The organism is Lentzea pudingi, assembly GCF_014646255.1.
Lineage (GTDB): Bacteria > Actinomycetota > Actinomycetes > Mycobacteriales > Pseudonocardiaceae > Lentzea > Lentzea pudingi.
Window position 1 is genome coordinate 57,545 of record NZ_BMNC01000017.1, and the last position, 55,850, is coordinate 113,394.

General features: G+C 69.9%; 54 protein-coding genes (2 of these 54 running past the window's edge). 37 read left to right on the forward strand and 17 right to left on the reverse strand.

Translation table 11 applies throughout. The annotated features are described in order from the left end of the window. Nucleotides 1–989, reverse strand: partial view of a carboxylate-amine ligase gene (locus tag IEY88_RS36835; RefSeq protein WP_189159548.1) — the 5' portion only. It extends 79 nt beyond the left edge of the window; 989 of the gene's 1,068 nt are visible here — the first part of the coding sequence; its start codon is at nt 987–989; its stop codon lies beyond the left edge, outside the window. A gap of 49 nt (nt 990–1,038) precedes the next feature. Here IEY88_RS36835 and IEY88_RS36840 point away from each other — a divergent pair, with 49 nt between their 5' ends. Beyond that, nucleotides 1,039–1,962: a DNA topoisomerase IB gene (locus tag IEY88_RS36840; RefSeq protein ID WP_189159549.1), complete on the forward strand. Its 924-nt coding sequence runs from the start codon at nt 1,039–1,041 to the stop codon at nt 1,960–1,962. On the opposite strand, the gene IEY88_RS36845 is transcribed toward IEY88_RS36840, so the two are convergent. Genes IEY88_RS36845 through IEY88_RS36855 form a run of 3 tightly spaced genes read right to left on the reverse strand, consistent with a single transcriptional unit; the run spans nt 1,949 to nt 3,610 of the window. Then, on the reverse strand, nt 1,949–2,371 hold the full coding sequence (locus IEY88_RS36845; RefSeq protein ID WP_189159550.1) for a DUF4383 domain-containing protein: 423 nt from the start codon (nt 2,369–2,371) through the stop codon (nt 1,949–1,951). The genes IEY88_RS36840 and IEY88_RS36845 overlap by 14 nt on opposite strands. A 42-nt stretch (nt 2,372–2,413) precedes the next feature. Beyond that, nucleotides 2,414–3,133, reverse strand: coding sequence for a SigB/SigF/SigG family RNA polymerase sigma factor (locus IEY88_RS36850; protein WP_229694106.1), 720 nt, complete (start codon nt 3,131–3,133; stop codon nt 2,414–2,416). Between the two features lie 12 nt (nt 3,134–3,145). Further along, a complete protein-coding gene (locus IEY88_RS36855) occupies nt 3,146–3,610 on the reverse strand; it encodes an SRPBCC family protein (RefSeq protein WP_189159551.1) in 465 nt (154 codons plus the stop codon). 211 nt (nt 3,611–3,821) lie between these two features. On the opposite strand from IEY88_RS36855, the gene IEY88_RS36860 reads away from it, so the two are divergent. From IEY88_RS36860 to IEY88_RS36905, 10 genes are all read left to right on the forward strand, one after another. Then, nucleotides 3,822–4,598, forward strand: coding sequence for an ABC transporter ATP-binding protein (locus tag IEY88_RS36860; protein WP_444543343.1), 777 nt, complete (start codon nt 3,822–3,824; stop codon nt 4,596–4,598). After that, nucleotides 4,595–5,413 (forward strand): ABC transporter ATP-binding protein, encoded by an 819-nt coding sequence (locus tag IEY88_RS36865; protein ID WP_189159553.1) that lies wholly within the window; start codon nt 4,595–4,597, stop codon nt 5,411–5,413. Before IEY88_RS36860 ends, IEY88_RS36865 begins: the two co-directional genes overlap by 4 nt. Further along, nucleotides 5,410–7,230: an AMP-dependent synthetase/ligase gene (locus IEY88_RS36870; protein ID WP_189159554.1), complete on the forward strand. Its 1,821-nt coding sequence runs from the start codon at nt 5,410–5,412 to the stop codon at nt 7,228–7,230. The genes IEY88_RS36865 and IEY88_RS36870 overlap by 4 nt, the downstream gene beginning before the upstream one ends. Next, a complete protein-coding gene (locus tag IEY88_RS36875; RefSeq protein WP_189159555.1) occupies nt 7,223–8,110 on the forward strand; it encodes a branched-chain amino acid ABC transporter permease in 888 nt (295 codons plus the stop codon). The genes IEY88_RS36870 and IEY88_RS36875 overlap by 8 nt, the downstream gene beginning before the upstream one ends. Beyond that, the gene (locus IEY88_RS36880; RefSeq protein WP_189159556.1) at nt 8,107–9,207 is read left to right on the forward strand and encodes a branched-chain amino acid ABC transporter permease; all 1,101 of its coding nucleotides are present in this window, start codon (nt 8,107–8,109) and stop codon (nt 9,205–9,207) included. The genes IEY88_RS36875 and IEY88_RS36880 overlap by 4 nt, the downstream gene beginning before the upstream one ends. Before the next feature lie 13 nt (nt 9,208–9,220). Next, nucleotides 9,221–10,507, forward strand: coding sequence for an ABC transporter substrate-binding protein (locus IEY88_RS36885; RefSeq protein ID WP_189159557.1), 1,287 nt, complete (start codon nt 9,221–9,223; stop codon nt 10,505–10,507). 126 nt (nt 10,508–10,633) lie between these two features. Beyond that, nucleotides 10,634–10,897 carry a hypothetical protein gene (locus IEY88_RS36890; RefSeq protein WP_189159558.1) on the forward strand — a complete coding sequence of 88 codons (264 nt, stop codon included), beginning with the start codon at nt 10,634–10,636 and terminating at the stop codon, nt 10,895–10,897. Nucleotides 10,898–10,990: 93 nt separating this feature from the next. After that, the gene (locus tag IEY88_RS36895) at nt 10,991–11,617 is read left to right on the forward strand and encodes a Pvc16 family protein (protein WP_189159621.1); all 627 of its coding nucleotides are present in this window, start codon (nt 10,991–10,993) and stop codon (nt 11,615–11,617) included. Further along, nucleotides 11,614–13,596: an ATP-binding protein gene (locus IEY88_RS36900; RefSeq protein WP_189159559.1), complete on the forward strand. Its 1,983-nt coding sequence runs from the start codon at nt 11,614–11,616 to the stop codon at nt 13,594–13,596. The genes IEY88_RS36895 and IEY88_RS36900 overlap by 4 nt, the downstream gene beginning before the upstream one ends. Next, nucleotides 13,577–14,239, forward strand: coding sequence for an eCIS core domain-containing protein (locus tag IEY88_RS36905; protein WP_189159560.1), 663 nt, complete (start codon nt 13,577–13,579; stop codon nt 14,237–14,239). The genes IEY88_RS36900 and IEY88_RS36905 overlap by 20 nt, the downstream gene beginning before the upstream one ends. Here the strand turns inward: IEY88_RS36905 and IEY88_RS36910 are convergent. Genes IEY88_RS36910 through IEY88_RS36920 form a run of 3 tightly spaced genes read right to left on the reverse strand, consistent with a single transcriptional unit; the run spans nt 14,232 to nt 17,757 of the window. After that, nucleotides 14,232–15,179: a TolB-like translocation protein gene (locus IEY88_RS36910; protein WP_189159561.1), complete on the reverse strand. Its 948-nt coding sequence runs from the start codon at nt 15,177–15,179 to the stop codon at nt 14,232–14,234. The genes IEY88_RS36905 and IEY88_RS36910 overlap by 8 nt on opposite strands. Then, nucleotides 15,176–16,378 (reverse strand): MFS transporter, encoded by a 1,203-nt coding sequence (locus IEY88_RS36915; protein WP_189159622.1) that lies wholly within the window; start codon nt 16,376–16,378, stop codon nt 15,176–15,178. The genes IEY88_RS36910 and IEY88_RS36915 overlap by 4 nt, the downstream gene beginning before the upstream one ends. A 20-nt stretch (nt 16,379–16,398) precedes the next feature. Continuing rightward, entirely contained in the window at nt 16,399–17,757 is a 1,359-nt protein-coding gene (locus IEY88_RS36920) for a CBM96 family carbohydrate-binding protein (RefSeq protein ID WP_189159562.1), read from the reverse strand. Between the two features lie 239 nt (nt 17,758–17,996). Here IEY88_RS36920 and IEY88_RS36925 point away from each other — a divergent pair, with 239 nt between their 5' ends. The 15 genes from IEY88_RS36925 (at nt 17,997) to IEY88_RS36995 (ending at nt 34,047) form a co-directional block, all read left to right on the forward strand. Then, a complete protein-coding gene (locus IEY88_RS36925) occupies nt 17,997–19,508 on the forward strand; it encodes a phage tail sheath family protein (RefSeq protein ID WP_189159563.1) in 1,512 nt (503 codons plus the stop codon). A gap of 15 nt (nt 19,509–19,523) precedes the next feature. After that, nucleotides 19,524–19,967 carry a phage tail protein gene (locus IEY88_RS36930; RefSeq protein ID WP_189159564.1) on the forward strand — a complete coding sequence of 148 codons (444 nt, stop codon included), beginning with the start codon at nt 19,524–19,526 and terminating at the stop codon, nt 19,965–19,967. A gap of 20 nt (nt 19,968–19,987) precedes the next feature. Beyond that, nucleotides 19,988–20,356, forward strand: a complete 369-nt coding sequence (locus tag IEY88_RS36935) for a hypothetical protein (RefSeq protein ID WP_189159623.1) — start codon at nt 19,988–19,990, stop codon at nt 20,354–20,356. Beyond that, entirely contained in the window at nt 20,353–20,508 is a 156-nt protein-coding gene (locus IEY88_RS36940; RefSeq protein WP_308426042.1) for a DUF6760 family protein, read from the forward strand. Before IEY88_RS36935 ends, IEY88_RS36940 begins: the two co-directional genes overlap by 4 nt. Before the next feature lie 49 nt (nt 20,509–20,557). Next, the gene (locus IEY88_RS36945; protein WP_189159565.1) at nt 20,558–22,696 is read left to right on the forward strand and encodes a hypothetical protein; all 2,139 of its coding nucleotides are present in this window, start codon (nt 20,558–20,560) and stop codon (nt 22,694–22,696) included. Nucleotides 22,697–22,705: 9 nt separating this feature from the next. After that, on the forward strand, nt 22,706–23,134 hold the full coding sequence (locus tag IEY88_RS36950; RefSeq protein WP_189159566.1) for a phage tail protein: 429 nt from the start codon (nt 22,706–22,708) through the stop codon (nt 23,132–23,134). Further along, nucleotides 23,131–23,865 carry a CIS tube protein gene (locus IEY88_RS36955; protein ID WP_189159567.1) on the forward strand — a complete coding sequence of 245 codons (735 nt, stop codon included), beginning with the start codon at nt 23,131–23,133 and terminating at the stop codon, nt 23,863–23,865. The genes IEY88_RS36950 and IEY88_RS36955 overlap by 4 nt, the downstream gene beginning before the upstream one ends. Continuing rightward, nucleotides 23,858–25,624 carry a VgrG-related protein gene (locus IEY88_RS36960; RefSeq protein WP_189159568.1) on the forward strand — a complete coding sequence of 589 codons (1,767 nt, stop codon included), beginning with the start codon at nt 23,858–23,860 and terminating at the stop codon, nt 25,622–25,624. Before IEY88_RS36955 ends, IEY88_RS36960 begins: the two co-directional genes overlap by 8 nt. Nucleotides 25,625–25,634: 10 nt before the next feature. Further along, nucleotides 25,635–25,919, forward strand: coding sequence for a PAAR domain-containing protein (locus IEY88_RS36965; protein ID WP_189159569.1), 285 nt, complete (start codon nt 25,635–25,637; stop codon nt 25,917–25,919). After that, on the forward strand, nt 25,919–26,320 hold the full coding sequence (locus IEY88_RS36970; RefSeq protein WP_189159570.1) for a GPW/gp25 family protein: 402 nt from the start codon (nt 25,919–25,921) through the stop codon (nt 26,318–26,320). Before IEY88_RS36965 ends, IEY88_RS36970 begins: the two co-directional genes overlap by 1 nt. Then, on the forward strand, nt 26,320–28,245 hold the full coding sequence (locus tag IEY88_RS36975) for a putative baseplate assembly protein (protein ID WP_189159624.1): 1,926 nt from the start codon (nt 26,320–26,322) through the stop codon (nt 28,243–28,245). The genes IEY88_RS36970 and IEY88_RS36975 overlap by 1 nt, the downstream gene beginning before the upstream one ends. Next, a complete protein-coding gene (locus IEY88_RS36980) occupies nt 28,242–28,778 on the forward strand; it encodes a phage tail protein (protein ID WP_189159571.1) in 537 nt (178 codons plus the stop codon). Before IEY88_RS36975 ends, IEY88_RS36980 begins: the two co-directional genes overlap by 4 nt. Then, a complete protein-coding gene (locus IEY88_RS36985; RefSeq protein ID WP_189159572.1) occupies nt 28,775–29,707 on the forward strand; it encodes a zinc ribbon domain-containing protein in 933 nt (310 codons plus the stop codon). The genes IEY88_RS36980 and IEY88_RS36985 overlap by 4 nt, the downstream gene beginning before the upstream one ends. Then, entirely contained in the window at nt 29,704–32,664 is a 2,961-nt protein-coding gene (locus IEY88_RS36990; RefSeq protein ID WP_189159573.1) for a VWA domain-containing protein, read from the forward strand. The genes IEY88_RS36985 and IEY88_RS36990 overlap by 4 nt, the downstream gene beginning before the upstream one ends. Nucleotides 32,665–32,751: 87 nt before the next feature. Beyond that, entirely contained in the window at nt 32,752–34,047 is a 1,296-nt protein-coding gene (locus IEY88_RS36995) for a COG1470 family protein (RefSeq protein ID WP_189159574.1), read from the forward strand. Nucleotides 34,048–34,052: 5 nt separating this feature from the next. Here the strand turns inward: IEY88_RS36995 and IEY88_RS37000 are convergent, their stop codons facing one another. The 3 genes from IEY88_RS37000 to IEY88_RS37010 all read right to left on the reverse strand — a co-directional run bounded on the left by IEY88_RS37000 (nt 34,053) and on the right by IEY88_RS37010 (nt 36,004). Beyond that, on the reverse strand, nt 34,053–34,679 hold the full coding sequence (locus IEY88_RS37000) for a response regulator transcription factor (protein ID WP_189159575.1): 627 nt from the start codon (nt 34,677–34,679) through the stop codon (nt 34,053–34,055). A gap of 66 nt (nt 34,680–34,745) precedes the next feature. Beyond that, the gene (locus IEY88_RS37005; protein ID WP_189159576.1) at nt 34,746–35,369 is read right to left on the reverse strand and encodes a response regulator; all 624 of its coding nucleotides are present in this window, start codon (nt 35,367–35,369) and stop codon (nt 34,746–34,748) included. Beyond that, nucleotides 35,366–36,004: a sensor histidine kinase gene (locus tag IEY88_RS37010; protein WP_189159577.1), complete on the reverse strand. Its 639-nt coding sequence runs from the start codon at nt 36,002–36,004 to the stop codon at nt 35,366–35,368. Before IEY88_RS37010 ends, IEY88_RS37005 begins: the two co-directional genes overlap by 4 nt. A gap of 206 nt (nt 36,005–36,210) precedes the next feature. Between IEY88_RS37010 and IEY88_RS37015 the strand changes: the two genes are divergently transcribed. Continuing rightward, on the forward strand, nt 36,211–36,792 hold the full coding sequence (locus IEY88_RS37015; RefSeq protein WP_189159578.1) for a hypothetical protein: 582 nt from the start codon (nt 36,211–36,213) through the stop codon (nt 36,790–36,792). Here the strand turns inward: IEY88_RS37015 and IEY88_RS37020 are convergent. Next, a complete protein-coding gene (locus IEY88_RS37020; RefSeq protein ID WP_189159579.1) occupies nt 36,755–37,741 on the reverse strand; it encodes a PHP domain-containing protein in 987 nt (328 codons plus the stop codon). The two genes, IEY88_RS37015 and IEY88_RS37020, sit on opposite strands and share 38 nt — an antisense overlap. Nucleotides 37,742–37,852: 111 nt before the next feature. Here IEY88_RS37020 and IEY88_RS37025 point away from each other — a divergent pair, with 111 nt between their 5' ends. Further along, nucleotides 37,853–39,424 (forward strand): alpha/beta fold hydrolase, encoded by a 1,572-nt coding sequence (locus IEY88_RS37025; RefSeq protein WP_189159580.1) that lies wholly within the window; start codon nt 37,853–37,855, stop codon nt 39,422–39,424. Here IEY88_RS37025 and IEY88_RS37030 read toward each other — a convergent pair. Then, nucleotides 39,421–40,368 (reverse strand): MASE1 domain-containing protein, encoded by a 948-nt coding sequence (locus IEY88_RS37030; protein WP_229694109.1) that lies wholly within the window; start codon nt 40,366–40,368, stop codon nt 39,421–39,423. The genes IEY88_RS37025 and IEY88_RS37030 overlap by 4 nt on opposite strands. Nucleotides 40,369–40,624: 256 nt before the next feature. Here IEY88_RS37030 and IEY88_RS37035 point away from each other — a divergent pair, with 256 nt between their 5' ends. Both IEY88_RS37035 and IEY88_RS37040 read left to right on the forward strand, forming a co-directional pair. Further along, nucleotides 40,625–42,763, forward strand: a complete 2,139-nt coding sequence (locus IEY88_RS37035) for a molybdopterin oxidoreductase family protein (protein WP_189159582.1) — start codon at nt 40,625–40,627, stop codon at nt 42,761–42,763. A 28-nt stretch (nt 42,764–42,791) separates the two neighbouring features. Continuing rightward, nucleotides 42,792–44,573 carry an AMP-dependent synthetase/ligase gene (locus IEY88_RS37040; protein WP_189159583.1) on the forward strand — a complete coding sequence of 594 codons (1,782 nt, stop codon included), beginning with the start codon at nt 42,792–42,794 and terminating at the stop codon, nt 44,571–44,573. Between the two features lie 186 nt (nt 44,574–44,759). Here the strand turns inward: IEY88_RS37040 and IEY88_RS37045 are convergent, their stop codons facing one another. Continuing rightward, complete coding sequence (locus tag IEY88_RS37045; RefSeq protein WP_189159584.1) at nt 44,760–45,743, reverse strand: LacI family DNA-binding transcriptional regulator; 984 nt, start codon at nt 45,741–45,743, stop codon at nt 44,760–44,762. Nucleotides 45,744–45,918: 175 nt separating this feature from the next. Here IEY88_RS37045 and IEY88_RS45305 point away from each other — a divergent pair, with 175 nt between their 5' ends. Beyond that, nucleotides 45,919–46,263 carry an alpha/beta hydrolase family protein gene (locus tag IEY88_RS45305; RefSeq protein ID WP_308426043.1) on the forward strand — a complete coding sequence of 115 codons (345 nt, stop codon included), beginning with the start codon at nt 45,919–45,921 and terminating at the stop codon, nt 46,261–46,263. An 81-nt stretch (nt 46,264–46,344) separates the two neighbouring features. Beyond that, complete coding sequence (locus IEY88_RS45310; RefSeq protein WP_308426044.1) at nt 46,345–46,794, forward strand: alpha/beta hydrolase; 450 nt, start codon at nt 46,345–46,347, stop codon at nt 46,792–46,794. On the opposite strand, the gene araD is transcribed toward IEY88_RS45310, so the two are convergent. From araD to IEY88_RS37065, 3 genes are read right to left on the reverse strand one after another with little or no spacing between them, the layout of a single operon-like run. Next, nucleotides 46,791–48,497, reverse strand: coding sequence for an L-arabinonate dehydratase (araD, locus tag IEY88_RS37055; protein ID WP_229694110.1), 1,707 nt, complete (start codon nt 48,495–48,497; stop codon nt 46,791–46,793). The genes IEY88_RS45310 and araD overlap by 4 nt on opposite strands. Then, nucleotides 48,494–49,399, reverse strand: a complete 906-nt coding sequence (locus tag IEY88_RS37060; protein ID WP_189159586.1) for a dihydrodipicolinate synthase family protein — start codon at nt 49,397–49,399, stop codon at nt 48,494–48,496. Before IEY88_RS37060 ends, araD begins: the two co-directional genes overlap by 4 nt. After that, nucleotides 49,386–50,033 (reverse strand): GntR family transcriptional regulator, encoded by a 648-nt coding sequence (locus IEY88_RS37065; RefSeq protein WP_229694111.1) that lies wholly within the window; start codon nt 50,031–50,033, stop codon nt 49,386–49,388. Before IEY88_RS37065 ends, IEY88_RS37060 begins: the two co-directional genes overlap by 14 nt. Before the next feature lie 244 nt (nt 50,034–50,277). Between IEY88_RS37065 and IEY88_RS37070 the strand changes: the two genes are divergently transcribed. The 4 genes from IEY88_RS37070 to IEY88_RS37085 all read left to right on the forward strand — a co-directional run bounded on the left by IEY88_RS37070 (nt 50,278) and on the right by IEY88_RS37085 (nt 53,203). Then, nucleotides 50,278–50,787, forward strand: a complete 510-nt coding sequence (locus IEY88_RS37070) for an anti-sigma factor (protein ID WP_189159587.1) — start codon at nt 50,278–50,280, stop codon at nt 50,785–50,787. 105 nt (nt 50,788–50,892) lie between these two features. Further along, nucleotides 50,893–51,828 (forward strand): DUF1996 domain-containing protein, encoded by a 936-nt coding sequence (locus IEY88_RS37075; RefSeq protein ID WP_229694112.1) that lies wholly within the window; start codon nt 50,893–50,895, stop codon nt 51,826–51,828. Between the two features lie 122 nt (nt 51,829–51,950). Further along, nucleotides 51,951–52,502, forward strand: coding sequence for a sigma-70 family RNA polymerase sigma factor (locus tag IEY88_RS37080; RefSeq protein WP_089953784.1), 552 nt, complete (start codon nt 51,951–51,953; stop codon nt 52,500–52,502). Then, nucleotides 52,499–53,203: an anti-sigma factor family protein gene (locus tag IEY88_RS37085; protein ID WP_189159588.1), complete on the forward strand. Its 705-nt coding sequence runs from the start codon at nt 52,499–52,501 to the stop codon at nt 53,201–53,203. The genes IEY88_RS37080 and IEY88_RS37085 overlap by 4 nt, the downstream gene beginning before the upstream one ends. Before the next feature lie 48 nt (nt 53,204–53,251). On the opposite strand, the gene IEY88_RS37090 is transcribed toward IEY88_RS37085, so the two are convergent. After that, nucleotides 53,252–54,196: a zinc-binding dehydrogenase gene (locus tag IEY88_RS37090; protein ID WP_189159589.1), complete on the reverse strand. Its 945-nt coding sequence runs from the start codon at nt 54,194–54,196 to the stop codon at nt 53,252–53,254. A 246-nt stretch (nt 54,197–54,442) separates the two neighbouring features. Here IEY88_RS37090 and IEY88_RS37095 point away from each other — a divergent pair, with 246 nt between their 5' ends. Further along, nucleotides 54,443–55,850 carry the 5' portion of a LamG-like jellyroll fold domain-containing protein gene (locus IEY88_RS37095; RefSeq protein ID WP_189159590.1) on the forward strand. The gene runs 3,596 nt beyond the window's last position, so only the first 1,408 of its 5,004 coding nucleotides appear in the window; the start codon lies at nt 54,443–54,445; its stop codon lies beyond the right edge, outside the window.

The following is a 55,850-nucleotide window of genomic DNA, read 5'->3' on the forward strand; positions in this document are numbered from 1 at the left end:
CCGCAGCCGTTGTGGCGCAACCAGTCCAACTGCTGCTCCACAGTAGACAGCGTGCCGCGATCGCGCAGTGCGACCTCGACGTGCTCCACGAGCGACACCGCCCGGTCGAACGCGGGGGAGAGCTTCCCGGTGTGCGGATCGGCGGCCAGTCCGTCGACCCCGTCGCGCGACGCCCGCCAACATGCCGCGCGCAGCACGGAATCGTCCACCCGCTGTTCGGAGGGTTCCGTCACGACGAGGGCCCGGATCAGCTCGGCGAGAACCGCGACTTCCGTTGCCAGCTGGGGAATGTCCGCGACGCGCACCTCGACCGTCGGATGAGCGGCCGACGGGCGGACGTCCCAGTACACCATCGCCGTGTCCAGCAGGGCCTGCGTCGAGATGATCGCCTCGACGGTCGCGTCGTAGTGCTCGGGGCCGTCCCACACGGGCGGCGGCCCGCTCACCGGCCAGCGCGACCACACCATCGACCGCCAGCTCGCGTAGCCGGTGTCCTCCCCCTCGTAGATCGGGGAGTTCGCGCTCAGCGCGAGCAGGGTCGGCAGCCACGCCCGCAGCTTGTTGGACGCCCGCAGGGCTTCGGCCTTGTCCGGCACGCCGACGTGGACGTGCAGCCCGCAGGCGCCCTGCCCGATCACGAGCCGCCGGTGGGAGTACTCGATCTGGTGATATCGGGGGTCGTCCGATCCGGGCGGCGGACCGGCCTCGCCGATCGGCGGCATGCCCGTCGCCACGAGCCGGCACCCGGCCTCGTCGGCGGCGTCCACGAGCACCCGCCGACCCTGCCGCACCTGCTGGTCCAGCTCCTGGAACGACGAGGTGACGCCGGTGGCGACCTCGATCTGGAACGGCGTCAGCTCGCCCTGGACGTCGAGGTCTCCCGGCGCGCGGGAGATCTCCCGGACGCGCGGCGCCAGCGCGACGGGCCGCCGGGAGGAGGGATCGACGAGGAGGAACTCCTGTTCCACACCGACCGTGTAGTGATTCATCGGCGAGCGGGTACCCGCGTCTCGTGCTGATCAACCTCGGAGTGGCCACATGAGACTGCGCCGCAGCGACCCGGCAGGCCCGGGCTGGACCCGCCGCCGTCACGGCAAGGGGTTCCGCTACGTCGACGCCCACGGGCAAGCCCTCACCGCCGACGACATCGCAAGGGCGAAAGCCCTGGTCATCCCACCCGCGTGGCAGGAGGTCTGGATCAGTCCGCACCCCACCGGCCACATCCAGGCCATCGGCTACGACGACGCCGGCCGCCGCCAGTACCTCTACCACGAGCAGTGGCGCACCGACCGCGACGCGGAGAAGTTCGACCGCGTCCTGAAGCTCGCGCCCCGCCTCGGGAAGTTCCGCGAGCAGATCGAGCGGGACATGAGGTCACGCGGCCGTACGCGGCTGCTCGCCATCGCGCTGCGCATGCTGGACCTCGGCGTCTTCCGCGTCGGCCACGAGCAGTACGTGGAGGAGAACGGCACGCACGGCGTCGCGACCCTGCTGTGCGAACACCTCGAGGTGCGCGGGACGCGGGTCCGGTTCCACTTCCCGGCCAAGTCCGGCGTCGAGGTCGACGAGGAGATCACCGACCCGAAGCTCGCCCGCGCCGTCCGGACCCTGCTGAAGGACAGGACGCCGGACTGCCGGGTGTTCGACCTGACCGCCGACGACGTCAACGAGCGCTTCCGCGAACTGGTCGGCGGCGAGTTCAGCGTGAAGGACCTCCGCACCTGGCACGCCACCGTGTACGCCGCGCAGGCGTTCGCCCAGGCCCTCGCCGAACGCGGCAGGCCGTCGCAACGGGCGGTCAGCGCGGTGATGAAGGAGGTCGCGGCGAACCTCGGCAACACCCCGTCCGTGGCGAGGAAGTCCTACGTGGATCCACGCCTGGTGGAGGCGTTCGAGAGTGGTGAGGTCATCGGCCGGGGTGATCCGGAACGGGCGGTGCGCAAGCTGCTCAAGCAGGCTTGACGGCCGCGCGGTCGCACTGGCGGCACCAGGCGGCGCCCTGGGCCGCCGCCAGTGAGGCGAACCCCGCGAACAGGTGCAGCGCGTTCGAACCGGGGTTCACGTTCAGGAAGTTGACGACCTCGCCGTCGTAGCGCGCGAGGCCCAGGCCGAACAGCACCAGGAACAGCACGGCCACGAGCAGGCCGGTCCCGCTCAGCGCCTTCAGCCGCGGGACCGCCAGCAGCAGCGCGGCGCCGAACACGAGGTGGATGACGTTCTGCAGCGGGTTCACGCGCAACCCGAGGACCCAGGTGGGGGACTCGGCCGCGAACCCCGCGAAGCCGGTCACGAAGAACCCGGCCACGCCCCAGATCACGAGCAGGGCGCCGGTGCCGAACGCCAGCTTCTGGGGCCACCGCAACCGGTTCATGAGCCCAGTATCGCCAGAATCGGACATTCCCGCTCGTTCACTTCACTCCTCTGCCAGCAAATCGTGCCGCAACTGCTCCAGTGACTTGGTGAGCAGGCGCGACACGTGCATCTGGGAGATCCCCACGCGGCGGGCGATCTCGGTCTGGGTCAGCCGGCCGAAGAAGCGCAGGACCACGATGGTCCGCTCCCGGCGGGGAAGGCCCCGCAGCATCGGCTGCAGGGCCTCGTGGATCTCGACGCCTTCCAGTGCCGGGTCGTCGACGGTCGAGCTCTCCAGCGCGTCCAGCGGAGCGAACGCGATGTTCTTCTCGATGCGCAGGCCCTCGTAGACGTCGGTGAGCGGGATCCCGAGGTGCCGGGCGATCTCCGAGGGGGTGGGAGATCGCCCGGTCCGATGCGACAGTTCGGCGGTCGCGCCGTCGATCGAGTCGCACAGTTCCTTCAACCTGCGGGGGACGCGCACCGCCCAGCACTGGTCGCGGAAGTGACGCCGCACCTCGCCGGTGATCGTCGGCACGGCGTAGGACAGGAAGTCCGTCTGCCGGTCGACGTCGAACCGGTCGATGGCGTTGATCAGCCCCACCGCGGCCACCTGCGTGAGGTCTTCCATGGGCTCGCCGCGTTCACTGAAGCGGCGGGCGATGTGCCGGGCGAGCGGGAGGTACTCGCGCACCAGCCGGTCCCGCATCACGAAGTATCGTGGCGAGTCACGGCTGATGCGGGCGAGTTCCTCGAACGCCGCGTGCTGGTCTGGCGTCAACGCGCACCGCGATCAGACCTGGGGCGGTGGCGTCACGTCGCCACGCCACGCGCCGGTCTCGGTGCCGCGGTTCTCGATGAACTCCTTGAACCGCTTGAGGTCACCTTCGATCCGGTGGCCGACCACACCGAGCGCGGTACCGGCCTTCTCCGTGAGGGTCTCCGGCTCGTAGTCCATCTGCAGGTGGACCCGCGTCGTGTCGTTGTCGATCCGGTGGAAGGTCACCACGCCGGCCTGCTGGGGCCCGTCGACCGTGGTCCACGCGACTCGTTCGTCGGCGTGCTGCTCGGTGATCTCCGCGTCGAACTCGCGGACGACCCCGCCGATCTTCGTGGTCCAGTGCGTCATCGTGGGCGTGAGCTGGTCGATCTTCTCGACGCCGTCCATGAACGCCGGGAAGGATTCGAACTGGGTCCACTGGTTGTACGCCGTGCTCACCGGCACCTGGACGTCCACCGACTTCTCAATGGTGGTCACGAAACCTCCTCCTTCGATTGGTGTCGGTAGGTGAGTACCCGCGACACGCGGCGTTACACATCCGACATGTGTCCACTGTGGACAGTCACGCTGAGTGTCGAACCGGGCGCTGTCCGCACATCACGAAATCGCCCACAGTGGTCAAACCGCTCTGTGATCCAAGTCTCACGGGCGGCATACTGCGCGGTATGTCAGGGGCCCATAGGAGGCGCTGGTGCTCGAAGCGAACAACCTCGAGGTCGTCTACGACGACGTGATGCTGGTGCTCCGGGGCGTGAGCCTGCAGGTGCCCCAGGGCAAGGTCGTCGCGCTGCTCGGTGCGAACGGAGCGGGGAAGACGACCCTGATGAGGGCCTTCAGCGGTCTGCTCGACGTGCACGACGGGAAGGTCACGAAGGGCTCGATCACGCTCGACGGTGAACCGATCCACCGCCTCTCACCGGCGCGGATCGCGGAGCGGGGCGTCAAACAGGCCCTGGAGGGCCGCCGGATCCTGGGTGAGCTGACCGTCGAGGAGAACCTCAAGGTCGGTGGCCACGCGAGGCCCAAACGGCTCAGGCAGAACCTGGACCGCTGCTACGAGCTGTTCCCCCGGCTGCTGGAGAGGCGAAGACAGAGCGCGGGCTACCTGTCCGGCGGCGAGCAGCAGATGCTCTCGATCGGCCGGGCGCTGATGTCGGAACCGTCCTACCTCCTGCTGGACGAACCCAGCCTCGGCCTCGCGCCGTTGCTCGTGCAGCAGATCCGCGACCTCGTCGTGAAGATCAACGAACAGGGCACCACGGTCCTGCTGGTCGAGCAGAACGCCAGCATGGCGCTCTCCATCGCCGACCACGGCTACGTGCTGGAGACCGGCAAGGTCGTGATGGACAAGCCGGCGCAGGCGCTGCTCGCAGATGACGACATCCGCGAGTTCTACCTCGGCCTCGGCACCTCCTCGTTCCGTGCGGTCAAGCACTACAAGCGCAGGAAGAGGTGGCTGTCATGAGCGCCGACGTGCGTACCTCAGCGGAGGCGCCATCCGCCTCCGTTCTCGAAGTCACCGACATCCGGCTCGCGTTCGACGGCGTGGTGGCCGTCGACGGGGTGTCGTTCAGCGTCGGGGAGGGTGAGCTCTTCGCCGTCATCGGCCCGAACGGCGCCGGCAAGACGTCCATCTTCAACGTCCTGAGCGGGGTCTACCGGCCGCAGCAGGGCTCCGTGCGGTTCCACGGCGACGACCTGCTCGGCCTGCGGCCGCACCGCGTCGCCGCGCGGGGCATGGCCCGCACGTTCCAGAACATCGAGCTGTTCTCGCACCTCACCGTGGTCGACAACCTGATGCTCGGGCGTCACAACCACATGCGGTACGGCGCGCTGTCGGCGTTCTTCTGGCTCGGCAAGGCACGCGGCGAGGAGCTGAAGAACAGGGCCGCGGTCGAGGAGGTCATCGACTTCCTGGAACTGGAGCAGTGGCGCCGGTACCCGGTCGGCCTGCTGCCCTACGGCGTGCAGAAGCGCGTCGAACTGGGCAGGGCGCTCGCGATGGAGCCCAAGCTGCTGCTGCTCGACGAGCCGGTCGCCGGCATGAACGTCGAGGAGACGGAGGACATGGCGCGGTTCATCCTCGACGTCCGTGAGGAGCTGAACATCCCGATGATCATGGTGGAGCACGACATGGGCCTCGTGATGGACCTGGCCGACCGCGTGATGGTCATGGACTTCGGCCGCCCGATCCGCACCGGCACGCCCGCGGAGGTGCAGCAGGACCCCGACGTGATCCGCGCGTACCTCGGCGAGCAGCACAAGAGCGTGACGCCATGACCAGAACAGTCGTCACGCGCGTGAAGGACCGCGCCGAGCACACGCCAAGCCAGATCGCGTTGCGCGCCAAGGACTTCGGCATCTGGCAGGAGGTCACCTGGGCCGGCTACTGGGCGAACGTCGAACTGGTCGGGCACGCGTTGCTCGCACTAGGCCTGAAGCCGGGCGAACGGGTGGCGATCCACTCCGAGAACCGGCGCGAATGGCTCTACGCCGACCTCGGCATCGTCGCCGCCCAGGGCATCACGGTCGGCCTCTACCCGACGAACCCCGCGTCCGAGGTCGCCTACCTCCTGTCCCACTCCGGCACGCGGATCCTCGTCGCCGAGGACCAGGAACAGGTCGACAAGGCGTTGCTGGTGCTGGAGGACACCCCCGACCTGGAGTGGATCGTCTACCTCGAGCCCCGCGGCATCAAGGGCCGCTACGACAACCCGAAACTGCTGGCCTGGGACGACTTCCTGGCGCTGGGCGCCCGGCACCGCGAGTCGTTCCCGGACGAGCTCGCGCGACGCATGGCGGCCACCCGGCCCGAGGACGTCATGACGTTGATCTACACGTCCGGCACGACCGGTCCGCCCAAGGGCGCGATGCTGACCGTGGCGAACGTCGAGTTCGCCGTCGACGTGCTGGTGGAGGGCGGCGGTTTCACCTCGCCACCGCCGTCCTCCTCCGACGTCACGTTGTCCTACCTGCCGTTGTGCCACGTCGCCGAACGGATCTTCACGACGTGGTTCAGCGCGGCCAGCGGGGTGCAGGTGCACTTCGCCGAGTCGATCGAGACGGTGCAGGCGAACCTGCGCGAGGTGCAGCCGACGATCCTGTTCGGCGTGCCCCGCATCTGGGAGAAGGTGCTGGCGGGCGTCAAGATCGGGGTGTCGTCCGCGTCCTGGACCAAGCGCACCACCACCGGGTTCTGGCTCGAGCGTGCCGAGACCATCGGTGAAACGCTCGTGCGGACCGGTGGCAAGCACACCGGGCAGAGCCGCGTGCTGTACGCGCTGGGCTGGCTGTTCTGCTTCCGCGCGCTGAAAGCCCGCATCGGCATGCGGCACGTGCGGTACGCGGCGTCCGGTGCCGCGCCGATCGCGCCGGACGTGCTGAAGTTCTTCATGGGCATCGGGGTGCCGATGCACGAGGTCTACGGCATGACCGAGAACACCGCCGTGGCAACGGGAAACCGGCCGGGACGGGTCAAGGTCGGCACGGTCGGCGAGCCGCAGCCGGGCACGGAGCTGCGGATCGACGAGGAGACCGGCGAGGTCCTCACCAAGCACGGCGGCACGTTCGCGGGCTACTGGCAGGACCCCGAGTCCACCCGGCGGGTGCTGGTCGACGGCTGGCTGCACACCGGTGACGTCGGCGAGTGGGTCGACGGCACGCACGTGAAGATCACCGACCGGATGAAGGACATCATCATCACCGCGGGCGGCAAGAACATCGCGCCGTCCGAGCTGGAGAACGCGCTGAAGACCTCTCCGTACATCAAGGAAGCGGTGGTGATCGGCGACCAGCGCAAGTACCTCGTGGCGTTGATCGGCATCGAGTACGAGACGGTCGGCCACTGGGCGCAGCAGCGCAAGATCACCTACACCACCTACCGGGATCTGTCGGAGAAGCCCGAGGTCCTGGAACTGGTGCAGGGGATCGTGACCGAGGCGAACCAGAAGTTCGCGACGGTCGAGCAGATCAAGAAGTTCCGGATGTTCCCCAAGGAGCTCGACCACGAGGACGGCGAGCTGACCGCCACCCAGAAGGTGAAGAGATCCGCACTGGGCAAGATGTTCGACGACCTCGTGGAGAGCATGTATGGATGAGTTTCTCCAGTCGTTGATCCGGGGTCTCGGCACCGGGTCGATCTATTCGCTGCTCGCGCTCGGCTTCGTGATCATCTACAAGTCGACGCAGGTGATCAGCTTCGCGCAGCCGGCGTTCATGCTGGCGGGCGCGGTGCTGGTCTCGTACCTCTCACCCGTCGTGTCGTTCGCCGGGGCGGTGCTCGTCGCCGCCGTGGTGATCGCGGTGCTGGCGCTGGGAGTCGAACGCACGGTGCTGCGGCCGATGGTCGGCAAACCGGTGTTCGTGGTCGCGATCATCACCATCGGCGTGGACGTCGTGGTCAGGGTGGTGACGAACGCGTTCATCGGCCTCGACGTCCGGCAGGTCGGCGACCCGTGGGGCCTCGACACGGTGAGCTTCCTGGGCGCCGAGGTGCAGGAGCGCTACCTCGTGATGATCGCGACGACCGCGGTCGTGACGGCCGGGCTGTTCGCTTTCTTCCGCTACTCGCGGATCGGGCTCGCGATGCGGGCGGTCGCCTACGACCAGGAGGTCGCGCTGGCACAAGGGGTCTCGGTCGGATCGGTGTTCGCGCTGTCGTGGGCACTGGCGGGCGGGCTCGCCGCACTGGCCGGCGTGTTCGTCGCGACGGGTGCCGGTGTCGACCAGCAGCTCTGGATCGTGGCGCTGAAAGCGTTGCCCGCGATCATCATCGGCGGCCTGGAGTCGCTCGGCGGTGCCGTGGTCGGCGGACTCACGGTCGGGGTCGTCGAGTCGCTCTTCGGCACCTACCAGAACGACTTCGCCCCGTGGCTCGGCCCGAACTTCGGGCTGGTCGCGCCGTACGCGTTGATGCTGCTGGTCTTGCTCGTCAGACCGTACGGACTGTTCGGCAAGCGGGAGGTGGAACGTCTGTGAAGGGTCGTCCTGAGCTGTACACCTCATATGGGCAGGACATGGCGTTCCTGAACACGCGGCCGAAACGCGCGTGGACGGGCGGGCTCGTCGTGATCGCCCTGGTCATGCCTTTCATGATCACCGACGACCTGCTGCAACTGCTCGCCACCGGGTTCGTGGCGGCGATCGGCGCGATCGGGCTGAACATCGTCACGGGGTACGCGGGCCAGGTCTCGCTGGGCCACGCGTTCTTCCTCGCGATCGGCGCGTACACCGCGGCGGCGCTGTCCGGTCCCGAGACCGGGCGGGTGATCGGCTTCGGCATCACGTCGCTGCCGATCTGGTTGCTGGCCGCGGGTCTGGTGGCCGCGTTGTTCGGCGTCCTGGTGGCGCCGGTGGCGGTGCGGTTGCGAGGCCTCTACCTCGCGATCGTGACGCTGGGACTGGTCTTCCTGGGAGAGCACGTCTTCCGGGAGTGGACGTCGCTGACCGGAGGGCCCGGTGTCGGCCGGCCCGCCGCCGTGCCCGAGCTGTTCGGGGTGCGGCTGGATCAGGACAACGCGGTGTTCACGGCGGCACAGCAGCTGTACCTGCTGATGTTCGTGCTGCTGGTGATCTTCGGAGTGCTGGCGCGGAACCTGGTGCGCTCGCGCGTCGGCCGGGCGTTCGCGGCGGTGCGGGACCGCGACCTGGCCGCGTCGGTGATCGGCGTGGACCTGACGAAGTACAAGGTCCTGGCGTTCGCGGTGTCCTCGTTCTACGCGGGTGTCGCGGGCGCGTTGCTGTTCGTGGTGAACGGGTTCTTCGATCCCGGCTCGTTCAGCCTGCTGTTGTCAGTGCAGTACATCGCGATGGTGCTCATCGGCGGCGCGGGCACCATCTCCGGAGCGATCATGGGCGCGCTCTTCATCACCTTGCTGCCACGCATCACCAGGGAACTGCCCGCGGTGCTGCCGTTCATCAGTGGTGACGCGACCGGCGTGATCACGGTCTTCCAGCTGGAAGCCGTGCTCTACGGCGTGCTCATCATCGTGTTCCTCATCGTCGAGCCACGCGGGTTGTTCGGCATCTGGGTCCGCGTCCGCAACTACTGGCGCACCTGGCCGTTCTCGTACTGAGGAGAGAATCCCCATGTCTGGTAAGAGAATCGCAGTGATCTTCGCAGGGGCGTTGCTCCTCGCCTCGTGTCGTGGCGGTGGCGACGCCGCGCCTCAGGAGGGCGCGGGCGGCATCAAGGTCGATGCCGGCGTGACGAAGGAGGCGTGTCCGAACGCCGTCGACAAGTCCAAGGGCTGCATCTACCTGGGCACCATCTCGGACCTCACCGAGGGCCCGTTCAAGACGCTGGCCGTGCCGATCACGGACGCGCAGAAGGCGTTCTGGAAGCGCGTCAACGACAAGGGCGGCATCGGCGGCTACGAGGTCGACGTCACCAAGTACGTCAAGGACAACAAGTACAACCCGCAGATCCACAACCAGGTCTACCAGGAGATCAAGGGCAGCGTCCTCGCGCTGACCCAGACCCTGGGCTCGCCCACCACCGTCGCGATCCTGCCGGACCTCGAGAAGACCCCGATGGTCTCGGTGCCGGCGTCGTGGACGTCGTTGTGGGGCCACGAGGAGGTCGTGCTGGAGTCCGGCGCGAACTACTGCGTCGAGTCGATGAACTCCGTCGACTACGCCGCCGAGAAGATGGGCGTGAAGTCCGTGATGGCCGTGCACAACGCCGGTGACTACGGCGACGACGCGGCGGCCGGTGCGAAGATCGCGGCCGAGAAGCGCGGGCTGACGTTCGAGAACGTGACCACCACGGCCGGCCAGGACAACCAGGGCGGCGCGATCGACGCGGTGGTGTCGAAGAAGCCCGACCTGGTGATCCTGACGACCGGTCCGACCGACGCGGCCGTGATCATCGGCCAGACCGCGGCCCGCGGCTTCAAGGGCAAGTTCATCGGCACCTCGCCGACGTGGAACCCCGGTCTGCTGAAGTCGCCGGCGGCGCCCGCGATCAAGGCGCTGTACATGCAGTCGGCGCCGTGGAAGTCGTGGAGCACCGAGTCCGTCGGCCACACCGCGCTGCGTGCCGCGCTGCCCGGCGTGACGCCGAACGACGGCTACACCGCGGGCTGGGTGTGGGCGTACCCGTTGAAGGCCGCGCTGGAGAAGGCCGCCGCGAACAAGGACCTGACGCGTGCCGGTGTGCTCGCCGCCGTGCGCCAGCTCTCGTCGGTGGACTACGAGGGCATGCTTCCTTCGGGTGCGGGCAACTTCTCCGCTTCGCCGCAGGACGGCGTGTTCCGTCAGAACACCCTGTACAAGCCGGACGACGCCGCTCCGACAGGAGTGACGCTGGTGGAGGACTTCTTCACCGGTTCCACGGCAAAGGACTTCAAGTTCGACAAGCCCTGCTACCAATGAACCGAACGGGTGACACTCGACGCTGAAACCGGACATACCCAACTAGTCTCGCTGGTGAGCCCGGTGTAGGAGGTCGTCACGGTGTTGTCGTGCGTAGAGGTTCGCCGATCCACCGGAGGCCTTCGGTTGTTCGTCCGTCCCCCGGCCGCGTCGCTCTGGAGCGCGCGGCTGGGGTACGAACGGGTGTCGGAGTTGCTGGCCGCGATTCGTCAGGCGCAGGCGTGCACCGTTCCCGACGTCGAGCTGCGGTACCTGCCCGACCAGCGCACCGGTGAGGCCGTGCTGGCGTGCGAGACGGGGTCCGTCCTGCTGGACGCCGACGAGGTGTCGGCGTTGCACGACACGCTTCGCGCGCACATGCCGGACCGGATGAGGCCGCTACCGGCCTGATCCTCCCGCTGCCCGATGGGGCAGCGGATCCTGTCCGATGGGACGCCGCTGCGCTGGTCGTGCTTCGCGCACGGTCTCGCCATCGTGGACGGCGTGATCCACGAGGTTGACGAGGCTTTGCGCCGCCTGGTGCGGGACGAGGCGTTGCGCGGTTCGGACCTGGACGTCGCGTTCGACGCGCCGACCAAGGACTGGGCGGCGCGGCGCAACGCGCCCACGGTCAACATCTACCTCTACGACATCCGCGAGGACCTGCGCCGCCGGCAGCGTGGCCTGCTCAACGAGTACGACGCGCAGGGCCAGGTCGCGGCACGTCATCTGCCGCCACGGCACATGAAGCTCTCGTACCTCGTCACGGCGTGGACGCAACGGCCGGAGGACGAGCACCGGCTGCTGTCGGACCTGCTCATGGGGTTCATCGGGTACGACGCCGTGCCGCCGCGGCTGCTCAGCGGGACGCTGGAGGAACTCGCGCTGCCCGTGCCGATGACGGTCGCCCTGCCACCGCCGGAGGATCGCGCGTTCGCCGACGTGTGGAGTGCGCTGGGAGGTGAGCTGAAGCCGTCGCTCGACGTCGTGGTGTCGGCGCCGGTCTCGTCCGGGCGCAAGTTCGCCGCTGGACCTCCCGCCCACGAGGGTGTTGAGCTGCACACGGGGTCGGACCGGGTGCGGCACAACGTCTCCGCCGACGGGGTGGCGATGCGCAAGGTGGCGCCATGATCTTCGAGCGGATGGCGGTGCTGGAGCGGCGGATCCGGGTGGCGGTGGCCACGCGCCGGGCCGCGGACCCGAACCCCGACGACCCGTTCCGCGGGCTCTACCTGTCCGACGAGGTCATCGACGCGTTGCTGGACAGCGGCCGGGAGCCGTTCGCGCCGTTCTCCGGGACGCGGGCGGACGGCAGGCTCGGCCGGCTCGCGGCGAAGGCCCGGCTGTCCGAAGTGGACGTCGAGCTGCTGCTGGTGGCGCTGGCGCCGGACGTCGACAGCAGGTTCGAGCAGTTCTACGGCTACCTCAACGACGACGTGACGCGGCGCCGGGCGACGGTGGGGCTGGCGCTGCGGTTGTGCGGGCTCGCGGAGGCCTCACCGCAGGGGCGGTCGCGGCTCGACCCCGGCAGCCCCCTGGTGCGCTGCGGGCTCGTCACCGTGGAGGATCCCGAACGGCCGTTGCTCAGCCGGTCGTTGAGGGTGCCGGACCGGGTCGGCGCGCACCTGCTCGGTGACGACCGCCCGGACCCGTTGCTCGCCGACTTCGTGACGCTGCCGGGGGATCCGGTGCGGATGCCCGGCGACGACCGGCTGGCCCGCGGTGTCGGACGTGGTGTGCGGCTCGTCTACCTGCGTGAACATCCTGGTGGCGGGGCTGCGGAACTGGCCGTCGCGGCGTTGGCGCAGGCGGGTTTCCCGGCGTTGCTGGTGGATGCGCCGCGGTTGACGGACGCGCTCGCGGTGACGCGCGAGGCGTTGCTGAGAGGCGCGGGGATCGTCGTCGGGCCGGTGGACTCCGGTTTCGCACTGGATCCCCTGCTGCACGACGAGATCCCCGTGGTCGTGTACGGGTCCGGCGCCTGGGAGCCGCGCTGGACCCGTACGCCGCCGTTGCAGCACGACGCGGTGCAGGTGCCGTTCGACGTGCGGGTCGCGTTGTGGCGCACCGAACTCGACGGCAAGCTCGCCGCCGGCATCGACCCTGCCGAGGTCACCGCGCACTTCGTGCTGGGACCGACGCAGATCAGCAGGGCGGCCGGCGCGGCGTCGGTCTCGGCGCTGGCGGACGACGGCCTGGTCGACGTGACGCACCTGCGAGCCGGTGCGCGCAGCCAGAACGCGGGCGGCCTGCAACGCCTGGCCCGCCGGATCGAACCGGCGGTGGCGTGGCAGGACCTGGTGCTGCCCGCGCCGGTCACCGCCCTGCTGCACGAGCTCGCGGCCAGGGCCCGGCACCGCGACCGCGTGATCGACGAGTGGAGGATGCGGCCCGGTGGCGGGCGGGGCCGGGGCGTGACGGCGTTGTTCGCGGGGGATTCCGGTACGGGCAAGACGATGTCGGCCGAGGTCATCGCGTCGTCGCTCGGCCTCGACCTCTACACGGTCAACCTGGCGACGGTCGTCGACAAGTACGTCGGCGAGACCGAGAAGAACCTGGAGCGGATCTTCGTGGAGGCGGCCGGCGTCAACGGCGTGCTGCTGTTCGACGAGGCCGACGCGATCTTCGGCAAGCGGTCGGAGGTCCGCGACGCGCACGACCGGTACGCGAACATCGAGAGCGCGTACCTGTTGCAGCGCATGGAGTCGTTCGACGGGATCGCGGTGCTGGCCACGAACCTGCGCGCGAACCTCGACGACGCGTTCACCCGCCGGATCGACGTGATCGTGGACTTCCCGTTGCCGGACGCGGACCTGCGGCGCGGCCTGTGGGACCGCTGCCTCGGCCGTTCGGTGCCGCGATCGTCCGATGTGGACCTGGAGTTCCTCGCGGAGGCGTTCGAGCTGGCGGGCGGGCACATCCGCTCGGCGGCGGTGACCGCGGCCTACCTCGCCGCCGCGGCGGGCCACGTCGTCGGCATGGTCGAGCTGATCGGCGCGGTGGCACGCGAGTACCGCAAGCTCGGCCGCCTGGTGGGCGAACGCGAGTTCGGGCGCTACCTCGAACTCGCCGTGGAAAGAGAGGGTTGTGATGCGCGGGCACGAACATGAGCACGAGACGTCCTTGCGCCCCAGGGGCGACCGGGCGCCGCAGGAGGAGACCGACCTGATGGGCCGCGCGGCCGTCGCCGGACGCCCCGACGTGCTCGGGCCGTCGGGCATGCTCGGCCTGCAACGGGCCGTGGGCAACGCGGGTGTGAGCGATGTCGTGTCCTCCGGCGGGTCGCCGCTCGACGCCGGGGTGCGCGAGGACATGGAGGGCCGGTTCGGCCAGGACTTCTCCGACGTCCGGGTGCACACCGGGTCGCAGGCGCACGACTCCGCGAAGTCGGTGAACGCGCACGCCTACACCGTCGGGTCGAACATCGTTTTCCAGCGCGACAAGTACGATCCGTCCTCGGACTCCGGCAAGCACATGCTGGCCCACGAGCTGACACACGTGGTGCAGCAACGCTCCGGGCCGGTCGACGGCACGGACAACGGCGCCGGCGTGAGGGTCAGCAGTCCGTCGGACCGGTTCGAGCGCGAGGCCGTGGCGAACGCCGACCGGCTGATGTCGACGCCTGCCCCGGTACAGCGTGCCGCCGAGCAGGGCGCGGCCGTCGTCCAGCGGGAGGAGGCCCCGGAGGAGGAGACCGCGCAGACCTTCGTCCAGCGGGCCGAGGAGGAGGAAGAAGCCGAGTCCGCTAGCTGATCGGCGCCGGCGAACTCGCTTCCGGCACCAGGATCGCCGGCGTGCCGGTGCCGTCTGCCGGGACCGCCCACACGTCGTTCAGGCCGTCGTCGCGCTGGATGCCGTACGCGACGGTCCTGTCGTCGACCCAGGCCGGCTGGTCGTCGACGCTGCGGGTCTCGGCGAGTTCGGTGATCTCGCGTGATTTCAGGTCGAGCACGGACACCCGCCAGCCCTTCTGGGGGTCGCCGCCGACAGCCTTCTTGTAGGCGATGCGGGTGCCGTCCGGGGACAGGGACGGGCACTCGACGTCGTCCAGGTCGGTGAGCGGCTTGACCGTGCGCCCGGCGAAGTCGCCTTCGAGCAGGTAGCGGTGGCCACCGGTGGACATGGTGGCGTAGAAGCGGTTGTCGTCGGCGGTGAAGGTGACGCCCCAGTAGTTCGTGTCGACCGGGCGTTGCGGCATGCCCTCGACCGCGAACTCCTCGAGTGACGTGACCAGCGTGCCGGTCTTCGTGTCGAGGATGCCGGTGCTGGTGGAGAACCCGTTGGCGGCGTAGGAATGCCCGTCGACGAACAGCGTCCACGCCACCATCCGGCCGCTGGCCGAGACCCTCGTGCGGTTCGGGAAACCGGTCAGCGGAATGGTCCTGAGTTCCTTCAGGTCCCTGTCGAGCACGGCCAGTTCGCTGGCCTTCAGCGCGCCGACCGGCCGCAGGCAGGAGATCGTGCCGGCTGCCTCGTAGGCGCGGTCACAGCTCTGCCCGGTGACCTCGCGCGAACCACCGGCGTGCGACACCGTGGAGAGCTTGCCGTTGCTCAGGACCATGAGGCGTGGGCCCGCACCGGTCGTGACGGACTGCGCGGCGTCCGGAGCGGCGCCGGACAGCGCGGTGTAGCCGACGGCGACGCCCCCGAGCAGGACGGCGGCGGTCAGGGTGATCAGCAGGCGTTTGTTCATTTCCGGCGTCCCAGCAGTGCGGCGGTGGTGATCAGGGCCAGGACGGCCGCGACGGCGGCGACCCTGGTGGCGGCCTCGGGGCTCCAGAACTGCCAGGCGAGGCCGAACAGCACGGAGGAGCCGAGGTAGGCGAGCGCCTGTCCACTTTGGATCAGCGCGATGCCGGTGGTGCGCAGGCGTTCCGGCAGGACGGGGCCCGCGAGCGCCATCAGCACGCCGTCCGTGCAGGCGTAGAAGACGCCGTACAGCAGCACGACCAGCACGAGGAGCGGCCAGCCGCTCAAAGGCCCGTGCAGCAGCAGGTAGACGACGGTCAAGGCGCCGTAGCCGGCCAGCATGACCTTGAGCCGGCCGATCTTGTCCGCGAGTGCGCCCAGGGGTGCGGCGAGCAGCAGGTAGACCAGACTCGTGCCCACCGCCAGCAGCGGGAACCAGCCGAACGCCAGCCCTTCGCGTTTCTGCAGCAGCAGGTACACGAACCCGTCGCCGATGGTGACGAGGCCGAGCAGCGACGCGGCCAGCACGATCCTGCGGACGGCGGGGTCCTTCAGCAGAGCGAGCTTGAGGGGTTCCCTGCGCTGCACGGGTTCTGGTCGATCTTTGACGTACAGGACGAGCACCAGCACGCCGAACGCGGCGATGCAGAAGCTGGTGACGAACACGGCGTCGAACGACTGGGCTGATGCCGCGAGCACGGCCATCGCGACGAGCGGCCCCGCGAACGCGCCGATGCCGTCCATCGCCCGATGCACGCCGAACGCCCGTCCCAGATCGCCGCTGGGGGTGGAGAGGGTGATCAGCGCGTCACGGGGTGCTGTCCTGAGACCCTTGCCCGCGCGGTCCGCCGTGATCACCACGCCGAGCGCGGTCAGCGAGTTGCCCGCCGCCAGGAGTCCCAGCTTGGCCACGGCGGAGAGGCCGTAACCGAAGCCCGCGACGGCCTTGCGCCTGTTGGTGCGGTCGGCGAGATAACCGCCCGCGAGTCTGAGGAGTGTGGTGGCGCCGGTGTAGACGCCGTCTATCAGCCCGTACGCGGCCGGACTGAGCTGGAGGCCGATGACCAGGTACAGCGGCAGGACCGCGGCCACCATCTCCGACGAGACGTCGGTGATGAGGCTGACCGTGCCGAGCGCGAAGACGTTACCGCTCAGCCCCTTCCAGTTCGCTGACTTGGGTTTGTCGATCGTGGACAGGTACATCATCGGCCTCCAGCGGTCCGTCAGTGGCAGTTGGTGGTGCCGCTGTCGGTGTAGGTCTTGCCCGCCTCGGGGACGAACTGCCAGTCGAAGCTGTTGCTGTGCAACGTCAGCTTCAGCACGCCGCGAGTGCCGGTGTTGCGTGCCTCGCTGTTCGGCTTGATCGTGCCGAAGCCGTACGCGCCGGCGCCGCCCATGCCCGCGACGAACGAACGGATGCCGCGCGCGTTGTCGAGGCCGCCGCTGGGGTTCTGCGGGGCGAAGCGCTCGTACTGGTGGTTGTGGCCGAAGACGACGACGTCCGCGTTGGCGTCGTACAGGGCCTGGAACAACGGCCTGGTGGCCGTCGACGGCGAGTGGTTGGCGCCGCTGGTGAACAGCGGGTGGTGCCAGTACGCCGCGGTGCACGGCTTCGTGCTCGCCGCCAGGTCCTGCCGCAGCCACTGCTCCTGCGCGCTGCCCGCCGACATGCTGATGTTGGAGTTCAGCGACACGATGTGCCAGTTGCCGATGTCGTAGGAGTAGTAGCCGCGGCCGGACGGCCCGGCCTGCGCGCCGAAGTAGTTGTAGTAGCCCGTGGCGCCGCTGGTGTGGTAGTCGTGGTTACCGGGGGAGGGCCTGGTGCGTGCCTTGTGCCGGCCCCACGTGGGCTCGTAGTAGGTGTTGAACTGGCTCGCGGTGCCGTCCGGGTAGACGTTGTCGCCCGTGGTCCAGACGGTGCCCTGGATGCCGTCCAGCAACGCGGCCGTGGCCGTGTCACCGGACCCGGAGTCGGCGATGTCGCCCGCGCCGACCCACACCGGGTCGCCGGGAGGCGGCGTCGTGCCGTCGGTGACGACGAGCTGGGGTGCGGTCGATCCCGACTCGCGCGAGTCGTAGTCGGCGCCGTCCGTGCTGCTCGACGTGATGCCGATGCTGTACGTGCCGTTGCCGGTGACGAGGCTCGTGACGTCGACCTCGTACCAGGCGTTGCGGACGACCGAGCCGAGGGAACCGAGCGTGGCGCCGTCGATCGCGGGCTGGCTGGCCCAGGTGACGGCGGTCTCGGTCCAGCTGGTGTTCGACATCGCCCTGAACGTGCCGCCGTTGGGGCTTTCCGCGCCGGAGACGTCGTCGGTGTGCAGGCGCAGCTTGGCGTTGCTGACGCCGCCGGTGACGCCGGAGACGGTGAACTTGAGGAACGTCCGCTTGACCGGCGAGTTGTCGACGCCGAGCTGGCCGGACGTGCCGTAGTTCGTGCCGGTGGACCCGTTGTCGACGTAGGTGTCGGCGGTGGGCGTGAAGGTGGTGGTGGCGGCGTGAGCCGCGGTCGAGGCGTTGAGAGTGGCCGCCGTGATGATGACGGTGGAGAGCACGGCTAGAGGAGCCCTGCGACGTGACATGCCTGTCCTTGTGGTGGTGGGCGGACATGGGCCGTCGCGAAGAGTAGGGCTGCGATGGTTCGGTCACCAATGATCGTTGGGCGTCGGCTCGGTGAACGGTCGGAAAACCCCTCCAGGGGGTGACTGCCCGTTCGGGCAGCCGCCTGCTCCCGGAAGCACCGTCGTGGGGTCGTGTCGGGATCTCCGGTGCCGTTCCAGCATGTGTCGTACAGGGTTCCGCACAACTCGGGAGGCCGTCGATGCCCACCTATCTCTCGCCGGGCGTGTACGTCGAGGAGGTGGAGGCAGGTGCCCGTCCGATCGAGGGCGTGGGCACCGCCGTCGCCGCGTTCGTCGGCTTCGCGGCCAAGGGGGACTACAACACCCCGACGCTCGTCTCGAACTGGTCGCAGTACACCGACAAGTTCGGCGACTTCGCGAAGGGCTGCTACCTGCCGCTCGCCGTCTACGGCTACTTCCTCAACGGTGGCACCAACTGCTACGTCGTGCGCGTCGGCGGCTCCCGTTCCGCGGCCGTGGAGGCCGGGCCCACCGCCGTGCTGGGCGGGTACAAGCTGAAGGCCCGCGAGCTCGGCGCCGGTTCCCTGTCCGTCGAGGTCGGCGAGGCCGCGGGGGAGAACGCGCCGGACGACCGCTTCTCGTTGCTGGTCAAGGACAACGGCAAGGTCGTCGAGACGCACCAGGTCTCGTCGAAGCGCGGCAAGGAGAACGTCGTCACGGTCGTGAACACGGCTTCGAAGCTGATCACGGTCGAGGAGGTCACCGGGGCCGCCGCCGCCCGTCCGGACAAGGCCTCCGTGGCGTTGCGCTCGGAGCCCGCCGCGTCGCCGGTGCCGCGCAAGGTCGTCGCGGACGACTATGTGGGTGACGTCTCCGACCGCACCGGCTTCGGCGGCTTGGAGGCCGTGGACGAGATCACGATGGTCTCGGTGCCCGACCTGATGAGTTCCTACGAGCACGGGCTGATCACGCTGGAGGCCGTGAAGACCGTGCAGGCGGCCGTGATCGCGCACTGCGAGCTCATGGGCGACCGCATGGCGATCCTCGACCCGCCGCCGTCGCTGTCCCCGGACGAGATCAAGAACTGGAAGCAGGTCGAGGCGGGCTTCGACTCGAAGTACGCGACCCTGTACTACCCGTGGATCAAGGTCTACGACCCGTCCACTTCGGACAACATCTTCGTGCCGCCGTCGGGCCACATGGCCGGCGTCTGGGCCCGCACCGACGCCACCCGCGGCGTGCACAAGGCCCCGGCGAACGAGACCGTGCGCGGCGCCGTCGCGTTGCAGACCCAGCTCACCAAGGCGGAGCAGGAACTGCTGAACCCGATCGGCGTGAACTGCATCCGCTCGTTCACCGGCCGCGGCATCCGCGTGTGGGGCGCCCGGACCCTGTCCTCGGACCCGGCGTGGCGCTACCTGAACGTGCGGCGGCTCTTCAACTACCTGGAGGAGTCCATTCTGGACGGAACCCAGTGGGTCGTCTTCGAGCCGAACGACGACGCCCTGTGGGCCCGCATCCGCCGCACCATCGCCGCGTTCCTGGTGATGGAGTGGCGCAAGGGGGCGCTGTTCGGCCTGACGCCGGACGAGGCGTTCTACGTCAAGTGCGACCGCGAGACCAACCCCGCCGAGGGCATCGACCTCGGCCAGGTCGTCTGCGAGGTCGGCATCGCACCCGTGAAGCCCGCGGAGTTCGTCATCTTCAGGCTCGCCCAGATGCAGGGCGGCACCAGTCTGGTCAACGAGTAAAGGCGGTTCTGCGACATGGCACTCCCCGATCTCGACACGTCGGTAGGCCACTCGTTCGGCCTGGAGGTCGACGGCATCACGATCAAGCAGATCTCCGAGGTGACGGGCCTGAAGATGGAACAGGACGTCATCGAGCTCAAGCAGAACATGGCCGACGGCAAGTACGTCGTGAAGAAGCTGCCGGGCCGCATGAAGGCGGGCGAGGTCGTCTTCACCAGGGGCCTCACGGCCGACAACTCGTTCGAGAAGTGGGTCAAGGACTCCCGCTTCGGCAAGATGGGCGCCGCCCGCAAGAACGGCGTGGTCGTCGTCTACGACTACGAGGGCCAGGCCATCAAGCGCTACAAGATCATGCGCGCGTGGCCGAAGGCGCTGGAGATCGGCACGTTGAAGGCCGGCGACACCTCCGTGCTGACCGAGAAGCTCACGGTCACCTACGAGGAGATGGACGTCGAGTGAAGCGTTCCGCCGTGGTCGAGATGCAGACGGAGTTCGCCTTCGAACTCCCACGCGGCTACGTGGACGACTCGGGCGTGGTGCACCGTGCCGGCGTGATGCGCCTCGCCACGGCCCGCGACGAGCTGATCCCGTTGCGGGACGACAGGGTCCGCGAGAACGCCGCGTACCTGACCGTCGTCCTGCTGGGCCGGGTGGTCGTCCGGCTGGGCTCGGTGACCGACGTGCACGCCGGCGTCATCGAGAACCTGTTCGCCGCCGATCTGGCGTTCTTGCAGGACATGTACCGCCGCATCAACAGCGAGGGCCACACCCGCTCCCCGGTCTCGTGCCCCTCCTGCGGCCACGGCTTCGAGGTCGACATCGCCGGTGGGCGCCTGGGGGAATCGTGACGTACGTGGCGGACCGCCTGTACTCGGAGGTCGCGTACGTCGCCTACCACTTCCACTGGTCGCTTGAGTCCATTCTGGACCTGGAACACGCCGACCGGCTGCGGTACGTGGAGGAGATCGGCCGCATCAACGCCCGCATCTCGGCGGGGTAGGGGTTCTTCGTTCTGCTTCGCGTGCTCAAGTTCAGGGAGGTGATCAGTCGTGTGGCCCTTTCGACGGCGAGCCGCCGCCCCGCTACCGGTCGTCAGGTCGGACTGGCGAACCCTGCCGCCCCTGCAACGCCTGGTGGCCCCGCACCCGCTGATCAACCCGGTACCGAAGTTCTCCGCGAGCCTGACCGCCTGGCAGAACCCGTCGTTCCTCGCGCCCCTGGCACACGCGGTGGGGGAGTCGGAACCGTCGGGCTCGATCGCCGACGTGGCCAAGCCGTCCCTGGACTCGTCACCTCCGGCGCCCCGGTCGGTGGACTTCTCGCCGGCCGTTGGGGGAGACGGTGTTGCTCCGGCGAGGGGTGGTGCTCTGCAGCGGGCTGCGGCGGGGGGAAGCGGCAGTGGGCGGCGGGTTGCGGCTGAGCCTGTGGTGTCGGAGGTCGGCAGCGTGCGGCGGGTCGCGGGTGAGTCGGGCGCGGCGGAAAGTGCGATCGTGCAACGGGCTTCGGCTGAGCCTGTCGTGTCGGAGGTCGGCAGCGTGCAGCGGGTTGCGGCCGAGTCCGCCGTGCCGGAGGTCGGCACCGTGCAGCGTGCTGTGGCCGCGCCCGCGGCGACGGAAGGCGTCACTGTGCAGCGGGTCGCGGTCGAGCCGGTCGCGGCGGAAAGTGCGATCGTGCAACGGGCTCCGGCCGTGCCTGTGCCGGAGGTCGGCATCGTGCAACGGGCTGCGTCCGAGCCTGTCGGTGTGGAGAGCGCCACCGTGCAGCGGACTGCGACCCCACCAGCGGCAGCGGAACGTCCCACTGTGCAACGGGCTGCGACCGAACCGGCCGTGCCGGACCGCACCGCGTTTCAACGGGCAGCCGCCGTGCACGACGCCCTGCCGAAAGCCGGCACCCTGCAGCGCGCCTCGACCGAACCCGCCGCCGCACCGGAACGCGCTGCCGTGCAAAGGGCTGCGGCTGAGCCCGACGCGCCACCTGAGGTCGGCACCCTGCAGCGCACCGCGACCGAACGCGCCGCCGCACCGGAACGCCCTACCTTGCAGCGGGATGTCCTGCCGGAGCACGGCACCTTGCAGCGTGCCGCCGCCGAACCGGTCGTGCCGGGACGCGCCACCGTGCAACGAGCTGCCCTTCCGCTGGAACCCGCCACCCCGCAGCGCACCGCAACCGAAGACCGCAACCCAGCGCCGCCCGACAACCTGCAGCGCACCGCGTCGAGGCCCGACGCTTCGCCGCCCGTCCCCCTGGAGCACAGGACCCCGCCACCCGGCTCGACCGAGTACAGAGCACTGCCGCTCACCCCGTCGGGACGAGGCAGCGTGCAACGCGTCGCGACGGAACACGACACCCCGACGCTCACCCCACCGCAGCCCGGCATCGTGCAGCGCACCGCGACAGAACAAAGCACCCCGCCGCCCGCGTCGCCCAGCAGCGCCGGCACACCATCCACGACGACGAGCGGTGCAAGCAGGCCACTCATCGCGCCAGAGCCGTCCGCAAGCAGGTCCGACGCGGTCGTACAACGCTCCGCGAGAGAATCCGCGCCCGTACCGACCCGCTCGCGCAGGCTGGGGCTTGGTGAGCCGATCTCCACTCCGGCACCCACAGCCGCTGGTGTGCCAGAGGCACCGTCACCCGGCGTCGAGGTGCAGAGGGCCGCGGACTTAACGGTGGCGTCGCGGGCCGAGGTGCCGTCGCTCGGCGTTGCCGTGCAGCGGGTACCGGAGCCCAGCCACCCCGCATCGGCGGCCACTTCCGGTGGGCTGGCCGAGGTGCCGTCGCTCGGCGTTGCCGCGCAACGCGCTGCCGAAGCCACGGCCCTTCCCCTGGTGCAGCTCGCGGCGAGCCCCGGCAAGACGGAGCCCCAGCGGCCGCTCACCGGCAGCTGGGCCGTGCAACGGTTCGCGGAACGCACCACGGAACCCCGGGAGCGGAAGGGGGCCGAACTGCCGGTGGTGGTGGCACGTGCCGCTGAGGAAGTGGTCGAAGCGAAGGCGCCCACGGTGGAGACGGTGGTGCAGCGGGTGGTCGAGGTCGGGCCGCAGGAGGTGCAGCGGGTCGAGGTGCCGGTGCAGGGGCCGGGGGCCGACGAGTTGTTGCGGAAGTTGTACGACCCGTTGCTGCGGCGGCTCAAGGCCGATCTGTGGCTCGACCGTGAGCGTCGTGGGGCGCTCACCGACATGTGAGGACGTGTGATGAGTGCACCGGAGGAAGCCGTCGCCGTCTGTTTCAGCGTGTCGGTGGACAAGGACGACCTGGGGGCCTTCAACAGTTGTGAGGGGCTCGGGTGTGAGTTCGTCATCGAGCAACGGGAAGAAGGCGGCAACAACGGGATGGTGTGGCAGCTGCCGACGCGCATCAAGTACCCCAACGTGAAGCTCAGCAGGCCGGTGACGAGGGACAGCCAGAAGATCACCAACTGGATCGCGGGCATGGCGGCGGGCATCAAGCGCAGGACCGCGGTCATCGAGGCGAAGACGTTGGAGGGCAGGGTGATCGCGAGCTGGTCGCTGGCCGAGGTGGTTCCCGTCCGGTGGACGGGGCCGCAGCTGAGCGCCGAGCAGACGAAGGTCGCCACCGAGACGTTGGAGTTGGCGCACCACGGGTTCCTGGACGCGCGATGACCGTCACGTTCACGAGCGCGGGGAACGCGACCACGTCCAAGAAGATGGAGCACGCGTCGTTGACGGTGCACGAGCCGCCCAAGCCCGGTGGGCTGCAGAAGCCGGGGGCGCAGATCGACGAGATCAAGTTCCAGTTCAACCCCAAGGAGCTGACGCTCGCCAAGAACGCCAAGTGGCAGCGGCAGACGCAACCCAACGCGGCCAAGGCGGGCGTGCCCGAGTTCAAGGGTGCGGAGCCTGCCAAGCTGAGCCTGGAGATCTTCCTCGACTCCACGGACACCATGGGCGACGCGACCATCAAGAAGGTCGAGCAGCTGTTCGCGCTCACAGTGCCCACGAAGGACAGCAGAACCGGCGGCAAGGGCAGTCCGCCGTGGGTCATCTTCAAGTGGGGGACGACGACGGGCTTCCCGAGCTACGTCGCGAGCGTCAGCGCCAAGTACACGCTTTTCACGCCCGGCGGCATGCCGGTCAGGGCGCTCTGCACGGTCAACCTGGAGGAGGTCAGCGGCGAACCCGGCGGGCAGAATCCGACCAGTGGCGCGCTCGCCGCCAGGAACGCGCACACCCTCACGGCCGGCGACAGCCTGCAAAGCCTGGCGTACCAGGCCTACGGCGACCCCGAGCTGTGGCGGTACATCGCCGAGGCCAACGACATCGACGACCCGATGCGCCTCGCCCCCGGCACGACGGTGCTCGTGCCCGCGTTGGAGGAGGTCCAGCATGGCTAACGAGAGCTTCGCCAACAACCTCGTCGTCGAGGTCGAGGGGAAGCCGCTGCCCGCCGACGTCAAGCTGCTGCTCACCTACGCCTACGTGGACGACAGCCGCAACCTGCCGGACATGTTCGTGCTGCGGTTCCGCGACCCCGGCCACGTCGTGCTCGCCAAGGCGGGGCTCGAGATCGGGGCGAAGGCCGCGTTGAAGGTCCAGACCGCGGACCCCGGCGGACCGAAACCCCTGATGAGCGGCGAGATCACGGCGGTTGGTGTCGAGCTCGACGCGCAGGGCACGTTCACCGAGGTCCGAGGGTACGACGAGGCGCACCGGCTGTTCCGCGGCCGCAGGGTCGCGGTCTACCCGGGCATGACGGTCGCGGACGTCGTGAGGAAGGTCGCCGGACGCGCGAACATCAAGGCGGGCACGATCGACGACGTGCCGGGCTTCGGCGGCCGGCCGGACACGCAGCTCAGCCAGGACAACGTGAGCGACTGGGAGTTCCTCAGCCGCCTCGCGCGCACGGTCGGCGCGCAGATCGCGGTCAAGGACGGCAAGCTCGACTTCAGGCTGCCCGAACCTCCCGCGAAGGCACCGAAAGCCAACGCCAAGGCCAGGTCGAACCCGCTCGTCCTCGAGATGCACAGCACGCTCGTGGCGCTCAGGGCCGGCATCACGACCGCGGGCCAGGTCCCCGAGGTCCAGGTCAGGGGCTGGGACTTCGAGAACAAGCAGGAGGTCGTCGCCACCGCCGTCCCGGCCACCGCCGGCGTCGAGGTCCCCAAGGCCAACCCGAAAGAGCTCGCGAACAAGTTCGCAGCGCAGCCGCACCTGGAAACCGGCCACTACCGCACGCACGCCGAGGCGAAGGCGGCGGCGGAGGCGCTCGCCGCCCAGCTGGGCGGTTCCTGCGCCGAACTCACCGGCGTGGCCAGGGGGAACCCGGAGCTCAAGGCCGGCACGGCGGTCGCGCTGACCAACGTCGGCGAACCCTTCCAGGGCAGGTACACGCTCACCAGCACCCGGCACCTGTTCGCCGAGCACACCGGCTACACCACGGAGTTCACCGTCTCCGGCCGGCAGGAGCGCTCGCTCTACGGACTCGTCCACAGCACGAAGGTCAAGCCGCTCAACGGACTCGTCCCCGCCATCGTCACGAACGCCAAGGACCCCAAGCAACTCGGTCGCGTCCAGGTCAAGTTCCCCTGGCTGGCAAACGACTTCACCAGCGTCTGGGCGAGGACCGTGCAGCAGGGCGCCGGCGCGAGCCGGGGTGCGGTGGTCCTGCCCGAGGTCGGCGACGAGGTGCTGGTCGGCTTCGAGCACGGCGAGTTCGACGCCCCGTACGTGCTCGGCGGCCTGCACAACGGCAAGGACCAGCCGCCGAAGTTCACCAAAGCCGCCGTGGACGGCGCGAGCGGCGAGATCGCGGTCCGGGGTTTCGTGAGCCGCAAGGGGCACAAGGTCGAGCTGATCGAGGACGACGGCATCGTGATCTCCAGCGGTGACGGGAAGTTCCAGGTCAGGATCGACCAGAAGGCGCAGAACATCGAGATCACCAGCGCCAAGACCGTCAACGTCAGGGCGCAGAACGGCATCACCGTCGACGCCGGCACCGGACCGCTGGAGCTCAAGGGGCAGAAGGTGTCCATCAAGGCGCAGACCGAGCTCAGGGCGGAGGGCGCCCAGGTCAAGATCGCCGGCCAGGCGCAGACGGAGGTCACGGCCAGCGGGCCGCTGACCGTCAAGGGCGCCATCGTGAAGATCAACTGAGGAACAGCAGATGCCTCCCGCAGCCAGAATTGCCGACATGACAGCCCATCCCGGCGTCATCACCGGCCCCGGCGTGCCGACCGTGCTGATCGGCGGCACACCGGCCGCGACCGTCGGGGACCTGCACACGTGCTCGTTCCCGCCGCCCGCGGTGCACCCGCCGACGCCGATCGTGCCGCCGGGCTGCCCGACCGTGCTGATCGGCGGCAAGCCCGCGGCCCGCGTCGGCGACATGAGCGGCTGCGGCGCGCCGATCCTGCCGCCCGGCTGCCCGACCGTCCTGATAGGAGGGTGATGGAGTTCATCGGCAGGGGCCTCAGCTTCCCCGTCCGCACCGACGCGACGGGCTCGGTGGCGCTCGTCGGCGGCGACCGCGAGATCGTCGAGAGCATCCGTCTGATCCTCGCGACCGCACCCGGCGAACGGCCGATGCGGCCCGAGTTCGGCTGCGCGATCCACGACCTGGTGTTCGCGCCCGCCGACTCCACGACCGCCGGCCAGATCGCCTACGAGGTGCGGCAGTCGCTGGAGCGGTGGGAACCGCGCATCGAGCTGACCGACGTCGTCGTGGACTTCGCCGAGGCGGCCAGCGGCACCCTGCTGATCGACATCCGCTACACCCTGAGCACCACCAACGATCCGCGCAACCTCGTCTTCCCGTTCTACGTCATACCGCCGCACGAGGACGGTGCGTGATGCCGCTCCCCCTGCCGAACCTGGACGACCGGCGCTTCCAGCAGCTCGTGGACGAGGCCAAGCGCCGCGTCCAGCAGCACTGTCCGGAGTGGACTGATCACAACGTCTCCGACCCCGGTGTCACGCTGATCGAGACCTTCGCGCACATGGTCGACGAGCTGATGTACCGGCTCAACCGCGTGCCGAGGCTCAACTACCTGAAGTTCCTCGACCTGATCGGCGTCGAGCTGTTCGCCCCGACCGCCGCACGCGTGGACGTCACCTACTGGCTCTCGGCCGCGCAACCGGCCCCCGTCGAGGTGCCGCGGGGCAACCAGGTCGCGACCCAGCGCCAGGGCGTCGAGGACCCGGTCGTCTTCACGGTCGACCGCCCGCTCACGATCGTGTCCTGCGAGCTCGCGCACCTCGCCACGGCCACGGCGAACGGCCAGCCGATCGACCGCACCGACGACCTCAGGGCGACCAAGGAACCCCAGGCGTTCAGTGAGCAGCCGCAGATGGACGACGCCGTGCTGTTCGGCCTGTCCGAAGCGGTTCCCGGCTGCGCGGTGCTGCTCCGGTTCGACTGCGAACCGATGGGCTCCGGCATCAACCCGGCGGACCCGCCGTGGGCGTGGGAGGCCTGGACCGACGAGGGCTGGGCCGCCTGCGAGGTCGACCACTTCACCAACGGTGGCTTCAACTCCGCCGGGGACGTCGTCGTGCACGTCCCGGCCGGCCACACCACGTCGGTCCTGGTCCGGCAGCGCGCGGGCTGGCTGCGGTGCCGCGCCGCCGAACTGTGGCCAGGCCAGCCGTTCTACCAGCGGTCGCCGAAGCTCCGCGACGTCACGGCGTCGACGATCGGTGGCACCGCCGAGGCCGTGCACGCGGACGTGGTCGAGAACGAGACCGTCGGCGTCTCGGAAGGCGTTGCGGGCCAGCGCTTCCCGCTCGCGAGAACCCCGGTGGTCGCGGGCGAGCCGATCACCGTCGAGGTCGCCACCACGGACGGCTGGGACACCTGGACCGAGGTCCGCGGGTTCGTCGAGTCGGGCCCGCAGGACCGGCACTTCCTGCTGGACAACACCGAGGGCCAGATCATCTTCGGCCCGGCGGTCCGGCAGCAGGACGGCACGCTGCGCCACTACGGCGCCGTCCCGGCGAAGTCGGCGGCCATCCGCGTCCCCGAGTACCGGACCGGCGGCGGCCCGCGCGGCAACGTCGCGCGCAACCTCGTGACCGTGCAACGGGATCCGGTGCCGTTCGTCAGCAGCGTCACGAACCGCAAACCCGGCCGCGGCGGCGTCGCGGGGGAGTCGGTCGACGACGCGGCCCTGAGAGGCCCGCTGTCACTGCGCACGCGTGACCGGGCGGTGACGGCCGAGGACTACGAGGTCCTCGCCAGGGAGGCCGCCCCGGAGGTCGCACGGGTGCGGTGCGCGCCGGGCGACGACGGTGTGCGCGTGCTGGTCGTCCCGGCGGTGCCCCAGCACGAGGAGCCGAACTTCGCGGCCCTGCAGGTCGACCAGGAGACGCTCGAACGGATCGCCCGCCACCTCGACGCGCGCCGGTGCGTCGGGGCGCGGGTGAGCGTCGAACCGCCGTTCTACCAGGGCGTCACGGTGGTCGCGGACCTCAAGGCCCGTCCCGGCACCCCCACCGAGGCCGTCCGGGCACGGGCGGTGGACGCGCTCGCCGCCCACCTCGACCCGATCCGCGGCGGGGCGGACGGGACGGGCTGGCCGTTCGGCAGGCCGGTGCACTCGGGCGAGGTCTACGCGGTGCTGCAACGCATCCAGGGCGTCGAACTGGTGGAGGACGTCAAGCTGTTCGCGGCGAACCTGGCCACCGGCGAGAGGAGCCAGTCGCAGCAACGGGTCGACCTGCCGCCGAACGGTCTCGCGTTCTCGTACGGCCACCAGGTCAGGGTGGTGAGGGCATGAGGAACGCCGTGGACGACCTCCTCTCCCCGCACCCCCTGGGCGAACGCATGCCCGCCGTCTACACCGACGACGACTTCACCCAGCGCTTCACCCAGGCCCTCGACGAGGTGCTGGCCCCGGTCTTCACCGTCCTCGACTGCTTCGCCGCCTACCTCGACCCGCGGCTCGCCCCCGAGGACTTCGTGGACTGGCTCGCCGGTTGGGTCGCGCTCGACCTGGACGAGAACTGGTCCTCGGCCCAGCGCCGCGAACTCGTCGCCCGCGCCGTCCGGCTGCACCGGTTCCGCGGCACCAGGAGAGGCCTCGCCGAACACGTCTGGCTGCTCACCGGCGGCCGCGTCGACATCGCGGACAGCGGCGGCACCGCGACCTCGGCGACCCCGAACGGCCCCGTCCCCGGCGGTTCCCCCGCGCACGTGCTGGTCCGCGTCCGGGTGGAGCGCCCGGACGCGGTGGACCGGGCGCGCATCACCGCGGCGGTGCGCCGGATGGTGCCCGCCCACGTCGCCACGACCATCGAGGTGACCACATGATCGTCTGCCAGACCTGCGGCGAGCACAACGCGCCGAACACCGAGTTCTGCGGCAACTGCGGTGACTTCCTGAAGTGGACCGGCGCCCAGGCCGGTCCGGTCCGCCCGGACGAGCCGCGGCAACAACAACCGCACCACCGTCCACAACAGACGCTCCGGCGCCGGCCGCAGCCCGGTGACCTGATCTGCGGCCAGTGCGGCTCCGGCAACGTGGCCACCAGGCGGTTCTGCGCCGTCTGCGGCCATACGCTCGTCGACGCGACGGTCGAGCGCCAGCCGTGGTGGAAGCGGTGGAGGAAGGGCCAGAAGGTCAGGGAGAGCGGCAGCCGCCCACGCCGGGTCAGGACGACCACCAAGGTCCGCCAGGGCGTCGGCACGGCGGTGCGCTGGACGCTGGCGATCGCGGTGCTGCTGTTCGCCTGCCTGTACGGGTTCTCGCAGCCGTTCCGCAGCAGCGTCAACACCCAGGCGATCCAGGCGAAGGACGCCGTGGCCGGCATCTTCGTCGAGAAGTGGGTCCCGGTCAGGCAAAGCGCGATCTCCGCCTCGCAGGAACGCCCGGACCACCCGGCGGGTCTCGCCATGGACACGGACAAGGGCACGTTCTGGGCCGCGCAGACCGACCCGAGGACCCCGGCGCTCACGATCCGGTTCGACCGGAAGACCGACCTGCGCCGGATGATCGTCTACAGCGGTGACCCCGAGAAGTACCTGGGTTCTCAACGGCCGCAGCGCCTCACGCTGGTGTTCGATACCGGCAAGACCGACGACATCACCCTCACCGACGCGCCCGGCCAGCAGGAGCACGCCATCGAGAACGGCGACGGCGTGCAGCAGGTCCAGGTGCTCGTCGCGGGCGTCTACCCGTCGACCGAGAGCACCGACACGGTGATCAGCGAGATCGAGCTGTTCGAGAAGCAGGTGAAATGACCGTGCGCGCACTTCCGTTGCTGCTCGTGGCTTTGCTCGTGCTGCCGGTGCCGGTGCTGCGGGCCCAACCGCCCGCCGAACCGTTCGACATCGGCTTCACGAGCACCGACGGCCACGTCTTCAAGGTGGACAGCACCGGGAACGCGCGCACCAACCTGACCGGCACCGTTCGGGAACAGTACGACCCGGCGTTCTCGCTGGACGGCACGAAACTCGCCTACGTCGACGGCGACCACGTCATGATCGCCAACGCCGACGGCACCGATCCCAGGCGCCTCAACGCCGAACGACTCCGGCAGTCGGAACCGGCCTGGTCCCCGGACGGCACGAGCATCGCGCTCGTCACCTGGTTCCCCATCGGCGACGGCGAAAGGCCCAGGATCCAGATCCACCGGGTGTCCGACGGCGCCAAGACCGGGGAGATCGCGATCCCGCAGCACCTCCGCGCGGAAGACACCCAGCCGGACTGGTCCCCGGACGGCCGGACCATCGCTATCACCCGCAGGTCCAGCACCATCCGGCAACCACCGCCGCGGATCACCCGCCCCGCCACCGACCTCCCGGCCCGCCGGGGCGGCACGTTCGAGCTCGACCAGGTCGTGCACACCCCGCGCATCCCGCCGAAGCCGGACGTCGTGCTGCTCATCGACATCAGCGGCTCGATGGACGGCGAGATCGGCAGCGTCAAGAAGACCCTCATCGACATCATGGGGGACATCAAGACCCTGCAGCCCGAGTCCCGGTTCGGCATCGCGAGCTTCGCCGGACCGGAGAACGAGGGCCGGACCTCCACCGTCCACTCCGGATTCGACGAGGACCCGGTCGCCGGGATCGGCGAGGTGAACGTGATCCGGGACCAGGGTTCCACCGAGGTCTGGGCGCACGCCCTGATCCGCACGGCCACGGACGCGTTCGACTTCCGGCCGGACTCCAGCCGCGTGGTCGTCGTGATCGGGGACGAGGGCACCGCCGAACGCCTGATGCCCCCGAACTACGACGACACCGTCGACAACGCGATCACCGCGTTGCAGGCCGCCAACATCCGGTTCGTCGGCATCGACAGCGGCGGGCTGGACCAGTTCGGGCAGGCCACCCGGTTCGTCGTCGCCACCGACGGCTCGCTGCAGACCTTCGACGAGAACAAACCGGGTGAGATCAGCACCGCGATCCTCGACGGCATCAAGGACCTCGACGTCAAGGTCACCGCGGTGCCCCGGTGCGGCGACGGGCTCACCGTCGCGCTCACCCCGCCGGGGCCCGTCACCGTGCCGAGCGGTGAGGACGCGCGGTTCGCCGAGAAGTTCACCGTCTCACCGGACGCCGTCCCGGGCAGCACCCTGCGCTGCACCGTCGAGTTCCGCCTCAACAACGAGCAGGAAGCCAGGCCCGGTCACGTCCAGACCGTCACCGTCCAGGTCGCCGACCTCGTGAAACCGCTGGTGCGCATCGATGACATCGCCACGCAAGCCCGGGACGGCAGCGGCGCCACGATCACCTACCAGGCCACCGCGACCGACTCGCGGAACCGCGTCCTGACCCCGGCCTGCACGCCACCGTCCGGCACCAGGTTCCCCGTCGGCATCACGACGGTGACCTGCACGGCGACCGACGCCCAGGGCAACACCGGCACCGACACCGCCATCGTCACGATCACCGCAGACGACCCGGAGGGTTCACGGATCTGGCTGGTGACCCCGGACGGCAGCAGCCAGTTCGACCTGTCCGCGCGCTTCGGTGAGGAGTGCGACGGCTACGACGACGAGCACCCGGCGTGGTCCCCGGACGGCCAGAGCCTCGCGTTCACCCAGGACGAGCGGATCTGCACGGTCAAGGCCGACGGCACCGACATCCGCGTCGTCGTGGAGGACAGCGGCAGCATCGGCCGCCCGCGCGACGCGGCGTGGCTCCCGGACGGCACGAGGCTCGTCTTCGAGTCCGCGGGCGTGGAACAGCCACCGGACCTGTGGACCGTGCCCGTGCAGGGCGGCACCCCTCGACTCCTGACCCGCAACGCGAGCCAGCCCGCCGTGCAACGGCTGCCGCGGCTCACCGTGACCACGACCGCCACTCCGGCCGAGATCCCGTTCAACGGCAGGACGACGATCGAGGTGACCGTCGCGAACACCGGCTTCGCCCCCGCGCCCGCCACGCTGACCGTGACGATGCCGTCGGGCCTGCGGGGCGGACCGGCCGGGTCGAATCTCGGCCCGATCGCACCGGGGGAGCGCAAGGTCGTGAGCGGCGACGCCACCGGCACGACAGCGGGGGAGCACGAGGTGACCGCCGCGGTCGGCACGATCACCTCGAAGGTCACCGTGAAGGTCCTGGAACGCACCGGATCGCTCTCGCTGGCGGTCGCGGCGGCCCCGCAGCCGGCGTTCGTCGGCGGCGACGACGTGACCGTCACCTTCACGCTGCTCAACAGCTCCGGCTCCACGCTCACGAACGTGCGCGTGGTCGCCTCGGCGTTCGGCTGCGAGCCGGAATGCCTGGCCGGCACGCTCGGCCCGGACGCCCAGACCGAGGTCAGGCTGACGATCCCGGCCACCCAGGCCGTGGACCGGGAACTGGTCGGCGTCGTCATCGCCACCGGCCCGGACGAGATCGCGTCCGACAACGTGGCGGCCACCCAGATCGTCGTCAAGCAGCCCGTCATCACCCTCGACCAGCAGGCCGGACCTCTCGGCGGCGTGGTCTCCCTACAGGGCAAGGACTTCCCGCCGGGCGCCAAGGTGAGGCTCGGCTGGTCGCCGGGCATCTCCGAGACACCGGGCGAGCTGACGACCGCGGACGGCACGTTCACCGCGCAGATGCTGGTCTTCCACAACGACACCGAGGGACCGAGGCAGGCGCTGGCGGCGACGGTGGAGGGCACCAGGTTCGGCGAGGTGAAATCGGAGGACTTCCTGGTGCTGCCCAACACGAGCCAACCCGCGGACTTCATCGAACGCGGCTAGAGCTTCCCCAACGGGCAGCGAAGAGCGCACCCGGCCACGCCTGGAACGCCGCTGTCAGCGCAGGGCACACGAAGGAGACTTCACGACATGGGAGCAACAGCGACACTGTCCACTTCGGACTTATCGGTCGCGCCGGGTGGCGACGTCACGTGCCAGGTGGTGGTGCGCAACGCGGGTGAGCTGGTGGACCAGTTCACGATCGACGTCGTCGGCGAGGCCTCGTCCTGGAGCCACGCCGAACCGGCCGTGGTGAACCTCAACCCCGGTGAGTCCGCTCCGGTGCTCATCCGGTTCGCCCCACCGCGCGAGCCGGGCGTCCACGCGGGCACGGTCCCGTTCGGCGTCCGGGTCATCTCCCGTGAGGACCCGAACGGCTCGGTGGTCGAGGAAGGTGTCGTCACGGTCGGCGCGTTCACCGACGTGGCCGCGGAACTCGTGCCCGCCAAGGCCGAGGGCGCGCGGAGGGCCAAGTTCGAGGTCGCCGTCGACAACGTCGGCAACTCGCCCACGCTGCTGCGCCTGCGGGCCGTCGACCCCGAGGACGAGCTGGACTTCCGGCTGGACCGCGCCGACATCGCGTTGCCGCCCGGCACCACGGCGTTCGTTCGGCTGCGGGCCAAGCCGCGCCGGCGGTTCCTGCGCGGGGAGCCGAAGCGGCTCCCGTTCCAGGTCGAGATCACGCCGGAGCACGGCGACACGCTGATCACTCAGGGCACGATGGTCCAGCGCCCGCTGCTGCCGAGGTGGGTGCTGCCGTTGCTGATCGCGCTCCTGCTGGTCGCGGGGGCGTTGGTGGCGCTGTGGTTCACGGTGCTGGCGCCCGCCGTGAAGACTGCGGCGCGCGAGGCGGTGCGGCAGGAGAGTCAGGAGATCAAGGACAGGGCCGACCAGGCGGCCAGCGCGGCCGGGGCGGCGAAGGACGAGTCGAAGCAGGCCGCGGCGAACGCCGGTCAGGCACTGGACGCGCTGGGCATCAAACCCGGCGACACCGCCGCGACGCCGACGTTGCCGAAACCCGCCGAGAGCGGCGAGCCGGTGACGTTCCGGATCGACGTCACCGCGCCGATCGTCGCGAACACCGGCTCGTTCACCGAGGTCACGTTCACCCCGCCGGACGACAAGAAGACGTTCCTCATCAAGGACGTCTTCTTCGAGAACGCCAAGGGCGACACGGGCACCGCCCAGCTCGTCCGGGACGCGGCCGGGACGCGCAGCACGATCCGGGTCATCGGGCTCGGGAACTTCCGGGACCGCGACGAGCACTTCCAGGAGCCGCTGCGGTTCCAGCCGGGCGAGAAGATCGTGTTCCGGGTGAGCTGCCAGAACCCGCAGCCCAAGGGCTCGTGCACCCCGTCGGTGGTGCTCAACGGACGCTCCGGATGAGACCGTCAGATCAGGCCTTCGCGCAGCGCGAAAGCCACGGCGTGGGCGCGGTTGCGCAGCTGGAAGCGGTTGGTGATGTCGTGCAGGATCGACTTCACCGTGCGCTGCGAGTAGCACAGCCGCTCCGCGATCTCCCTGGTCTCCAGGCCGTCCGCGATCATCCGCAGCACCTCGGTCTCCCGGCTCGACATGCCGGCGAGGTTCAACCCGTTGGGGCGCAGCACGTTGCGCTGCAGGGCGGAGACGCGCCCGAGCAACCGGCCGAGCAGGTCGGCGGGCAGCGAGCCCTCCCCGGCGTGCGCGGCGCGGATCAGCCGGACCAGCGTGTCCGGGGTGGCGTCGGCCCGGCGCAGCACGGCGGACACCCCGCTGCCGACGACGTCGAGCAGTTCGGCGTCGGCCACGTCCCCGGCGATCAGCACGATGCCGGGGTTCGGCTGGCACTGCAGCTTTCTCAGCAGTTGCAGCACGGTCTCGTCGAGACGTTCGGCGACGACGAGCGCGACGCAGCGCTCGGTGGTCTCCGGCTCGACGAGCCTGATCTCCGGGCGGGACCGCAGTGCGACGGTGACGCCTGCGCGAGTGATGGAATCAGTGGCGTGCAGGACGACGGTGACTGGCTCGGCGTTCATCAGCTCCCCTTCTGACGACTGCGTCCATCATCCTGCCGGGCGCGTCCCGGCCGACATGGGCACTTGTCACGAACGGTCCCGGAGTGCGTTCACCGCCTGGGCACGATCTGCGACCTGCAACTTGCGGAGGATGTGGGACACGTGGTTGCGCACGGTCTTGGTGCTCAGGACCAACTCCCGCGCGATCGTGGCGTTGCCCTTGCCCGCGGCCATGAGCCGGGCGACGTCGCGTTCGCGCCCGGTCAGCTCCGGCAGCGCGCTCGGACGTGGTGCGGTGGCGAAGAAGTCGAGCAGCCGCGTCGCCACGCCGGGGCTGAAGATCGCCTCGCCCTCACCGACCGCGCGCACCGCGTCGACGATCTGCTGCGGCCGAGAGGACTTGACGAGATAACCCCGCGCACCGGCCCGCATCGCCGCGAACACCGACTCGTCGTCCTCGAACATGGTCAGCACCAGCACCCGTGCGGACGGCCGGGCGGCGACGATCCGGCGCGTCGCCTCGATGCCGCCGAGATCGGGCATGTTGAGGTCCATCACGATCACGTCCGGCCGCAACCGCCGCGCCAGCTCGATCGCCGGCGTCCCGCCGCTGGCCTCACCCACGACGTCGATGCCGCTGTCCGCCAGCGCCGCCATCACGCCCTGGCGGAACAACGGGTGGTCGTCCACGACCAGCGCGCGCAGGCTCATGAGACCGGCAGCGCGGCCGCGAGCCTGGTGCCGCCGTCGCGACCGGGCTCGACCCGGCAGTCACCGCCGAGCTCGCTGGCCCGCTGCCGCATCGACGCCAGCCCCACACCGGTCGTCACCTCGGCCGAACCCACCCCGTCGTCGACCACCTCGACGTGCAGTTCGGCGTCGAACCACAGCCGCACAACGCACGTGCGCGCGTCGGCGTGCGTGACGACGTTCGTCAGGGCCTCGCGGATGATCCGGTACGCCGCCACGCTCACCGCGTCGGGCACGGGCGGGATCTCACCGAGCACCAGGACCTCGATCTCGACGTGCAGCCGGGACCTCAACGCGGCCACGAACGTCTCGACGGCCCCCACCAGACCGAACTTGGCCACCGACGCGGGGCTCTCGTTCGCGACCAGCGCCTTGATGTCGCCGATCGCGGAGTGGATCTCGTCCTCCAGCAGCACGAGGAGCCGGGCCGCGCCAGCCGGGTCGGAGGCGAGCAGCTGCCGCGCCGACCGCAGCCCGAGGGCGACCGCGGCGAGCGAGGGGCCGACACCGTCGTGGAGATCGCGCAGCACCGTGCGGCGCGCCTCGGCCGCACTCCTGGCGCAGGACTCCGCGGGCACGATGAACTGGCGGCGCATTTCCGCTCCCTCCCACCGATGACTTCGCTCGCAGCTGACCAGCCGTTTCCGGCTTGCCCGATGGTGTGAACGAAGTCCCTCGATCGGACCATTCGGGGCCGTACTCCACTCTGATGGAAGCGTGCGGGTGGTTGATACAGCCGGACGGGAAGACCAAACGATCCGGTGAGCGGTATCTCCACGCCTGTCCCCTGCTCCGCAAGGACATGGGAGTCGAGGTCCGCGATCCTCGCTGGCTCGGGGCCGTGCCCGGAGCCGAGCTGGTGGTCGCGCTGGACGAGGTGGGAGGGCACGCCGCCGACGGGCACCGGGTGACGGTGCTGATCGACCTGGTGCCGGGCAACGTGGCGATGCTGCGGGGCCTGGCCGCCGAGGCGGTCGGGGAGGGCGCTCGCAAGGTGCGCGTGCGGCCGCACGGCGTCGGCCGGGTCGATCTGGTCCACGCGGCGGTGGAGCTCGGCCGGGTCGCCGAGGACGACGCCGTCGAGGTGCAGTTCGACGTCACGTCCGCCGCGCTGCTGCGGGCCGACCCCACGGCGTTCGTGCGGGTCGATCCGTTCGTGGTGCAGGCGGACGGGACGGTCGTGCCGATCTGCGCCGGGCTGGAGGACTACGCGCTCGGCGCGCTGGGGTCGTCGTTCGACGCCCTGGTCGCCGCGTGGGACCCCGAACCGGTCCGGGACCTGTGCCGGGTCGCGCTCGGCCGCGCGCTGGCCGACACCGGGCCGCTCGTGTCCTGGTACGAGCACCTCACCCGGACAGCAGCCGAGCTGCGCTCCTCGTGTTGATCACCTGGTCCGGGTCGACGCCGCACTCCTCCGCCCGCGCGCAGCCGTAGTTCAGCCAGTCCAGCTGGCCGGGCGCGTGCGCGTCGCTGTCGATGGAGAACGTGCACCCGGCGTCCACGGCCAGGCTGAGCAGCCGGCGCGGGGGATCGAGCCGCTCGGGCCGCGCGTTGATCTCGACCGCCGTGCCGTGCTCGGCGCAGGCCTCGAAGACCTTCTCCGCGTCGAACTGGGACTCCGGGCGGCCCTTGCCGACGACCAGCCTTCCCGTGCAGTGGCCGAGGATGTCGACGTGCGGGTTGCTGACCGCGTTGACCATGCGGCGGGTCATCTCGGCGCGCGGCATCTTCAGTTTCGAGTGGACGCTCGCGACCACGACGTCGAGCCGTGCCAGCAGGTCCTCGTCCTGGTCGAGCGAGCCGTCGTCGAGGATGTCGACCTCGATGCCGGTGAGGACCACGAAGGGCGCCAGTTCGGCGTTCAGCTCGGCGACCACCTCGAGCTGCTTCTCCAGCCGGTCGCGGCTCAGTCCGTTCGCGACGGTCAGGCGCGGCGAGTGGTCGGTCAGCACCATGAACTCGTGGCCGAGGTCGCGCGCCGCCTCCGCCATGTCGCGGATCGGACTGCCTCCGTCGGACCAGTCGGAGTGGACGTGGCAGTCGCCCTTCAGCCTCGACCGCATCTCCTCGCCGCCGGTGATGTCGACGTGCCGGAGTTTCGCCAAATAAGACGGTTCGCGGTTCGCGAGCGCGTCCACGACGACTCCGGCCGTGGACTTGCCGACGCCCTTGAGGTCGGTGAGCGTGCCCAGGCGGGACCGTTTCTCCACGTCGGCGGGATCGAGGTCGGCGAGGACGGCGGCCGCGTTGCGGAACGCCTGGACGCGGTAGGTCGGCTCGCCGGCCCGTTCCAGGTGGAACGCCACCTGCTTCAACGCCTTGACCGGATCCATACCTCTTTCCTACCCCACTTCGGTCAATTTCACCCGACCTTCGGGGGTGTCGACCGCGTCCGCGACTGCGACAGCGTTCTGTCGCTGTCCGACGATCGTGAGGGGTACGCGGTGAGGAAGCGTTGGGGCGCGGCGGCTTTGGTCGCCCCGCTGTTCATGTCCCTGGTGGGAACGGCCCAGGCGGCGCCTGGCCCGTTGGACGAGTACTACACCCAGACCGTCGCGTGGGCCGAGTGCCCGGCGGGCTGGGTCACGCCCTCGGCGGGGGTCGAGTGCGCCACGGTGATCGTGCCGATGGACTACAAGAACCCGGGCAACGGCAACCTGGAAGTCGCCATCTCGCGCAAGAAGGCCACCGATCCCGCGCGCCGCAGGGGCGTGCTGATGACGAACCCCGGCGGCCCCGGCGGTTCGGGCCTCGGCGCCGTGCACTGGTTCAACGCGCAGACCGACGTTCTGAAGATCTACGACGTCATCGGCATGGACCCGCGCGGTGTCGGCCGTTCGACGAACATCCGCTGCGTCTCGACGCCGTCGGACGACGAGTTCCCTTCGCGCCCAACGGACTCGCAGCTCGCGAACTGGTCGGACTACGCCCGTGCCGTCGAGGCGAACTGCCAGCGCGGCGGCGGTGAGATGCGCCGGTTCATCTCGACCATGAACACCGCCCGCGACATGGACGTCATCCGCGGGGCCATGGGGGAGAAGAAGATCTCCTACGTCGGCTACTCCTACGGCACGCAGCTCGGCGCCGTCTACGGCTCGATGTTCCCGAAGTTCCTCGACCGCAGCGTCCTCGACTCCGCCCTGGACCCGCTCAAGACGTGGCACGAGCAGGACGTCGACGTGGTGGACGCCATCACCGACAACCTGAAGAAGTGGACCGAGTGGACCGCGGCCCGCAACGGCACCTACGGCCTCGGCACCACCCCGGCCGCCGTGCGCGGTGAGCTCGACGCGATCGCCGCGAAGCTCAAGGACGGCCCGTACGGCGGCTACGCGGACGTGACCTCGTTCGACTACGCGGCCGGCGCCACCCGCTACCGCCGCTCGTGGGCCGCGTTCTCGCGCCACATCGCCTCGATCAAGGCGGGCGTCGCCGACCCCGCGGAGGCCTCCGCGATCGTGGCGGCGCTGAAGAAGGGCGACATCGAACCCACCTCGCCGGGCACCTTCCAGGCCGTGGTGTGCGAGTGGGACTGGTTCTCCGACGTCAACACCTACTACAACGACATGAAGCGCTGGCGCGACACCAACCCGTACGGCGGCACCGTCGACTACATGGCGCCGACCAACTGCACGTTCCGCGCCTTCCAGCGCCCGGAGAAGATCCCGGCCATCACCCGCAAGTACCCGGCGGGCCTGGTGGTCAACTCCGACGGCGACACCCAGACCCCGCTCGCCAACGGCCGCGTGATGGCGGAGCACCTGAACCAGCCGCTGATCAGCGTGGCCAACGACGGCCAGCACGGGCACTACGCGTTGCGCCGCAACGCCTGCGTCGACACGCTGGTCAACAAGTACCTGGTGTCCGGGATCCTGCCGGCCTCCCGCGTCACGTGCGCGGGCACGGACATCGCGGAGACGGTGCCGCCGGGCCAGGCGGCGTCGCTGGGCGCGCAGTCCGCACGCCCGTTGAGCGACATCCTCGGTGAGATCGCTGTGGAGACCAAACCCTTCTAACCGGGCGGCACGACACGACCGAGCCGTTTGCGCGCACCGTCTTCCTGGTAGCGCGCAACGGTCTCGGCCAACTGCTCGCACGCCCGCTCGATGGCCTGCCTGGCCTCGTTGCGCTCACTGGTGATGGCGGAGAGGATCAGCCCGGTCAGCGCCACCGAGCCGTTGAACGCCTGCAGCACGATCATCGTGGTCAGCAGGTCGTCGGCGGCGAAGTGACCGCTGGCCGCGGACATCACGGCGGCCACCGAGATGATCACGGCGCACGGGGCGGCGATCGCGTGCTGGAAGCGCAGCGCGGCCCAGATCAGCATCGGGAACACCAGGAACAGCAACCGCGACCCCGACACGGTCACGAACGACGCGAGCACCGCCGTGGTGAGCAGCAACGCCGCCGCCTCGGCGAGCCGGCGCGTCGGGGCCCTCCACCGGCGGGGCAGGGTGAGCAGCAGCGGCGTGAACACCAGCACTCCCATCGCGTCGCCCGTCCACCACACCGACATCACGGCCGGCACGTCGCGCCACGGGATCACGCCGCCGATCCGCAACGCCGCCGCGCCGACGACCGCGCTGACCATCATCGCTCCCAGCGCACCCGCGAAGACGAGCAGCAGCGCGTCCTTCAGCCGGTCGAGCGCGGGACGGAAACCGAAACGGGTCAGCAGGTACCAGGCGAGCAGGGGCGCGGCGGTGTTGCCCGCAGTGATCAGCAATGCCGAGAGCAGGGGCGCGCCCAGCGAGATGTTGGCGGCGAACGCCCCGAGGGTGATCCCCGGCCAGATCCGGCGGCCCGACATCAGCAGTGCCGCCACGGAGATGCCCGTCGGCAGCCACAGCGGGGTGACCTGACCCTCCACGAGGGCCAGGACCAGGCCGACCTGCGCGGTCGCGAAGTACGCGACCGCGATCGCGGCGATCGTGGCGACGGTCCGGATTGCGGCGTTCACCGACACATGCTGCACCCGTGCACACGTGATGACCAGACCTGACGACCCGGCGTACCCACCTGGACCCACCCGTAGACCGGTACCGGACAGTTCCGGAACCCCGCCCGGTCTTGACCAGTGCAAATCGACATACCGGCTGGTATGCTCGGCGACTCTCGGGCGGTCGTTGGGCCGTTCGGGTCGACCTCGGCCGGGTGGTTGCATCCGATGGCAGACGCCTAGTACCCGTTGGTAACAAGCTGTGTGAGGGGACCCGATGAGGACCGTGTTCACGACCTGCCCGCTCTGCGAAGCGATGTGCGGGCTCGAGCTGACGGTCGAGGGCGACCGCGTCACGAAGGTGCGCGGTGACCGCGAGGACGAGTTCAGCAAGGGCTTCCTGTGCCCCAAGGGCGCCTCGCTCGGCACGCTCGACGCCGACCCCGACCGGCTGAGCACCCCGCTGATCAAGCGCGACGGCGAGTTCCGGGAGGCCACCTGGGAAGAGGCCTTCGCCCACGTCGACGAACGCCTGAAGGACTTCCCCGACCGCGACGCCGTCGCGATGTACCTCGGCAACCCGGTCGTCCACTCGCTCGCCGGCGGCCTCTACGCCGGACCGCTGCGCAAGGCCCTGGGCAGCCGCAACGTCTTCACCGCCAGCACCGTCGACCAGATGCCGAAGCACGTCCAGGTCGGCCACATGTTCGGCGGCATCTTCTCCATCCCGGTGCCCGACATCGACCGCACCGACTTCATGCTGGTGCTGGGCGCCGACCCGTTCTCGTCCAACGGGAGCCTCTGGACGGTCCCGGACGCGCCGGGCCGCTTCAAGGCCCTGCAGAAGCGCGGCGGCAGCTTCGTCGTCGTCGACCCGCGCCGCAGCCGGACCGCTCAGGCCGCCGACCAGCACGTCGTGATCAGGCCGGGCACGGACGTGTTCCTGCTGCTGGCCCTGATCCACGAGCTCTTCGCCCAGGACCTGGTGAACCTCAGGGACCTCGCCGCGCACGTCACCGACCACTCGGTGATCCGCGAGCACGTCGAGCCGTTCGGTCCCGACGCCGTCGCGGACCGCACCGGGATCGACGCCGGGACGATCCGGGCGCTGGCGAGGCGGCTGGCGCAGGCGGAACGCGCTGTGGTCTACGGCCGGATCGGCACGACGACCGTCGAGTTCGGCACGGTCGCGTCGTGGGCCGTGGACACGCTCAACGTCCTCACCGGCAACCTCGACCGGCCCGGCGGCGCGATGTGGCCGCTGCCCGCGCACAGCAGGCGCGGATCCGGCACCGGCAAGGGTTTCGCCATCGGCCGCTGGCACAGCCGCGTCCAGTGGCACCCCGAGGTGATGGGGGAGTTCCCGGCCGTCACGATGGTCGACGAGATCGAGACGCCCGGTGAAGGTCAGGTGCGGGCGCTGTTCACGGTCGGCGGCAACCCGGCTCTGTCGCTGCCGAACTCGGCGCGGGTGAACGACGCACTGTCCTCATTGGACTTCATGGTCAGCGTCGACCCGTACCTCAACGAGACCACGCGGCACGCGGACGTCATCCTGCCGACACCGCCACCGTCCCGCCGCGACCACTACGACATCGCGTTCCTCAACAACTCCGTCCGCAACGTCGCGAAGTACTCGCGCGCCGCGATCCCGTTGGAGGAAGGCAGGGTCGACGAGACGGAGATCTTCTTCCGGCTCGCCACGATCTTCAGCGGCCTGGGGCCCAAGGCCGATCTCGACGCCATCGCGGCGTTCCAGCTCGCCGACCTGAAGAAGAAGGCCGGCGCCGACTTCGAACCCGAGGGCGAGACGCGCGAGGAACGCCTGCTGGACCTGAAACTCCGCACCGGCGCGTACGGGGTGACGCTGCGGCAACTCCTCGACAACCCGCACGGCATCGACCTCGGCCCGCTCACCCCGCGCCTGCCGGAGATCCTCCGCACGCCGTCCGGGAAGATCGAGCTCACGCCGCAGCCGATCGTGGACGACCTGCCGCGCGTGCTCGAAGCCCTGCGCACGCCCGAGACCGGCATGGTCCTGGTCGGCCGCAGGCACCTGCGCACCAACAACTCCTGGATGCACAACGTCCCCGCGCTGGTGAAGGGCAAGCCGTTGTGCACGCTGCTGGTCAACCCCGGCGACGCCGGCCGCATCGGCCTGACCGACGGCGCGACCGCCCAGGTCACCTCGCGCATCGGCAAGGTCGAGGTGCTGGTCGAGGTCACCGCGGACATCGCGCCCGGCGTCGTCTCGATGCCGCACGGCTGGGGCCACGACCAGCCCGGCACGCGGCTCACCGTCGCGGGCGAGCACGCCGGCGTGAACGTCAACCTCCTCACCGACGACCTCCGCATCGACCCGCTCTCGGGCACCGCCGTCCTCAACGGCACCCGAGTGCAGGTCGTGCCAGCGTGACCTTCCCCCGAGGTGCATTGGAGTCGCCATGACCGCCGGAGTCACCAGCCCGAACGCGGTGCGAGCCGTCCGCCGGATAGCCGACCTGCCGTTCCTCGCGGAGCAGGCGTACGGCGACGCGGTGGCGTGGCGGTTCAAGCAGGACGGGCAGTGGCGCGAGCAGACCTACGCCGAGGTCTCCGAGGTGGTGCTGGACCTCGCGTCCGGGTTCGTCCACGCCGGACTGCAGGCGGGCGACCGGGTCTGCGTCCTCGCGAACACCCGTCCGGAGTGGACGGCGGTCGAGCTCGCGGTGCTCGCGGCGGGCGGCATCGTCGTACCGATCTACCCGTCGAGCGCACCCGAGGAGATCGCCTGGGTGGTCGGCGACTCCGGCGCGTCGATCGTGGTGGCGGAGAACGAGGAGCAGTGCCTCAAGGTCGAGTCCGTCGGCGCCGGGCTTCCCGAGCTGCGGACGGTGTTCTCGATCGACCCGGCCGGTGACCGCTCGCGCGTCGCGGAGCTGCAGGACAGCGGCCGCACCTCCCCGCTGGCGGGCGTCCTCGACTCCCGCCGCGCCGCGATCAGGCCGGAGGACCCGAGCCTGATCATCTACACCTCGGGCACCACCGGCCCGCCCAAGGGCTGCGTCCTGACGAACGCGAACTGGGTCGCGCTGTGCCGGGTCGCGGAAGAGGCCCGCATCGACGCGATGACCGGCGTCGTCTACCTGTTCCTGCCGCTCGCGCACGTCTTCGCGCAGATCATCATGTTCGGCACCATGTACCGGGGCGGCGCGCTCGCCTACTTCGGCGGCGACATGAAGGCGATCGTGCCGGAGCTCGCCGAGGTCCGGCCTACGTTCCTGCCGTCCGTGCCGCGGATCTTCGAGAAGATCTACACGTTCGTCACGTCGAGCGTGCCCGCGGAGCAGCTCGCCCAGGCCGTCGCGCTGGGTCTTGAAGTCCGGCGCCGGCGTGCGGAGGGCGAACCGGTGCCGGCGGAGATGGCGGCCGCGTTCGAGCAGGTCGACGCGTTGTTCGCCAACGTCCGCGCGGCGTTCGGCGGCCGGCTCGTGCAGGCGCTGTCCGGTGCCGCGCCGATCTCCCCCGAGGTGCTGCGGTTCTTCCACGCGGCCGGGGTGCCGGTGCTGGAGGGGTACGGCATGACCGAGTCCACGGCCGTCGGCACGATCAACACCCTGGGCCGCTTCAAGCTCGGCTCGGTCGGCGCGTCCGGTGTGGCGGGTCTCGAGATGACGCTGGGGGAGGACGGTGAGCTGCTGATGCGCGGCCCGCACGTCTTCGCGGGCTACTGGCGCAACGAGGAGGCCACCGCCGAGACGCTGCGGGACGGCTGGCTGCACACCGGCGACCTGGGCGAGATCGACGCGGACGGTTTCGTGACGATCACGGGCCGCAAGAAGGACATCATCATCACCGCGGGCGGCAAGAACATCGCGCCGGCCAACGTGGAGAACGTGCTGCGCCAGTCCCGCTGGATCTCGCACGCCGTGCTGTTCGGCGACCGCAAACCGTTCTGTGTGGCACTGCTCACACTGGACGCGGACGAGATCGGGCCGTGGGCGGCGGCGCGCGGCTTGCCGTCCGACGTCGAATCTTTGGTGGGTCACCCGGACGTGCGAACGCTCGTGCAGGAAGTTGTCGACGAAGCGAACTCGCACTTCGCCAGTGTTTCCCAAGTGAAGAAGTTCGTGCTGCTCACCAGGGATCTGTCCCAGGAGGAAGGTGAGCTCACGCCGACCTTGAAGGTCAAGCGCAGCGTGGTGCACCGACTTCACTCTGGGTTGTACGAAGAGCTCTACGCGTAACCCGTACGTACGAGAAATCCAAAAACAGGTACATCCACCCTGGCGGATTCCCTCCGCTCAGGGCAGAGTGGGACACCAAGCGGCGCCAGGCCCCCTCCCCCCTCGGGCCCCAGCCGCTTCGCGGCCCCGGCTCAAGGCGTACTCCCCCCAGACGCCCCTGCCGGGGCCGCCTTCATTTGCGGCCCTTCACTTCCGCGGCGGCGTGGTCGTGCCGCGCACGATCAGTTGCGTCTCCGCCACGATCTGTGGCACCTCGGTGGTGTCCGAGTCGAGCCAGTCCAGCAGCAGGTTCACCGCCGTGCGTCCCGCCTGCGCCACCGGCATCGCGACCGTCGTCAGCGCGGGGGAGCACAGCGAGGCGTAGGTGAGGTCGTCGAACCCGGTCACCGACACGTCGTCCGGCACCGAGATGCCGCGATCGCGCAGCCGGGCCAGCACGCCCAGCGCCATGATGTCGTTGTAGGCGACGATCGCCGTCGTGTCGGCCGCCACCGCCAGGTCCGCCGCCTGCAGGCCGCCCTCGTAGCGCGGCGCGAACGGCCCGAGGTCGACCAGGTCCACCCCGTGCCGTGCCACCGCCTTCATCAGCCCGCGCCGACGCTCCTGGTTGGACCAGGACGTGCGAGGCCCGTTGAGATAAGCGATCCGGTGGTGTCCCAATGCGACGAGGTGGTCGATGACGGCGTGCATGCCCCCCGCCGAGTCCATCAACGCGGCGGGCACTCCGGCCAGGCGCCGGTTCAGCAGCACCAGGGACGTCACCCCGGCGACCTCGTGGACCTGGGAGTCCTCCAGGCCCGGCGCGCACAGCACGACGCCGTCGACCTGCTTGGCCATCGCGTGCACGAGCCTCGCCTCGGCGACCGGGTCCTCGTCGCTGTCCGCCACGAACACCGCGTAGTCGGCCTGCATCGCCCGCGCCTGCACGGCCTTGAGCACGCCGGTGAAGAACGGGTTGTCGAGGTCGGGCACGACGATGCCGATGTTGCCCGTCTTGCCCGTGATCAGCCCGCGCGCCGCCCTGTTCGGCTGGTAGCCGAGCTCGGTCGCGGCGGCCAGCACGCGTGTCCTGGTCTCCGGGCGCACGAGCTCCGGGGACGTCAGGGCACGCGAAACGGTCGCGACGGACACGTGCGCCCTGCGTGCCACGTCGCGGATGGTGACTGCCACGGATACCTCACCCTCGTGCCGGATCGGGCAATCATGACGGGTCGGGTGTGAAGCCGGGCCTGCGAGTCCGCGCCCACCTGCGGCAGGTCCTGAGTGGACGGCGGTGGTTGACAAAGCGGAACAGCGCTCCGTATCGTTCCGGAACGTCGCTCCGCTTAACTCGAAAGGAACCGCCATGACCGTCTTCACGGTGAGCCCCGTCGTGCTCGAGATCCCCGGCAGGCCCGTAGACCTGCAGCTGAAGGTCTCCGCGCCGACCGAGGGCACCGGACTGCCAATCCTGCTGCTTTCGCACGGGCACGGTCCCTCGAATCACCTGTCCTCGCTGAACGGGTACGCGCCGCTCGCGAACCACTGGGCCGAGCGGGGTTTCGTCGTCCTGCAGCCCACGCACCTGAGCAGCCGCACCCTGTCCCTGCCGGCGGACACCCCCGGCGCGCCGCTGTTCTGGCGGTCCAGGGCCGAGGACATGTCGCACGTGCTGGACCGCCTCGACGAGATCGAGAAGGCCGTGCCGTAGCTGGAGAACCGCTGGGACCGCACGAAGATCGCCGTCGTCGGCCACTCGATGGGCGGCCACACCGCGAGCCTGCTGCTGGGCATGACAACCGAGGGCGTCAGCCTGAAGGACGACCGGATCAAGGCGGGTGTGCTGCTCGGCTCCACGGGCCGCGGTGACGCCGTCACCGACCTGGTGAGGGAGAACTACTCCTTCATGCAGCACACGGACTTCAGCGGGATGACGACGCCCGCGCTCGTCGTCGCGGGGGACGCGGACGCCTCCGCGCACCTGACCACCATGGGACCGGACTGGCACGCCGACCCGTACCACCTGGCGCCCGGCCCGAAGGACCTGCTCACGCTGTTCGGCGCGGAACACGGCTTCGGCGGTGTCTCCGGGTACGACGTCGCCGAGACCACGGACGAGAACCCCGAACGGGTCGCGACCGTGCTGCGGCTGACGACGGCGTACCTGCGGGCACAGCTGCACGGCACCGACGACTGGAAGGACGTCGAGGTCACCGACGGCCGCATCGACTCCAAGAGCTAGTGCGCGTTGGGTTCCGGGTTCTTCCCGGGCCGTGACAGGAACTCGAAGTCGCAGCCCTGATCGGCCTGTGTGATGTGCTCGTAGTACAAGGCGCCGTAACCGCGTTCGAACTTCGGCGGTGGCGCCGTCCACGCGTCACGACGGCGCGCCATCTCCTCGTCGGAGATCTCCACGCGCAACACCCGCGCCTCGACGTCCAGCGTCACGAGGTCGCCGTCCCGCACCAACGCCAGCGGGCCGCCGACGTGCGCTTCCGGTGCCACGTGCAGAACGCAGGCCCCGTAAGAGGTTCCGCTCATCCGCGCGTCCGACACCCGCACCATGTCCCGGACTCCCTCGCGCAGCAGCTTGTCCGGGATCGGCAGCATCCCGTACTCCGGCATGCCGGGCCCGCCCTTGGGCCCGCCACCGGCGAGCACGATCACCGAATCCCTCGTCACGTCCAGCGCGGGGTCGTTGATCCGTGCCCGCAGGTCCTGGTAGCCGTGGAACACCACGGCGGGCCCGGTGTGCCGCCACAGCGCGGGATCGGCCGCCACGTACTTGACCACCGCGCCGTCCGGGGCCAGATTCCCCCGCAGCACGGCCAACCCACCCTCGGGAGAGATCGGATCGTCCAGCGGCCGGATCACGGCGGCGTCGTACACCTCGGCGCCGTCGAGGTCCTCGCCGAACGTCCGCCCGGTCACCGTGATCCGCTCGAGGTGCAACGAGTCCCGCAGCCGCGACAGCAGCCCGCGTAGCCCACCGGCGTAGTAGAAGTCCTCCATCAGGTGTTCACCGGCGGGCTGGACCGAGGCGAGCACCGGCACCTCGCGCGACAGCCGGTCGAAGTCGTCCAGCGACAACGGGATCTGCGACCGCCCGGCCATCGCGATCAGGTGGATGTACGAGTTCGTGGACCCGCCCAGCGCCAGCACGGTCCGGATCGCGTCCTCGTAGGCCTCCGCCGACAACACGTCTCCGATGGTGAGCCCCTCGCGCACCATCTCGACCACACGCGCCCCGGACGCGGCCGCCATCCGGTGGTGCGCCGAGTCCACGGCCGGGATCGACGACGCCCCGGGCAACGTCAGCCCCAGCGCCTCCGCCGCGGCCGTCATGGTCGACGCCGTGCCCATCGTCATGCACGTGCCGGGGGAGCGGGCCAGACCGGACTGGATCTCCGCCCAGTCGCCGGACGAGATCGTGCCCGCCCGCTTCTCGTCCCAGAACCGCCACATGTCCGTGCCGGACGCGAGCCTCTCGCCCCGCCAGTGCCCGCGCAGCATGGGCCCGGCCGGCACGAAGACCGTGGGCAGGCCGGCGGAAGCGGCGCCCATCAGCAACGCCGGGGTCGTCTTGTCGCAGCCGCCCATCAGCACACAACCGTCGACGGGGTAGGACCGGAGGACCTCCTCGGTCTCCATCGACAGCATGTTCCGGTACAGCATCGGGGTCGGCTTCTGGTACGTCTCCGACAGCGTGGAAACGGGGAACTCCAACGGAAAGCCGCCCGCCTGCCAGACCCCGCGCTCGACCTGCTGCGCCCGTTCGCGCAGATGCATGTGGCACGGGTTGATGCCGCTCCACGTGTTCAGGATCGCGATGACCGGCTTGCCGAGGTGCTCGTCGGCGTTCAGGCCGAGCTGACGCGCGCGGGCGTTGTGCGAGAACGCCCTGAGCCCCTCGCCCTCGAACCACTCCGCGCTGCGCAGCCTCACAGCAGGCTCCACGAGTTCAGCAGAACGCCCACCGCCGAACGATCGGCCTCCGGCAGCACCGAGGCGGGCGGACGCACGTCCCGGCGGCACAAACCGAGCTGTGCCAACGCTTCCTTCACGACGGACACGTTGTTGGCGGACTCGTTCGACGTCCGCAGCTCCTCGAACCCCCGGACGAACTCCCAGAACTCCATCGCAGCACCGAACTCACGGGCTCGCAGGCACCGGAACATCTGCATCGACAGCTGCGGCGCGACGTTCGCCAGCCCGGACGTGAACCCGGTGGCCCCGACCGCGAAGTACCCCGGTGCCGACAGTTCGGCCAGCCCCGCGACCCACGTCAGCCGTTCGAGCCCGGCGTCGCGCGCGACCGAGGCGAACCGCACCGGGTCCGGCACCGCGTACTTCACGCCGACGACGTTCGGGCACGCGTCCGCCAGCGCCGCGATCTGCGCGCCGCCGATCCGCGGGTTCCGCACGTACAGGACCACGCTCAGCTCAGGCACCGACGAGGCGACCGCCCGGTGGTAGTCCACCCACCCGTCCAGCGAGACGTACGGGTGCACCGGCTGGTGGATCATGATCCCCCGAGCGCCGGCCCGGTCCGCGAACCGGGCGGCGGCCACGGCGGAACCGACGTCGTGCCCGACCCCGGCGACGATTGCCGCACGGTCCCCGACGGCGTCCACGGTGATCTGCAGCGCGCGCTCGGTCTCAGCGGAGGACAACGTGTAGAACTCGCTCGTGTTGCCGTTCGGCGTCACGACCGAGATCCCGCCCTCGACCATCCGGTCCACCACGGCGGCGTAGTTCTTCTCGTCGATCGTCCCGTCCGCGTCGAACGGGGTGACGGTGATCGCCACGACGGACGCCAGCTGTTCGGAGAGGTCATCGAACGACATCGGGAAGCTCCTCGGCCACTCGGTCGGCGAACGTCTGGATGTGCCGGCGCAGCAGGTCGGCGGCGGCGTCGCCGAAGCCCTCCTCGGCGGCGACGAGGATCGCCCGGTGCTCGGCGTCCTCGGCGTCCCACGTCGGGCTGATGCCCCAGCCGGCGACGGTGATCAGCGCGGTCTGGTCGCGCAGCCCGTCGAGGATCCCCACCAGCAACGGGTTGCCGCACCCGGCGTAGAGCGCCCGGTGGAAGCGGCGGTTGGCCAGGCTGCGCCGGGCCAGGCCGGACACCTCGTCGAGGGCCGAGCGGGCCTCGGAGAAGTCCGCCCCCAGCGCGACGGACCGGCGCAACGCCTCGGGCTCGACCAGCAGCCGCACGTCGTGGACGGACCTGGCCATCTCGGCGTCGACCACGCGGACCGCGGCGCCCTTGTACGGGCTCATCACGACGAGCCCCGACCCGGCGAGCGTCTTGAGCGCCTCGCGCACGGGCGTCTTCGAGACGGCGAGCGACGCGGCGAGATCGGTTTCGACGAGCGCCTGACCCGGCTTCAGTTTTCCTTCGAGAATCGCTTCTTTGATCGATTCCAGAACGAAGTCGGTCCGGGACGCCGGAAGTGCCCCCACCCGGTCATACATCATATATGAGAGCGTAGGAGCAGGTAGAGGCCCAGGTCAACTTTTTCGTGTGGGCTGGACAACGTCCTTGTATCCACGTTGAACCAACTTCCTCGCCGGCTCGTTTTGAGGGTGTTGGTCACCGCTGTGCGCGGGGCTGGAGAAGGAGAAATTCGAGTGCATCGTTCCGCATGACCGTGTCCATTGCCGCGTCCGCCGGCGCAAGGCACCGAACGTCCTGGGCACCACCGAGTTGAACGAGAACGACATGCTGATGGAAGAACTGCCACCGGAGGCCGCGCTCGACGGGCCTCCACCGGACATGGACCACCTGCTCCAGCGCACGCTGGGCACGGTCCGCGAAGAAAGAACCCAGGCCGTGCGCCGCCGAGGGCGCGTCACGGCCCTGTCGTCGACCCTCGCGGTCGCCGGAGTGCTCGCCGGGGGCGTCTGGATGGGCCAGGGCCTGGGGGTCGGTGGCACCGAGAACGTCGACGCGCTCCTGCGGGGAACTTCGTCGACGGGTGCGCACATGGCCGTGCAGGTCACCGAGACGGAGGGTGGTCTGAGGCTGGTCGCGACGGTCGACGGGATGCGGGACGGGGAAGCCTGCTGGCTGGTCGTGCACACGAAGGACGGACGAACGTTCACCGCGGGTTCGTGGAGGGCGCACGACGGTGAGGTGACCTTGGCCGGGTCCGCGATGGTGCGGGCAGGGGACGTGACCGGGGTCAGCGTGGTCGACCACGACCGCCGGCCGCTGGTGACCGCGAGTTAGGACTCGGGGCCGACGCGGCCCCGAGTCCCCGTCCGGCCGGCGCGTTTGCCATCCTGTTGAGACAACGCGCTTTTGTTCGCCCGGACGGATTGGCAGGCTGGGGACGTGGCCCGGAACAAACCGGCGACCTTCGCGGTCGCGGTGGTCGCGCTCCTCGTCGTGGCGGGCTCCGCGGTCCTGCTGCGCGGCACGTCCACCGGTGCGCCATCGCCTGACCAGTACGTCAGCGACCTCGACCAGGTGCTCGTCGAACCGAAGACGCCGCACGTCGTCATCCGCTGCGGCACGAACGAGGAACGCCACCTCAACGCGGACAACCCCGTCGTCTCACCCGGCATCCCGTTCGGCGCCCACCACACCCACGAGTACGTCGGCAACTCCTCGGCCGATGCCATGTCGACCGACGAGTCCCTCGCGGCCGCGACGACGACGTGCGAGAACGACGACCTCTCGACCTACTACTGGCCCGTGCTGCGGCTGACCGACGGCGTCGGGCACGACGAGCACGCCGACGGCGGCGGCCTGCACGGCAACACCGGTGAGGTGCTCCGGCCGAGGAGCGTCGAGATCCGGTACGACGGCAGCCCCGTGAGCGACGTGCTGCCGATGCCGCGGTTCCTGCGCCTGATCACCGGCGACCCGTCGGCGTTCACCAGCGACTACGGTCCGCTCACGCGTGCCAGGTGGGGCTGCTCGGACCAGCCGGGCCGCTTCACGACGAAGTACCCGTTGTGCGGCAGCGCGACCACCTTGCGCAGCTACGACTTCGGCAGCTGCTGGGACGGCAACAACACCGACAGCGCCTCGCACCGCACGCACGTGGTGTTCCCGCTGGCCGGGGGCATGTGCCCGGCCAAGACCTTTCCCATCCCACGCCTGCACGTCACCGTGGGCTACGACATCCCCGCAGGTCGCCCGTTCGCGATCGACAGCTTCGCCGAGGAACTGCGCGACCCGGCGACCGACCACGGGATGTACATCAACGCCATGCCGGAGGCGCGGATGGCGGAACTGGCCGGGTACCTCAACCGGTCCCGCTAACATCCGGCGATCCTTTTTAGTCGAAAGCCGTTGAACCGAAGCACTCCGCCGCTCGTGTGTCGGCTGAGGTCTTCAACAGGACGCCCGCAGGAGATCGGTCGCGGGCGGGGAGGAGTGGGTGGATGGCGGCTTTGTTCTCCCGCAAACGGGAGACCGCGGCCGACGAGGCACTGATCCGATCGCTCTACGAGGAGCACGGTCGGGCGCTGCTGGCGTATGCGACGCGGCTGACCGGCGATCGGGCGGCTGCCGAGGACGTGGTCCAGGAGACCCTGGTCCGAGCGTGGCGCCATCCCGACGCCCTCGTGAACGGCAAGGGATCGGTGCGAGGCTGGTTGCTCACGGTGGCGCGCAACATCGTCACCGACAGGGTGCGGGCGAAGGCCGCGCGTCCTCAGGAGGTGGCGGAGTCCCCGGCGACGCCCCCGATCGAGCGCGACCACGCCGACCAGGTCGTCGACTCGGTGGTGGTGCTCGAAGCGCTCGACAGGCTGTCCTCCGACCACCGCGACGTGCTGATGGAGATCTACTTCCGCGGCCGGAGCGTGACGGAGGCGGCTGAGGCGCTCGGGGTGCCACCTGGCACAGTGAAATCGAGATCGTATTACGCGTTGCGAGCCTTGAGGGAGACCTTCGGCGGTCAGAAGGTCGCACTGAAGGGGGTGGCCGGATGACCACGCAGCACGACCCGCAACTGCTCGGTGCCTACGTTCTCGGGGCACTGGACGAGCAGGAGGTGCGCGAGATGGACCAGCACCTGGCGTCCTGCCCCGACTGCAAGCGTGAACTCGAAGAGCTCCGCGACATGGAGGCCTTCCTCGGCGAGGTGCCGCCGGAGGCCATGCTGGACGGGCCGCCCGAGGGCGGCGATCTGTTGTTGCAGCGCACCCTGCGCCAGGTGCGTGCCGAACGGGGCGGCGTCGCACGACGTCGTCAGTTCGCGATCGGTGCCGCGGCGGCCGTCGTGGCCGCGGTGGTGCTCGGCGCCGGTGTCTTCGTCGGTAAGGCCACGTCACCCGATGTGACAGCCCTTCCCACCCCGACGGTGGCACCGGATCCGGCGGGCACCAGGCTTGCCACGTTCACCGACCCGGCGACCAAGGCGTCGATGACCGTGAAGGTCGTCCCCGCCGCCGGCTGGGTCAGGACGAACATGGCGATCAACGGCATTCCCGAGGGCGAGAAGTGCCGGATCTTCGTTGTCGCGAAGGACGGCAGCCGCCAGGAGGCGGGCTCCTGGGTGGTGTCCAAGAAGGGCGCCGCCGAGGGCACGAACCTGGACGGTTCCGCGTTGGTCGACCCCAAGGACGTGAAGTCCGTGGTGGTCGAGAACTTCGCGGGCAAGAAGTTCGTCGAGGTGCCGGTCCAGGCGTGACCGAGGGACGAGGGGCCGCTTCCGCAGTACGGGAAGCGGCCCCTCTTCTCACGGCTTGAGCACCACTTTCCCCGCCGTGGCACGGGATTCCAGCGCCTCGTGCGCCAGCGGGGCGTCCTTCAGCGCGAACGGCGGGTGGACCAGCGGCACGAACCGCCCGCTCGCGAGCCCCGCCATCGACTCCTCCTCCAGCACCCGCAGCCCGCGCCGCATCAGCCCGGGTCCCAATGCGACAGTCGCGGTGAGACTGTTCGCGAACAACGCCTCCGTGCTGATCGGCGTGGACGACCCGGACGCCCAGCCGTAGATGATCTGCCGCCCGCCGGGTCCGAGCGTCTTCAACGCCTGCGCGCCCGCCTCGCCGCCGACGCCGTCCAGCACGACGGTCATGTCCTTGAGACCGTCCGCCCAGCCGGGCCGCGTGTAGTCGATGGCGGCGTCCGCGCCGTTGTCCATGACGAGGTCGAGCTTCTCGCCGCTCGCGAGCCCGATGACCTGCGCGCCGACGTTGCGCGCCTCCTGCACGAACAACGCGCCCATGCCCCCGGCCGCCGACGTCACGAGCACCACGTCGTCCTTCGTGAGCCTCGCGGCGTCGAGCACCCCGACCACGGTCCGCCCAGTCCCGATCATCGCGACGGCCGCCTCGAACGACACGTCGTCCGGCAGCGCGTGCAGGGCGCCGGCCCCCGCCACCGCGAGCTCGGCGTACCCGCCGTTGGCCTGGCCGAGGTGCGCGACGACCCGGCGGCCGAGCCAGTCCGGCGCGACGTCCTCACCGAGCGCCGTCACGACCCCGGCGACCTCACGGCCGGGCGTCATCGGGAAGGCGACGGGCCCGAAGCCGCCCTTGCGGATCGTCGTGTCGACGAGGTGGACGCCGGCCGCCGCCACGGTGACGCGGACCTGGCCCGCGGCGGGCTCCGGGTCGGGGACCTCCTCGAAGCGCAGGTTCTCCGCCGGGCCGAACTCGTACTGCCGAATCGCGAACATGCCGCCGACGGTAGGAGCTCGACTTAGCTGGAGGTCAAGGCGTTCAACTGACGCGGGTTCGCGTTGAACACCGCCGGAGGTCCGTGACGTGCCCGGCATCGTCCGAGCCTCCGAACAATGATCTTGTGGACCGGGCCGCGGCACACTGCCCCTTGTAATCGTCTCATTCGCGATGCATGCTTCCGCGGAGCTTGAAAATGATCGCGTGGTGTCGGGGGACATGCGCGGACGCCTGGGGGCATCACTTTGATTCGCGCTTCGAGAGCGCGCGGCTTCGCGCTGCGCACAATCCTGATCGCGGCGGCCGTCGCGTTGCCGGGCGTTCACGTTCCGGCCGCCGTCGCGGCACCCGGATGCGTCGACGCCGAGCAGACTCCTCAGGCGGCCGCCGACACGGCCAAGCGCTGTGATCACCGCGTCGAGGTCCTCTCCCTGCGGTCCGAGACCGCTCAGACGTTCGCCAAGTCCTCGGGTGGTTTCACCAGCGAGCAGTCCGTCGAGCCCCGGTTCGCCCGCCGGGCCGACGGGTCGTGGACCCGGATCGACACGACGCTGCGCGCCACCGGCAAGACGATCACCCCTGCGGCGTCCGCGCTGCCCGTCGAGTTCTCCGCCGGAGGTACCGGACCTGCCGCGAAGCTGCGCGACGGCGACCGCGAGCTCTCGATCACCTGGCCCCACGGTTCGCTGCCGGAGCCGGTGCTGTCCGGCGCGGACGCCACCTACCGCGAGGTGCTGCCGGGCGTCGACCTCGTGCTCACCGCGTCGCCGCAGGGCTTCTCCGAGGTCCTCGTCGTGAAGAACCGCGAGGCGGCGAGGAACCCGAAGCTCGCGGAGGTCAAGTTCGGCTTCGACACCAAGGGCGTCACCACCACCCCCAGCGGTGCCGGCCTGGCAGCCAGGGACGAGGCCGGCAAGGTCGTGTTCACGTCACCGCCTCCGACCATGTGGGACTCCGGCGAGGACACCGTCGCGCACGTCGGCGTGCTCTCGAAGTCCGCGGCCGAGGGCCGGAAGAAGCGCAAGGCGACCATGCCGGTGACCGCCACCGACGGTGAGCTCACGGTCAAGCCGGACGCCGCGCTGCTCGAGAACGCCCAGTACCCGGTCATGATCGACCCGTCGTGGACGGGCAACGTGCAGGGCAACGCGTGGACGCTGGTGTCCAGCAAGGACGCGGGCGGCGCCTTCTGGCAGGGACGCAACAACCAGGGGCAGGACTACCTCTTCAACTCGGGCAGCTACGGCTCCGCCGGAACCGGCCTCACCTGTGACAACGTCTCGCAGAGCGGCACGTGCCTGAGCCCGACGTACAACGTCCGCTCGTACTTCCGCATGGACCTCTCGGCGGTCAAGGGCAAGGTCGTCACGGGCGCCTCGTTCCGCATCGAGCAGAAGTGGTCGTTCACCTGCAACCCCAACTCCCACGCGACGGTGCGGGTCACGAACGGTTTCGACGGCGGCACCACCTGGAACAACCAGCCCGGTTGGTGGGACGACAACTGGGCGTGGTCGAGCCCGGCCAACCGCAAGGTCGGGTCCGTGCACGGGTGTGCGGGGCCGGGTGACGTCGAGTTCAACTTCAGCGGTGTGGTGGCCCACGGCGCGCGCAACAACTGGGACAGCGTCTCGGTGGTGCTGCACGTCGGCGAGG

What these genes read in the sequence shown, in the direction of transcription:
- IEY88_RS36840 (WP_189159549.1), top strand. Translation starts at nt 1,039, where the DNA reads ATGAGACTGCGCCGCAGCGACCCGGCAGGCCCGGGCTGGACCCGCCGC.
- IEY88_RS36845 (WP_189159550.1), bottom strand. Translation starts at nt 2,371, where the DNA reads ATGAACCGGTTGCGGTGGCCCCAGAAGCTGGCGTTCGGCACCGGCGCC.
- IEY88_RS36865 (WP_189159553.1), top strand. Translation starts at nt 4,595, where the DNA reads ATGAGCGCCGACGTGCGTACCTCAGCGGAGGCGCCATCCGCCTCCGTT.
- IEY88_RS36870 (WP_189159554.1), top strand. Translation starts at nt 5,410, where the DNA reads ATGACCAGAACAGTCGTCACGCGCGTGAAGGACCGCGCCGAGCACACG.
- IEY88_RS36875 (WP_189159555.1), top strand. Translation starts at nt 7,223, where the DNA reads ATGGATGAGTTTCTCCAGTCGTTGATCCGGGGTCTCGGCACCGGGTCG.
- IEY88_RS36885 (WP_189159557.1), top strand. Translation starts at nt 9,221, where the DNA reads ATGTCTGGTAAGAGAATCGCAGTGATCTTCGCAGGGGCGTTGCTCCTC.
- IEY88_RS36900 (WP_189159559.1), top strand. Translation starts at nt 11,614, where the DNA reads ATGATCTTCGAGCGGATGGCGGTGCTGGAGCGGCGGATCCGGGTGGCG.
- IEY88_RS36905 (WP_189159560.1), top strand. Translation starts at nt 13,577, where the DNA reads ATGCGCGGGCACGAACATGAGCACGAGACGTCCTTGCGCCCCAGGGGC.
- IEY88_RS36910 (WP_189159561.1), bottom strand. Translation starts at nt 15,179, where the DNA reads ATGAACAAACGCCTGCTGATCACCCTGACCGCCGCCGTCCTGCTCGGG.
- IEY88_RS36915 (WP_189159622.1), bottom strand. Translation starts at nt 16,378, where the DNA reads ATGTACCTGTCCACGATCGACAAACCCAAGTCAGCGAACTGGAAGGGG.
- IEY88_RS36920 (WP_189159562.1), bottom strand. Translation starts at nt 17,757, where the DNA reads ATGTCACGTCGCAGGGCTCCTCTAGCCGTGCTCTCCACCGTCATCATC.
- IEY88_RS36925 (WP_189159563.1), top strand. Translation starts at nt 17,997, where the DNA reads ATGCCCACCTATCTCTCGCCGGGCGTGTACGTCGAGGAGGTGGAGGCA.
- IEY88_RS36930 (WP_189159564.1), top strand. Translation starts at nt 19,524, where the DNA reads ATGGCACTCCCCGATCTCGACACGTCGGTAGGCCACTCGTTCGGCCTG.
- IEY88_RS36935 (WP_189159623.1), top strand. Translation starts at nt 19,988, where the DNA reads ATGCAGACGGAGTTCGCCTTCGAACTCCCACGCGGCTACGTGGACGAC.
- IEY88_RS36950 (WP_189159566.1), top strand. Translation starts at nt 22,706, where the DNA reads ATGAGTGCACCGGAGGAAGCCGTCGCCGTCTGTTTCAGCGTGTCGGTG.
- IEY88_RS36955 (WP_189159567.1), top strand. Translation starts at nt 23,131, where the DNA reads ATGACCGTCACGTTCACGAGCGCGGGGAACGCGACCACGTCCAAGAAG.
- IEY88_RS36960 (WP_189159568.1), top strand. Translation starts at nt 23,858, where the DNA reads ATGGCTAACGAGAGCTTCGCCAACAACCTCGTCGTCGAGGTCGAGGGG.
- IEY88_RS36965 (WP_189159569.1), top strand. Translation starts at nt 25,635, where the DNA reads ATGCCTCCCGCAGCCAGAATTGCCGACATGACAGCCCATCCCGGCGTC.
- IEY88_RS36970 (WP_189159570.1), top strand. Translation starts at nt 25,919, where the DNA reads ATGGAGTTCATCGGCAGGGGCCTCAGCTTCCCCGTCCGCACCGACGCG.
- IEY88_RS36975 (WP_189159624.1), top strand. Translation starts at nt 26,320, where the DNA reads ATGCCGCTCCCCCTGCCGAACCTGGACGACCGGCGCTTCCAGCAGCTC.
- IEY88_RS36980 (WP_189159571.1), top strand. Translation starts at nt 28,242, where the DNA reads ATGAGGAACGCCGTGGACGACCTCCTCTCCCCGCACCCCCTGGGCGAA.
- IEY88_RS36985 (WP_189159572.1), top strand. Translation starts at nt 28,775, where the DNA reads ATGATCGTCTGCCAGACCTGCGGCGAGCACAACGCGCCGAACACCGAG.
- IEY88_RS36990 (WP_189159573.1), top strand. Translation starts at nt 29,704, where the DNA reads ATGACCGTGCGCGCACTTCCGTTGCTGCTCGTGGCTTTGCTCGTGCTG.
- IEY88_RS36995 (WP_189159574.1), top strand. Translation starts at nt 32,752, where the DNA reads ATGGGAGCAACAGCGACACTGTCCACTTCGGACTTATCGGTCGCGCCG.
- IEY88_RS37000 (WP_189159575.1), bottom strand. Translation starts at nt 34,679, where the DNA reads ATGAACGCCGAGCCAGTCACCGTCGTCCTGCACGCCACTGATTCCATC.
- IEY88_RS37005 (WP_189159576.1), bottom strand. Translation starts at nt 35,369, where the DNA reads ATGAGCCTGCGCGCGCTGGTCGTGGACGACCACCCGTTGTTCCGCCAG.
- IEY88_RS37010 (WP_189159577.1), bottom strand. Translation starts at nt 36,004, where the DNA reads ATGCGCCGCCAGTTCATCGTGCCCGCGGAGTCCTGCGCCAGGAGTGCG.
- IEY88_RS37015 (WP_189159578.1), top strand. Translation starts at nt 36,211, where the DNA reads ATGGGAGTCGAGGTCCGCGATCCTCGCTGGCTCGGGGCCGTGCCCGGA.
- IEY88_RS37020 (WP_189159579.1), bottom strand. Translation starts at nt 37,741, where the DNA reads ATGGATCCGGTCAAGGCGTTGAAGCAGGTGGCGTTCCACCTGGAACGG.
- IEY88_RS37035 (WP_189159582.1), top strand. Translation starts at nt 40,625, where the DNA reads ATGAGGACCGTGTTCACGACCTGCCCGCTCTGCGAAGCGATGTGCGGG.
- IEY88_RS37040 (WP_189159583.1), top strand. Translation starts at nt 42,792, where the DNA reads ATGACCGCCGGAGTCACCAGCCCGAACGCGGTGCGAGCCGTCCGCCGG.
- IEY88_RS45305 (WP_308426043.1), top strand. Translation starts at nt 45,919, where the DNA reads ATGACCGTCTTCACGGTGAGCCCCGTCGTGCTCGAGATCCCCGGCAGG.
- IEY88_RS45310 (WP_308426044.1), top strand. Translation starts at nt 46,345, where the DNA reads ATGACAACCGAGGGCGTCAGCCTGAAGGACGACCGGATCAAGGCGGGT.
- IEY88_RS37060 (WP_189159586.1), bottom strand. Translation starts at nt 49,399, where the DNA reads ATGTCGTTCGATGACCTCTCCGAACAGCTGGCGTCCGTCGTGGCGATC.
- IEY88_RS37065 (WP_229694111.1), bottom strand. Translation starts at nt 50,033, where the DNA reads ATGATGTATGACCGGGTGGGGGCACTTCCGGCGTCCCGGACCGACTTC.
- IEY88_RS37070 (WP_189159587.1), top strand. Translation starts at nt 50,278, where the DNA reads ATGCTGATGGAAGAACTGCCACCGGAGGCCGCGCTCGACGGGCCTCCA.
- IEY88_RS37080 (WP_089953784.1), top strand. Translation starts at nt 51,951, where the DNA reads ATGGCGGCTTTGTTCTCCCGCAAACGGGAGACCGCGGCCGACGAGGCA.
- IEY88_RS37085 (WP_189159588.1), top strand. Translation starts at nt 52,499, where the DNA reads ATGACCACGCAGCACGACCCGCAACTGCTCGGTGCCTACGTTCTCGGG.
- IEY88_RS37090 (WP_189159589.1), bottom strand. Translation starts at nt 54,196, where the DNA reads ATGTTCGCGATTCGGCAGTACGAGTTCGGCCCGGCGGAGAACCTGCGC.